Source organism: Candidatus Cloacimonadota bacterium (genome assembly GCA_012516855.1).
Classification (GTDB): domain Bacteria; phylum Cloacimonadota; class Cloacimonadia; order Cloacimonadales; family Cloacimonadaceae; genus Syntrophosphaera.
Genome location: JAAYWB010000066.1, coordinates 1 through 57,671 on the forward strand (window position 1 = coordinate 1; position 57,671 = coordinate 57,671).

Sequence of the window (57,671 nt, forward strand, 5' to 3'; positions counted from 1 at the left end):
CATGATTATGGAACTGGATATACAATATATTGGTGTATATATACTTATATATAATATATACTAATTTAGTAGGTATTAGTAGTTAGTAGGTTTAATAGTATGTAACACAGTATGTTGATGTGTCTCTGAGTCCAGGATGCCAAACAACTGCCGGGCGCCGGTGTGAGACGTGCTAATTTGCTAATTTCGCTAATTTGCCCGGTAACAAATTCCGCAAATTCACAGCCCCCCGGTCTTGACCCCGGGATTTCTCCACTTTCGCCCATCCCGGACTTTTGAGTCAATCGGATCGCTCAATAGGCAAGCTATCAGATGGACAAAATCCCCCTTCCTGATCCCGGCATTTCGTCCTGATCCCGTTATCCCGGCCATAAAGCCCCTACGGGCTTGTTTAACCGGATTACCAACTCGGTTTGAAAGTGAGCCGGAAATAATGACCCTTTCTCTTAAACTTGGAGGGCGTTGAGGCTGAAATGGTGTTCAGAGGGGAAATTCCATCTCGCCGGAGAACAGCCAGGGGGGAAGCTGTTCATAGTTGAGGTCGAAATGTTCCAGCAGGTGGGCGTCGCTGCCGATGCTGAACAGCTTTCCGCCCAGGGAGCGGTAGAGCTCGATTTGCCAGAGGTCGGGCAGGAGCCGGGCGTAGGGTTTGCGCAGGCTGGAAAAGTTGATTTCCAGCGCGATGCGGCGCTCGACCATCACCTGGAATATGTCTGTGAGCAGCCCCCGGCAATGGCTCTCGTCGGGCTGCTCTTCCAGATATCGCTTGTGAACGCCCAGATGGGCCAGAACATCAATGTCGCAGCCCGTCACCAGGGCGAGGTTTTGCCGGTAATAATCCTCATGGTCGGCGGCGGTGAGCTGCCTCTTCAAGGGGATCGCCACGTTGGTGTGGTCGGAAAGGAAATGCACAGCGCCCAGCCTCAGCTCGAACTCCACTTGGGCCAGAAACTCATCTGCAAAGGGTTTGACGCGCTGGAAATCGCCAACCTCGACGCCGCAGATTATCCGGAGCGGGGCAGAGGCGAATTGTTCCTTCAGGGCGTCAACTTGTTTGATGTAGCGCGAAAAAGAGGGCAAGCCGTAGCGGGCAAGTTCCCAGGGAAAGAGGTCGAGATGTTCCGTGATGGCAATCTTATCATATTTAAGCTCAATGGCTCTATCGATAAGATCCAAAGCTTTAAGCCTGCTATCGTAACTATACTCTGTATGAATGTGATAATCTATCTTCATGTTGCCGCCAGAATGGCCGCGCCAAGGGCGCCGGTTATTTCCGGAGAGGGGGGGACGCTCACCGGGGTTTGCAGTTGTTGGGCCAGGCACCGCACCAGGTCTGAATTGAGGGCGACGCCGCCGGTGAAGGAAACAGGTGGTTCGAACGCAAGTGCGCTGATCTGGGTGAGGACGCGGCTGGCGATGGAATTGTGGACCGCGCGTGCGATATCGGCAGGAGCGGCGTTTTCGGAAATCATGCCCACGATTTCGGATTCGGCAAAGACCACGCAGGTGGAGGAGATGTCCAGCGCCCGGGTGGAAAGAGAAGCGAGGCGGGAAAGCTCGTCCAGGGTGCAATCCAGGCGCAGCGCGGTCATTTCCAGAAAGCGTCCGGTGCCGGCGGCGCATTTGTCGTTCATCACAAAATCGCGAACCTTGCCGTCCGCCGCGAGGGTTATGATTTTGGAGTCCTGCCCGCCGATGTCGATGACTGTTCTGGCCTCGGGATGGAAATGGCGCACCCCGGCGGCGTGGCAGGATATTTCAGAAAGCACCCTGCCGCGTTTCCAGAGTTTGCGGCCGTATCCGGTGCAGGCTGCCACGGCGGGAGTTTCCAAAGCGGTTTCAGCCCTTGCCTGAGCCAGCAGGTTTTCCACGGACAAAAGGGGGTTCACGTCGGTTGAAACCCATCTGGCAAAGAGGATGGAGCGTTTTTCCGCATCGTAAATGACAAGCTTGGTGTTGCGGGAACCGATGTCGAGTCCGAGGGTGATCATGTGAGGATGTGGGCCCATTGGTTGTCCGGACGCAGCCAATCCTGGGCGACGCGGTTCACGGTTTCCAGATCAACTGACCTGATGCGCCGCTCGCGGTTGAGATAAAAGCCTGGTTCATAGCCGAGGGCGCTGAGGCTGGACAACAATACGGCCTGGAGGGCGGCGCTTTCGGCTTCGAAACGGTTCATGCCGCAGAGATAGTTCTGGGCGTGCAGAAGTTCATCGGCGCCAACGCCATCGGCGCATACAGCGGCCAGAACCTCACGCATGAGGCGGAGGCAGGGTTTGCGGTCATCGGGATCGCAATAGGAATAGGTGAACCAGTATCCCAGTTCGTTGGTGCTGCTGAATTCCATCCCGGTCTGGTATGCGTAGCCGTATTTTTCACGCACCAGGTTGAAAAGGCGTGAATCCATGTCTCCGCCGATGATTTGGGCGAGTAGGTGGAAAGCGGTGGTGGAGGTTCTGTCGCTTGCCGGAGTAGCGAATCCGCCCAGATGGATGATGGCCTGGCCGGAATCCAGTTTTTGGGTCCGCAACCGCACGTGACTGGGCTGGGGCAGGGGCGCTTTGAAACCGGGAGAGGGAGGGGCAGGGCATTCGCCTTCAAAGAGCGAAGCGGCCAGGTCCAATGCCTTTCGAGGCTCAACGGAGCTAACTATGGACAGGCTGAACCGGTCCGGCCGGTAATAATCCCGATACCAGGCGCGGATGGCTTCGCGGCCGTGGGAGCGCAAATCGCTGATGGTGCCGGAATAGCGGCCGTAAGGGCTGTTGACGCCAAAGAGCAGCCGGAACCAGCGCAGCCAGGCCAGGCTGGAGGGATTCTGGTTGTCACGGCGCAGGAGATCGATGGATGTGCTCTTTAGCAGGCGGATATGGTTTTCCTCAAAGGCAGGCTGCCAGAAGATTTCAGCCAGCATGGAAAGCGCGGTGGGCAGGGCGGAGTGAAAGCATTTGCCCCGGAAAACCGTGGTGTCCGGATGCGGCTCCACGTTTAGGCTGATACCCAGTTCGCGGCAGGTCTTGAGCATCTCGGCGTAGCTGCGGGACTGAGTGGAATGCAGCATCGCCGCCGAGCAGAGGTAATTCAAGCCCCTCTGGCCAGGCTCTTCCGCCAGTTGGCAAAGGTCCGTGGAAAGCGCGAAACCGCTGATGGGGCGCTGGGGCTGCCAGCGGTAGATGAATTTGAGGCCGTTGGCAAGGGTGGCGGTGAAAACATCTTCGGAATACTGTTCCAGGCAGGCTTTCGCCCTCCCAGGGGCAGGAACGGCCGGCGCCACGGAAGTTTTGCTTTTAGCAGGGCTTTTCTTTGAGTTTTTTATTATGGGGACGGACAGGGATAAATCCGCCGCTTGGGGGGATTGATGGATGATTTGCAGACTGGAGGGCTGCCAGTATTTCCGGACGGCTTTCAGCACGTCTTCCAGACCGAGGGACAGGATTTGCCTGTCGTATTTATACAGCTCTTCGTAGCCGGAGATGAATTCCTCGGCTCCCAGCATTCCGGCGAGGTTTTCCACGCCGTCAAAGCCATAGCGCCAGGTGTTGATGATGTCCTGCTTCACCAGGGCGATTTCGCCTGGATCGACGTTCCCTTCAAGCAAAGCCCGGTATTCCTGCTGAAAGACCGACTGGATCCTGTCCACGTTGTTTTTGCCCATGGGGGAGACCACGATGGCTGAAACACCGCTCATCACTCCGCTGAGAGATGAAACCTTCACCGAAGAGGCCAGTTTGTCTTCCTCCACAAGGCGTTTGAACAGCCGCGAGGGACGGCCCACGGCCAGATAGCGCAAGGCGATCAGCAGGGAATCGCTGTCGGGATGGGTGTCACAGAGTTCGGGCAATATGTATGTGAGGAATTTCTGCTTGTGTTCGCGCCAGACCACAGGCTGGTCCGGTGTTTCTGGCTCTGAAAAGCTCCCGTCATAAGTGCGGGGAAGCGAAGCTGTGTTCTGCCAGGGGCCGAAGCATTCCCCCAAAGCCTGTTCCGCCGTGGAGCGGTCGAAATCACCCACGACCACCAGAAAGGAGTTCGCAGGCTGGTAGTATTTACGGTGAAAGGCTTTTAAATCAGCGAGGCGGGCTTTTTTCAAAGAGGCCGCTCTGCCCATCACGGGAAGGCGCAAAGGGTTGCGCTTAAAGGCGGAGGCCTGGATGAAATCGAGAAAATCAATCTCCGGATCGTTCCTGTTCTGCTCCATCTCCTCGATGATGATGTCTTTTTCCATGGCCAGGTCTTCCGCAGTGAAAGTTGGATGCATGGCCAATTCAGACAGGACTTTCAAACCTTCAGCCAAATACTCCGAGGGCAGCAGCAGATAGTAGCAGGTGCAGTCAAAATCCGTGTAGGCGTTGATGGAGCCGCCCAGGCCGTTCACGAAGCTTGTTATCTGGTTGTAGCCGAAATCTCGGGTGGATTTGAAGGCCAGGTGTTCCATGAAATGGGAATAGCCGGCTTCGCGCTCCGTCTCCCAGGCACTGCCGACCCGGATGTAGAGTTGCAGGCAGAGCACGGGGTTGGAAGCATCCGAACTCAGGATGTACTTCAGCCGATTGGGAAGAAAACCCGAAACAGCAGGCTGAAAATGAAAATCAGGCAAAATCGGCGGGACCGGTCTCAATCACGCCCCGGGCGGTAAACCATCGCGTAGGCGTTGTGGTTGTGGATGGATTCAAAACTATCCGCTTCCACGTAAAACTCAAGCACGCGGGGGTCATCTTCCAGCTTTTGGGTGACCTCGCGCACGATGTCTTCCACGAAGCGGGGCCTGGAGTAGGCGGTTTCAGTGACGAACTTTTCGTCGGGGCGCTTCAGCAGGGGATAGACCTGGCAACTGGAAGCCTCCTCGGCGATGCAAATCAACTCTTCCAGCCAAACTAAGCCAGTATAGCGCACCTTAATGGTCACCAGGGAGCGCTGGTTGTGTGCTCCGGCTTCCGAAATCTCCTTAGAGCAGGGACAGAGCGCTGTCACCGGCACCACGGCCCCGATCCAAAGCTTGTAGTCTTTCGCGAAGGAAGCGTTGAAAAAGCATTGGTAATCCATCAGGGAACTGATTCCGGAGACCGGGGCGCGCTTTTGGAGGAAATATGGGAAAACGATGTCGATGTAGGCGGCGTCGGCCTTGAGAAGGGATTTCAGCTCCAGCAGGAGTTTATCGAGCTGGCCGATGATGGCGTCGCGGTGATAGCGGTTCAGCACCTCCAGAAAGCGGGACATATGGGTGCCACGCTTGCTGTGGTGAAGGTCCACATAGATGTTGAATTCGCCAATGGTGGATTGGGTTTTGTTGTCTCGGTCATCCACCATGATGGGGTAGCGGATGCCCTTCACGCCCACCTTGTCGATGCCAATGTGACGTAGGTCTGTTTGAGACTGGAGGTCAGGGATGTTCATCCTTCGTCGTGCCACTCCAATTCTTTCATGCCAAGGCTCTTCAGGGAAACGATCTGGCCGTTGGACTGGTAAAAGATGACAGCGTTGCTTTCGGGATAGCGCTTGAGCCTTTCTATCGCTGTCTCGGGCGGCAGCAGGAAAAGAGCCGTGGAGAGACCGTCCGCCCAAGCCGCGGAAGGATGGATGACAGTCACGGAAAAGACATTCTCCACCGGATAACCTGTCTCGGGGTCCAAGATGTGGTGATAGCGGCGGTTTTCATACTCAAAAAATTGCTGGTAATCCCCGGAAGTGCTCAGGGAACCGTTTTGGATCTTGAAGTTACCAATGGTTTGCTGCTGCTGGTTCGCCCGGGGATGGCGCACACTGACGATCTGGCCAAGTGGCTGGCCGAAAAAGGTCATGCCACTGGTGCAGTCGATCTGACCGCTGATGAATTTATCATTTTCCATGAACTCACGCGCCTTGTCCAGCACATAACCCTTGGCCAGCGCGCCGAAAGTTATCTGCATGCCGCGGGGCATGATGATCCGTTTTTGGTTGAAGCGCACCCGGTTGAAACCCACTTTTTTCAAGGTTTCCTTAATCGCCAGCGAATCCGGCGGCATCAGGGGCAGCGAATCTCCCTGCACCACGGGACGGCTGAATCCCCATAGGTCGTAAAGGGGTTTTATGGTGATGTCGAAAGCGCCGTCGGTAAGCTGGTAAAGGCTGTCAGCCAGACAGAGAAGCTCGTAGGCGTCAGGATCCATCGGCACCGCTTTACCATTGGCGGAATTGACCTTCGAGACCCAACTGGCGGGGTCGTAATCGTTGAATTTGGCTTCCAGGGTGTGCATGTAGGCGAAAACAGAGTCGATTTGCGAGCCCACATTCTTGCTTTTGGATTTAGCCGAGATGGTCACCACGGTGTCCATTAAATCCTGGTCCAGCCTGGTGTCGCGGTAGGAACGGTGGAACCAGGTCCATGCCCCGTAAGCGATCACGGCCAGAAGCAGAATCAGGGAAGTGATTTCCTTTTTGGTCAAAACTGCCCCCTATTTGTATTCCCGGATTATTTCATATTCCAGCAGGAGATCCACGTAATCCCGCACAGCGAACCAGGAAAGTGGCAGTGTGATTATCAATGGCACCAAGACCAGCGCGGTGGCAACAAGGTTCATCAGCACCAGGATAAGGCCCAGAAGATAGAGCTGCCAGCGCACAACGTGGAACTTCCGGTAAGACAGCTTGGCAGCTTGCCAGGAGTTCAGGTTGAGGCGCTGCATCAGCACAGGCACGGGCAGGAACACAGCCAGGAAGTAATTTACCAGAACTATCCAGACCAGGCGCAGGATGGGATCACTACTGAACTGGGGCAGGCCAAAGCAAATCAGGTGGATGATCACGAAAAACAGGGCAGATATAAGAACCAGGACCAGATAACGGGGATACTGCCTCATTCCAGCCAGCATATCCTTGAGAGTTATTGTGTATCCCGGTTCCGCACAAGCCGGTTTGTAGGGGATCAAGAGGATGGGAAGAAAGATGGATAGGCCTGCAGATGTGATAAACAGGTTTAACAGCATACTGCCAGTTGCTTGATTCTGAGAGAGGTTAAGGCGTCCGAAGGCGTTGAGCGCGAACAGCAGGGCGAGGCAGGGAAGCACTCCGGCAAGCACCGGAAAAGCGGCGGCGGGGATGTTCAATCCTTTGAGGGGATTGTATTTGCTCCAGGTCCTTGTCAGGCTGTTCCAAGAGGAAAGATCCTGAGTTACCACCTTGGTCTGTTTGCCGCAGTTGGCGCACCAAAAGTCATGGGCGGCCAGGCGGGCGTCACAGTGTTTACAGCGCATTTTCACTCCCTAGTGTATAAGGTTAAAGAGTTGGTCAGCATTTGGTCCATCCGCAGGAAGGGCACTTCAGGCAACCCTCAGTGTGTTCGATGGAAGAACCGCAATCCGGGCAAAGCGCTATCGAGGTCTTGGCACCGGCCTCAAGAATTTCTGGTTCGCCTCCGACGATATGGACGGCTTTCAGGCTGCTGCCATTCCAAGTGGCAAGGAAGGTCTCCAAGGCATGGCCCACAGCGTCTCCGCAGGATGTTATCATCCTGCCTTTGTTCCACATGGGCGATTGGCAGCGGATGCCTTTCAACTGGCGGATGATGGCTTCCAGCTTAATATCCGAGCGCAGGGCCAGGGAGGAAAGCCGGGCGATTGCCTCCAGTTGAGCGGAGGCGCAGCCTCCCACTTTGCCCATTTGCACGAACACTTCACAGGCTCCGTATTCATCGGTGTTGATGGTCACATACATATGCCCGCAACCAGTTTCCAGTCGCTGCGTGACTCCATGTGTAACCTCGGGCCGGCTACGAGGAGCCACCTTGCGTTCACTGGACTGGGGACTGCTTCCACTGCACAACACCTGGTTTTCACGGCTGCCGTCCCGATAGACCGTCAGGCCCTTGCAGCCAAGCTGATAAGCCAGTTCGTAGGCGATGCGGATGTCCTCCACGGTTGCGGAGTTGGGGAAATTGATGGTTTTGCTTACGGCGTTGTCCGTGTATTGCTGAAAAGCAGCCTGCATGCGGATGTGCCACTCGGGACTGATGTCGTGGGCAGTGAGGAAGATATCGCGAATGGCGGCAGGGACTTCTTCGATGTCAGCGATGCTGCCAGCCTGCGCCACTTTCTCCAGCAGTTCCTGGCTATGCATGCCTGCTTCCTCCAAGGCCTTGCGGAACCATTTGTTCACGTAGAGCAGTTTGTCACCATCCATCACATTTTTTACATAGACCAGAGAGAATTGGGGTTCGATGCCGCTGGAAGTATCCAGGATCATGCTGATGGTGCCGGTGGGAGCGATGGTGGTGAGGGTTGCGTTGCGGATGCCCTTTTCGGCGATATCCTTGCCCAGCGCGTCCCAATCCTTCAGCTTGGTTTTACGGCTCAGGTGTCGGGTGGAATAGATGGAACCAGGGAAGTTGGGAAAACTGCCTTTTTCCTCGGCCAGTTCGACAGAGCGCTGCTTGGCTTCAAAATCGATGAATTCCATCAGTTCGCCAGCCAGGTTCACCGCCTGGTCGCTGGAGTAGGGGATATTCAACTGATAGAGAAGGTCAGCCCAGCCCATGACGCCCAACCCGATCTTGCGGTTGGCCTTAACCATTTCGTCGATCTGGTCCAGAGGAAATTTCGAGCGGTCAATCACGTCATCCAGAAAATCCACACTCAGCCGCGTGACTTCCCTTAGCAGCTCCCAATCGACCTTGCCGTCCTTGATCAGCGCAGCCAGGTTAATGGAGCCCAGGTTGCAGGCCTCATTGGGCAGTAGTGGCTGTTCGCCGCAGGGATTGGTGGATTCGATGCTGCCTATGTGGGGTGTGGGGTTGGCGGCGTTTATCCTGTCCAAAAAAACGATGCCCGGTTCGCCGTTCTTGTGGGCCATGTCCACTATCAGGCTGAAGACGTCACGCGCTTTCAACCGTCCCACTGCCTTCCCGTTTCGGGGGGAGACCAGGTCGTATTCAGCGTCGTCAACCACAGCCCGCATGAAGGTTTCCGTGATGCCAACGCTGAGGTTGAAATTGGTGAGTTCGCTAGTATCTGCTTTGCATTTGATGAAATCCAGGATTTGGGGATGGTCCACATTGAGGATGGCCATGTTGGCCCCGCGCCGGGTTCCGCCTTGCTTCACGGCATCCGTGGCGGCGTTGAAGACTTTCATGAAAGAAATAGGGCCGCTGGAAACGCCGTTGGTGGAACGAACCCGGGCATTTGCTTCGCGCAGCCGGCTGAAGGAAAAGCCGGTTCCACCGCCGCTTTTGTGGATAAGGGCGGCGTTTTTCACCGTTTCGAAGATGCTTTCCATGCTGTCTTCGATGGGAAGCACAAAACAGGCGGAAAGTTGTTGCAGATCATTGCCAGCGTTCATCAAAGTGGGGGAGTTGGGTAGAAAGTAACCTGAATCAAGCAGTTCCTTATAGGCTTTTTCTTTCTCCACGTCTCCACCGGCGATATTCTTTGCCACGCGACTGATCAGGGCGTTCCAGTCTTCAATGGTCTCGCCGGCTTCGTTCTTGCGGAAATATCGCCGCTCCAAAACCACTTTGGCATTATCGCTTATGACCATCACCGCTCCGGCAAGCCAAGTAAGGAGCGCGTTTGCGCCGGAGTGGCAAGGGGACGCCCGATCTCTGCGGCGATGCGGGCCATGCGCGCTACCAATTGGGCATTGGATTCCGCAATCACGCCTTTGTGATAGAAAATGTTGTCTTCAAAACCGACGCGGATGTGTCCGCCATTGACCATTGCGGTAAGCGAGGCAGGGATGTGGAAGCGGCCAATTCCCGCCACCGCCCAGGTTGCAGATGGGATCAGTTCTTTTAGATGGTGCTTCATGTAGAGCACGTTCTTCGGGGTTCCGTTCATCCCGCCGGGTACACCCAGCACGAACTGAACGTGCAGCGGAGTGTGGGTGATGATGCCCTTTTTCACCAGTTTGGCCACGTAGTCGATCATGCCGGATTCGTAAACTTCAATCTCCGGCACCACACCGTAAACCTTGAAAGCCTCTGCCAGGCGAACAATGTCATTGGGATAGTTGATGAAAACGTCATCGCCGAAATTCAGAGTGCCGGCGTTGAGCGTTCCCATGTCCGGTTTCAGTTCCAAGGGCGCCAGACGCTTTTCGAAAGCTTCGCCCACAGCACCTCCTGTGCTGATCTGGATAACCAGTTCGGGGGCAGCTTCCTTAATGGCTTCGATAGCCGCCTTAAACCTCTCCATGCTCTGGGTGGGATTGCCTTCGTCGTCACGGACATGGAGGTGGATCACTCTCGCGCCGGCTTCATAACAAGCCAAGGCGTCTGCCGCCTGTTCTTCAGGCGTGATGGGAAGGTTGGGTTGGTCAGCGCGGGTTGTTTCCGCTCCGGTGATTGCTGCTGTTAAAATGAGGGGTTCCATACAAAATCCTTTATCCTTTATTTTACTCAAACCAGCTTTCGAACAGGCGCACACGATGCAGCTGGCTTGGCTCTGTGCCCAGAATGCGTCCCGCTATCTGGGCGAATTTATGCTCGTTGTCGCTAACGAAAAACTTGTCTGTGCCGCCCAAGCCGTCATTATCCATGGGCAGAAGCGACCTCAGATAGTTGGCGATGGCATCGGCGCTGTCCACCAGGGAAACTTTGGGGCCGAGCACTTCTCCAATCATTTCCTTCAGCAGAGGGTAGTGGGTGCATCCGAGCACCAGGGTGTCGATATCCACTTCTTTGTATGGATCAAGGTATTCGTGCACGATCTGGCGCGTTGTGGGATGTTCCAGCCAGCCTTCCTCCACCAGCGGAACGAAGAGGGGACAGGCTTGGGAAAAAACCTCCGCTTCCGGCAAGATCTCACTTATGGCCCGACTGTAAGCTTCAGAACGCACCGTGCCTTCGGTTCCAATCACTCCAATCCTTTTTGAACGTGTGAGCTTGGCTGCCATTTCGGCGCCGGGGCCGATCACACCGATGATGGGTATGTCGGTCAAGGCTTCAAGGTCCTGCAAGGCTACTGCGGAAGAGGTGTTGCAGGCTACGATCAGGATCTTTATGCCTTTCTGAAGCAGGAAACGGGCGTTTTGAACCGAATACTCAATGATGGTATTGTGGGATTTGGGGCCATAAGGAACCCTTGCCGTGTCGCCAAAATAGATCAGATCTTCTTTCGGAAACGCGGATCGGATCGCCTTGTAAACTGTGAGGCCTCCCACCCCGGAATCGAATATCCCGATCGGTTTTTTCATCTCTTTCTCTTGCGCTTTTTTGATGTTCTAACCATCTTTTTGCGCCCGCCATTATAGTCAATGGCATTTCTTTGCCGGGATCTATCTTTTTGTCCTAAGCATTTGTCGGAGGATGCGGTGGCGATTTTTGGCAATGCCATGGCAATATGTTGATGGGAGTTTGGCACATTCTGTAATTCCAAATATATATCGTCACTAACATCCATTATCTGAACCAATACTTTATCCATTAGCTGGAAGTAGTTATTGCTGGAAGTGCTTACAAAGCGCATTTCCCTGTCACGGTATTGCCATCTGCCGCCAGGAAGATCAGCTGCTCTCAGGATGGCGCTGATGGGGATTTCGTTAAGCCGGATGATAAGGCCGGCGGATTTGGCGGAAACCACTATGCCGCTGAAACGTTCGCCGACTTGTTTCTTCATGTAGGCCATGCTGTAGTTGCGTTCTATGTCCCGTTCAGCCTGGTCAGCCCTCAGTTCCTGCTCTGATGCCACATAGGCATAATGACGCAGGGTTTCAGCAGAGAATTGCGCTGAGCTGGATTTGAGGATATAGGTTTTGCAGAGGTGGTGAATGAGCAGGTCGCAGAGACGGCGAATGGGGCTGGTGAAGTGGGTGTAGGTTTCCATGCCCAGGCCAAAGTGACGGATGTGCTGGGTAGAGTATTTGGCCTTTTTCATGCTACGCAGGATAATGTGGTCGAAAACCCTGTGGTAGTCAGGTCCAGGTAGGGTGGTTAGCAGATATTGCAGCGAGGAGTTCATTGAGCCACGATCATAATAGGTAATGCCGTAATGAGCCAGGAGTTCAGCCAGTTTTTCGATCTTTTCAGTGTCAGGGTCCTCGTGGATGCGGTACAGGGTGGTGGGGGAGAGCTGCGTGAGTTTTTTTGCCGTATATTCGTTGGCTATCAACATGAAGTTCTCGATCAGTTTGTGCGATTCTGTTTCCTCCGCTAGGTTGAACCTGCGAATCAGGCCTTCGTCGTCATATTCATACTCAAGTTCAGGCAGGTCAAAGAAAATGTAGCCCTCATCCAGGCGTTTTTGGGTAAGTAAAGCTGAAAGCTTGCGCGCTTCCATAAGGACATTAGTTAGTTCAGCAGGCAAGTCGGTCTGACCATCATCAAAAAGGCTATCCACCTGTTCGTAGCAGAGGCGGTGGTTGCTGCGGATAACAGTCTCAGCCATTTTCTGGTCCAGAATTCTGCCATTACTGTCGAACTCCGTGATCACCGTGAGGGTTAGTTTCTCCTCGTCCGGGCGCAAGCTGCAAACCTTGTTGGAAAGCAATTCCGGCAGCATCGGTATAACTTTTTTGGGAAAGTAAAAGCTGTTGCCGCGAGCTGCCGATTCGGTGAAGATGGCGCTGCCTGGCTTCACGTAGTGGGCAACGTCAGCGATATGAACATAAAGCCGCCAGCCCCTGGAAGTTGTTTCCAGCGAGATGGCATCATCATAATCTTTCGCGGAGGATGGATCGATGGTGAACGTGAATAGCTCGCGCAGGTCAAGCCTTTTACGGTATTCTTCGGCAGGGATTTCAACTTCGATTTTCTGAGCCTCGGCAATCACTTCCTCAGAAAACTGTAGCGGTAGTTGGTATTGGCGGATCACAGCCATCAACTCCACCTGCGGATTACCGGCTGGACCCAAAACCTCAATCACATTGCCCACCGGAATCTTGCCCAGCACCGGATTTCCCCAGTTGCTTACCTGCAATACCACTTTCTCGCCTTCTTTGGCGTCGCCTGCATCGCTTACCTCAAACCAGTTGTGGATCTTTAGGTTGCTGCTGATAAAGATAAGTCGCTGTCCGCTGAAGCGGAGGTCACCTGCCAGGATGTCGTTTGCCCGTTTCACTATCTTGCGAACGAAAGCGCGGTCTGCCTTTCCCTTGCGTAAAATCGGTTCGATGTTGACCACATCGCCGTGATAGGCATTAAGTGTGTCTTCAGCGCTGATGAAATAATCCCCCTTTTCCGTGCGCACAAAGGCGAAGGATAGGTTCTTTGCCAGCGGGGTTGCGTCGAAAACGCCCTCAATCAATTTGGGATTTAGGGGTTTTGATTCAGGAGCCACCCGTGTCTTTTTACTAATGATTAGGCTGAATTTGCGGCTCTTCTTGGCAACTGTTCCTTCAGACACCATCTCCTGCAGGGTCTCAGAGAGCAGTGATTTCTCTTTTTTATTGAGCTTAAGCTCTCCAACTATTTCGTTGTATGACAATGGCTTATTATAGTTTCGGGAGAACAGCTCGGTCAACCGTTCGTAAATAATCATGTTTTTCAATCTGTACCCCTAATACTGTTTGCCAATCTTGCGGGTAAGGATCTCTATGAGTTGCTCCTTCTCCTTCCGGTTTTTGGAAAAACGCAATGACTGACCTCTGAAGGCATCCAGGCGCCGGGGCAGCTTGAAAGTGCTGAGCATAATGCCACGCTTGTCGCAGTAAAAACAGCCGAAATCCTCGTAACGGCGCGCGATCTTTAGAAACAGATAGTAGATAACTATCTCATATTCAAACAGATAATAGGTAGTTGGAATGAAGTAGGGGAGAAGGTTGCCCAAAACAAGCAACATCCCCAGAAAATAGAACCAAGGCTGTTGCCATTGTTTTACAGCCAGATTCCAGAGAAACCAAGCCAGAAATATGAGAAAGGCCAGCAACAGGACAGAAGCCTTCGGTCGCTCCACAAATGGCCAGGAGCGCCATGTTAATAATGGTTCAGGCGACATTCTGCACAATCTCCCGGCATTTTTCCACCTCTTCTTTGAGGATGAGGATATGGGTGTAGGTTTTGGTTGTAGAGAACTTCGAACCTAAGGTATTTGCTTCACGCTGCATTTCTTGCAGAATGAAATTCAAAGTCTTGCCGTTATCCTCGTCCTTTTCAATTGCGCTTAGCAGGGTGGAGATATGGCTGCGCAAGCGGGAAATCTCTTCCTGAATGTCATATCTGTCTATATAGATAGCCAGTTCCTGAATCAGCCTCTGCTCCAGATTTTCTGTACAGAAAGAATTAAGCAGTTCAGCAGTTCGTGTTTTCATGCTCTCGAACAGTTCTTCCTTATATGGTTTTATCAGTGCCTCGATAGCAGATAGGGCTTCCAGCATATGTTCACAGGAATCGCTAAGCACCTGGGTGATGTTATCTGCTTCGGCTGAAAGGGACTTTACGAGGTTCGCCAACGCTTTGTCCAAGGTATTGTGAAGCATTTCATTAAGTACCCTGTCCTCATCAAGGTTATTGGCGTTTTCAATGATCCCTGGTTCATTCAACAGAAATTCAAGGGATACCTGTCCAGTCATGCCCAAGACGGAGGCTGCCTCTTCAACAATCGCATGATATTTTTCAAGCTTTGCTTTGTTAAGCAGGAGACGAGGTTCGCGATGGTCGGTGAAATTGATCCTGGCTTCGACGGTTCCCCGTTTAAGAGTAGCTGCTATTTGTTTGCGAAGGATGTGTTCGAAAAAACTAATTTCACGCGGTAGGTAGAGCCTCAGGTCCAGATATCTTCCGTTGACGGATTTCAGTTCGATTTCCAGATCGATGTCATTGGAATGAACCTTGGCAACTCCATAGCCTGTCATGCTTTTCATATTACATTCCTTATCAATATCGTGGGGGAGAGTATGCTGAATCTCAACGAATTAACCTCTCTGCATGCAAGTTTACATAACATGTCTTATCAGTATGTTCATATAGGCCGTGGGTCATTAGCATATCAGAGTCCCTGGCGTGGCTTTGATCACTTTGGCCGTTTTGAGTTTGCCGATGTCATTGACGCTCCCGCTCAGAACGGCGATCTTGTAATCGCGGGTTTTGCCGGAAACCATTTTATCAGATTTTTTGCTGATGCTTTCCACATAGACCTCCACAGTTTTGCCAACTTGGGCGGAAAACTTAGCCAGGGTGATTTTGCGTTGTAGCTCGATCATCTTTTGCAGGCGTTTCAGTCGTTCCGTTTCCGGTATTTGGCCTGGCAAACTGCAGGCGGATGTGCCTTCGCGTTCGCTGTATTTGAAACAAAAGGCATAGTCAAAATTTACTTCACTCATAACATCCAGAGTATCAGCGAAATCAGCTTCGCTTTCACCGGGAAAGCCGGCTATCAGGTCTGTGGTAAGGGCAATTCCGGGTATGGAAGTTCTCAGTTTGTCCACCAGCTTCAAGTATTTCTCGATCGTGTACTTGCGGTTCATGGCTTTCAGAACAGAGTTGTTGCCGCTCTGCAGAGGAAGATGGAGATGCTCGCAAACCTTATCGCTGCAGGCCATAGTCTCAATTAGAGAATCTGAAAGGTCTTTGGGATTGGAAGTGATGAAACGGAGCCTATATATGGAATCAATATTGTTCAGATCCTTCAGCAAACGTGGAAAGTCGAAATCACCCCAACTGTAGGAATTGACATTCTGTCCAAGTAAAGTAACGTCTTTCAATCCCTTGTTACCGCATTCACGAACTTCTGAAGTGATTTGCTGGAAATCCACGCTTCGTTCACGTCCCCGTACGTGTGGCACGATGCAGTAGGAACAGAAATTGTCGCAGCCTCGCATGATGGTAACGAAAGCGCAGGTTTTGTCACCATGCAGGGGACGCAGACCGGGATAGATCTGCTGATAGTTGAATTCCGTTTCCACTCCGCTGTCTTGACTCAACAAAGCAGGAAGCTCTTGATATTGGTCCACCCCAACCACAAAGTCCACTCCGATATCGTTTTCCAGCAGCCTCTGCCCCATTCTTTGAGCCATGCAACCGATCACGGCGATTTTCAGTTCTGGGTTTTGTGATTTGCGGTGCAATTCATTGGAAATACGCCCCAACACCCTGTCTTCGGCGTGTTTGCGCACAGAGCAGGTATTGAAGAGGATGAGGTTGGCAGTGTCAATACTGGAGGCAATCTCCCATCCGGCGCCAATCAGTATGGAACTGACCAATTCGCTGTCCGATACGTTCATCTGGCAGCCATAGGTTTCAATGTAAAACTTCATTCCTTTGGCGCTTGTGTTTCTTCCAAAGATTGTATCCGCTAGATATTCCATGATGGCAAACAATAAATTCCGAAGCGCAGAATTTGTCCAGCAGAAGCGTGTAAAAGAGGGCGCTGAGTCTTAGAAAAGGAAGGGATTGCTTTTCCACAGACCAGCGTTGTATTTCGTCTGTTTCGTCCCCAGCGGCAAGATTTATGAACTCCTCCAGTTCCTGTCTGGAAATGGTCAAGCCGTGGATTTTCTCAGGTTGGTATTTGGGTATCTGTTTGATTATCTTGGCAAGGAAAACGGCAGACAGCCCCACGCAAATCACGAGGTCCGGTTTGGTATCCGGAACCTCTTTCAAGTGGCGCCGAATCAGCTTCTTAACGTCAACTCCTTCTTGCTGGGCTTGGTTGAGAGTAAGCAATCCAATCGGCAAGCTTGTCATCGGTGGTTTATTATTGTCACCCTTGGAAACTATCTCGGTTGAAAAACCACCAATATCGATAATGACAGCCTGCCTGTCCTGTGGAATTAAATCCAGGGCTGCCAGGGCTGCCAGTTCAGCTTCTTCCCAGCCGTTGAGCACTTTGTAGGGTGCGTTCCAACGCTTTTGAAACCAGGCAGCAAGGTCATCTCTGAAATCACCCCGGCGGTGGATTCCTGTTGCGAGCACCTGTTTTCTGGAGGCAATATCACGATCAAAACGCATAAAAGCAGAAACCGAGCGCTTGAACTCTGCAATTTGCCTGGCAGGAATTATCACACGTCCGTCCTGCATCTCATGATACTTTTGCCCCAGACCGGTTTTTATCTGCGCTGTATGGATGGGCACCGCCTGCCCGGATTCGCAGAGCGCGTAGTTTAGATTGTTGGACCCCACATCAAAGACCGAAATCAGCTTCTTGCCGCCATGCTTTTGTTCCATGAAGCGTTGGATGATCAGCGATGCGATGGCAGCATTGGCATTGGGAACCTTTTTTGCCGGCTTCTGGTCTCGAATTGTTCCAAAAACGCTTTTCCACTCAGCTTTGGAAAGCAGCAAATGCGGCAATTCAGTTTTGGCTGGATAGCTGGCGATGCCTCGGATCAGGACATCCTCCTCGGGATAGTTGGTGCGGGGGCTGAAGATGAGGTGTTTTCCGTTTTGAATGGCTTCCGCGAAGCTGCCATAACCGGGTTTGGTCAGCAGTATGTCCGCCACGGAAATCAGGGCGGAAAAATCATCATCCTGGCTGACCCGGAAATGGTTAGGTCCCCCAGTCTGGTCCAAGGTGCTGGCAACGGTTCCATCAAAAGCGGCGCAAAGCTTCTTCAGTTCGATCTCCATCTCCCCCGCCCCTCCAAAGGAACATACCAAAAGGGGCTTCTCTGAATCAATGCCAATATCCTTTTTCAAATCAGGGTTTGGCTTACTTTTGCGAGCCAACAGCCCGGTTTTTTCTATTTTGCGAAAACTCCCCATGCTCTGAGGCGAGCTCAGCGGCAGCCGAAAAGCGCGGTCCACCCTCTGATAGAGACCAAAGATGGTGTTCAGTACCGGCCTCATATCCTTGAGACCATGGAACAGGCGCTCGTAAATAAACAGCCAGTCGAAATTGGAAATGGCGAAAACCGGGACATCTGCGTAGGTGCCAGCTTCCACAGACAGCCAGGGAATGTCGGCAATTATCAGGTCGATCTTTTCCCTGCGCAGAAAATCCACCTCTTCTTCCACAATTTCCAGCCTTCTCCCCATCAAGTCCAACAGAGCGGTCCGGGTTGCCTCCAGATCGATGCCGAGGTTTTTTCCGTGCTTAACACCAACATCACAGGCCTGGGGGTGGATTTCGCTGTAATTTGGGTCAAGAGTGCGCCAGAGGAATTCCGGCCTGGCGCTGCGGATGTGCGTGAAGATGCCGAAGCGGATAAATTCCTCCGCCAGAGCGGCCATCCGGGTTGCATGTCCAAAGCCGTGGTCGGAAACGTAAATGGCGAAATTGAGCATTAAGTATGCCTCACTGGACTATCAGGCCGCGCTCAGCGCTCCGGGAGCGGATTTCCACCACCACCCGGTTTGGCAGGCAAACAATCGGAAGCACGTCTCCAGCTCCCTGTTTTACGCAGCGATGGTCAGGGCAATCTGCTGACAGCATCCGCACTTTGCTGTTTTTGATCTCCACCGTGTTATGCTCGTCTATGCGGACAACGCGGTCCTGGTTCAGAGGATAGGAGCCAAAGGCCAAGTTATCCTTATATATGTAAACCCGTCGCTGATCCTCTTTCTTTATGAAAATGAAGGCACTGGCAATGATGGCTGCCAGAACGGCCAGGATCAGCAGAAAATCTGCGAGGCTCATATATTCCCGCAGGCGACGTAACATCAAAACACCCCATAGATCGGCTGGGAGCAGTGGGAACAGCATCTGCCGGCTTTCAGGGCAAGCGGCTGTCTGCGCGCGGAAATAACTTCCGAAGAGCATTTCGGGCAAAGGGTGGCGTGGAACTCCGCGGAAAGGATGTTGCCGGCATAAACATAATCCAGCTTGCCTGAGGCGATCCGGCAAGCCTGAAGAACCGTGCTTTCCGGGGTTGACGGGATTTGAGACCTGAAAGCGGGATGATAAGCTGAAAAATGCAGCGGTATCCTCCTGTCCAGGCCTGCCACATAATCCACCAGTTCTTTGATCTCGGCTTCTGAATCGTTCAACCCGGGAATCAGCAGATTGGTCAGTTCCAGATGCACGCCCTCCCCCATCACCCTCTCAATGCTCTTCAGAACAGGCCCCAGGCGTGCTTCACAGTGTTTTTCGTAAAAATCCGGGCGAATCGATTTGAGGTCTATATTCATCGCTTTGATATGGGGCAACAGTTCATCCAGGGGTTTCGGATTGATGAAACCGTTGGTCACCAGCACGATGTCAACCTCTGGCGCCTGGCGCGCGAAATCGTAAACATATTCATACCAGGTAAGCGGTTCTGTATAGGTGAACGCAACCTGCAGTGGCCCGTCCCCGCATTTCCTCAGCACCAGTTCCTTCAGTTCCATCGGGCTAATAATAATGGTTGGGCATCCTTGCTGGCTGCTTTCGGAGTTCTGGCAGAAAAAGCAGCTTAGGTTGCAGGAATTTGAACCCAAGGATACGATTTTCGAACCGGGGCGGAAATGATAGAGAGGCTTCTTTTCGATGGGATCGAGCGCCATTCCGATGCTGCGGGCATAATTGACCGCTATCAGCTTGCCGTCGATGTTCTTGCGCCCGCGGCAAAGCCCACTCTCCCCCACCTCCAGATGGCAGCAATGCGGGCAAAGCAAACAGCGCACAGCCTGGCCTTCCATTTTTTGGAAATGCATGCACTCGTGTTCGTTTGTCTCTCTCATTCGTTCAGGTCTCCCGGTCAGGAGGGATCCGCTCTCCCTCAAAAAAAAAGATGCCGTTTCCGGCATCCGAGTATTATGGCGGGAGCGACGAGACTCGAACTCGCGGCCTTCTGCGTGACAGGCAGACGTTCTAACCAAACTGAACTACGCCCCCGGCGCTGTTCATTAACTTATCAAGTTTAGGCAGACTTTTTGAGGCCGCTTTTTCTGTCAAGCGAAAAATCCCGCTCACATACCCCTGTTTTTTGAACAGGGTATCATCATTTGGGTTTTCCCGTTCACATCTCTGTGTATGGATTGATTTTCTTCACAAACCACACTCTGGATTCGAGCTAATCAAAGAAAATGGTGAAGGCCTATTTTCCCTGCTCCTTGTTATCGCTCCCTGATTTGGACATTGGGAGCCACCCGCCCAATCCCCGCATCGGGTGCGGGCATCTTCCGGGAGGCGGACAAGCGGCGGATGCACGCGCGTTAAGGAGGAACCGGATTGAAGTGGAAATCATGTCAAAGAAAAACCGTCTTACTCTTTTAGACGTTGGTTTCAGCCCATTGATGCAAACTCAGCTTAACTGAAATACGTGTATTGGGCCTGACGCGCTCCTAACAGCTCCCAAAACTGATTTCGGGGCGGGGAATAATATTTTGTCTTGACCGAAACTGAGCTTCTCTCAGAATTGCACAAAAGCTCGCAGCAGCGTGATTTGGGTCGGACGATCGGACAATTTGCTGCTGCCAAAATAATGATATGGTGTAATATATGCTCATAGCTGCCGTGGTGTTGCTGACTCTGGTATTGATGGCCAGCGTGTTTCACAAAGTGAATGTGCCGGTCATCATTCTATCGTTGTTCATCGGCATTGTCTTTGGCAGCGACGTAACCGGGCTCATCTATCTTGACAACGCGCGCTTCGTGAAAGAGGTGGCAAACGTGGCGTTGATGTTCATCCTGTTCATTGGTGGTTTCAGCACCAAGAAGCAACATTTCCGCCAAGTGTTCAAGCCCGTGCTGTTGATGTCCACGGTGGGGGTGATATTGACCGCCCTGGTGACAGGATTGCTCTTTCACCTGATAACGGGATGGCCTTTTCTGAGGGCTCTGCTGGTGGGCTCAATTATCTCTTCCACAGACGCCGCGGCGGTGTATGCCATCTTCAAGGGCCACTCTGTCGATAACAAAGTTCGCACCCTCACAGAGCTGGAATCGGTATCCAACGACCCCATGGCGGTGGTTTTGACCACGTTTATGGTCAGTCTGGTTGCGGGGTATGAGGCCAGTACGCTGAAGGCGGTGTTGAGTTTTGTATGGATGTTGGTAGGAGGAGCGGGAATCGGGGTGCTGATCGGCTTTGCGGCGGTGTATGTCTTCAAAAAAATCCGCCACATCGAGGCGGAGTATTTCTATATCTATCTGCTCTCCATCGTGTTGCTAAGTTACAGCCTGGCAGAAGTGTTCAAGGCCAGCGGGATGCTTTCAGCCTTCTTTGCCGGATTTGTGATGGGTAACCGGCAGATCCCTTACAAAAAGGGCTTGCTCGCCTTCAACAACATCCTTTCCTTCATCACAAACGTGGGGCTGTTTATCCTGCTGGGGCTGCTGGCTTTTCCGCGCGACTTTTCGAAAATCTGGCATTCAGGTGTGATCGTGTTTCTTATCCTCACCCTGGTGTCGAGGCCATTGATGGTTTGGCTGCTCACCCTGTTCACCAATTTGAAGCCCAAGGAGAAGTTCTTTGTTTCAGCGGTGGGCTTGAGGGGCGCGGTCCCGATCGTGCTGGCCACTTATCCGGCTGCGGCGGGGCTGGACAGCGGACACGTGATCTTTAACATCGTGTTCTTCAATGTGGCGCTCTCCATGCTGCTCCAGGGGACGACGCTGTTGCCTCTGGCGCGCAAATTGGGGCTCACCACCAAAGACCGCAACAAGGTGCCCAAGATGTTGGAACTTGTGACCGTGCAGGACACCAACTATGAGATCATCGAGGTCTTTATCGACGCTGAATTCTATGAGGGTTCCTGTCTGGTGAAGGATCTGAATCTGCCGCCGGGCACCCTGATCACCTTTATCAACCGCCAGGACAAGGTCATAGCCCCCTCCGGCTCGGTTGAGATAAGACCCAATGACACGCTCACCGTGCTGGTGGAAAAAAGAAATATCGACATGATCCCCATAGAGATCAAGCGCGGTTTTATGCACAAAGGCAGGGGCGGGCAGGAGGCACATCCGGAACAGACCGAAATTGATGCCGTGGTTGAGGCTGACGAGGAAGGGGTTGGGCAACAAGGCACCCCAAAAGTATCTGATTAATAAAGAATCGTTTTCGTTTTTCGCGGGTAAATATCCCTGGCAGGGTTGATTTGGATAGTGTTTCTACGATAGCTTTTGTATATTTCCTGTTCTGATGAGGCTCAGGCGGAGATGTTTCTGGCCCGGGTGAGGGTGGTGAGTTTTAGTCCCATGCCCTTGATTTGGGCGATGAATTTTTGCAGGGCAGCTAGTTTATCCCTATTGTGGCAGTGAGTTATTATCACGATGGGCTCACGGCGACCCTTGAAGTTGCCGAGGGAATTGATCTTGGCAGCCAGGGTGGCATCGGAACTGTCGGGCACATCCAAAAACATGTCACGCTTGAGGGCGGGATAGCCCAGGGTGCGAGCCAGGGAAGGGCCTTTGCTGGAGCCGGAGGTATAGCTGTCCAGGAAAAAGAGATTGTGGGCATGCAGCTCATTGAGAACGATTTCCATCACATCGCGGTTGGCGGTCACCGCGCTGCCCATGTGATTGTTGGCTCCGATGGCCATGGGCAGCTGGCTTTTGAAGGCTGTGAGCAACTCCGCTATCTCTGCCTGGGTGGAACTTGTTTTGATGTAGCGCTTTCCGGGATTTCCGCCGCCTTCAGCCTGCATCGGCACATGGATGATAACTTCATGGCCGTTTTGGGAAGCCACCTGGCCAGATTTTTGTGTAACTGGAAGATCGGGCAACACGGCAAAAACCACCTCGGAAGGAAGCTGGGCATAGTCGTCAAGCAGGGCAGTGCTATTGCCAAAATCGTCCACAACGATTACGATGTCTGGAATTCCGGAAGCATCTGACCAGTTGTATTCAAACTTCGCCAGAGGCGATGAACCTGAGTTCGTCTTTTCCGCTTTCTGAGCGTTTTTCAGGCTGTCTCGGGAACTCAGGTTTCCGATTCCAATCTCTTCATCCTGCCTGTCCCTATCACGGGACGTTTTCCGTTCCAGCACGGTGCCTTGTTCGGATTCGAAATCCTGTTCCCTGTCACAGGAAAAAAACAGGCTTAAAGCCAGAAGGCTGAGCAGCAATACCATTGTTCTTACTAATCTGTTGTCCATTCTATCTTGTCTCCGACGTCTATGTCGTGTTTTTGGGCGAGGCCGGCATTGATCTCCAAAACATATCTGTAAATGCCGTCCGGCTTTATCTGTTCGGTGCTGAAAGGCACTGTGTCACGCGCGATGTTCAGAACACGCTGATCCGCGTCAATAAAAATGATATCCAGCGGCATGTAGGTGTTCTTCATCCAGAAATAGGTGTTTGAAAGTCCTTCCGGATCAAAGAGCATGCCGTGGTCCGGGGCCATTTCCTCACGGTACATCAGCCCCTGCATGGTGGCTTCCGGAGTGGCGGCTATCTCCACTTCAAACCTGGCTTTGACGCTGCCGTTCGGGGCTGAAACCGTCAGGGTTGCGTCATGGCGGAATTCTGTGCCGGGCATGGTTTCGGGCACGGATTCTTTCTCCTTGTGCTTGCAGGCGCTCAGAACCAAGCAAAGAAGCAAAGCAAGGGATATAATAAGGATCTTGCGTACCATCATTTCATCAGGATCATTTTACGGACCTGGCTTTTGCCGCCACTTACAAGTTTGCAGAGGTAAATGCCGCTAGCCACAGGCAGGCCATTGTCGTCCAGTCCATTCCAGACTGTTTGATGGCTGCCCTTGGCCGTCTGTCCATTAAGCAATGTTTTCATTAACTGCCCGCGGGTGTTGTAGATACCCAGCCAGGCCTCTTGGTCTTTAGGCAGGGAAAATTCGATCCGGGTGCTCGGATTGAAGGGATTGGGATAATTCTGCTGAAGGACAAAAACAGCCGGAGGCTCTACCAAGTCTTCATTAGCCACGCTGGATGGCAAATTCAGCACATCGGACTGGCCGTTGACGCTGTAAGCAAGGTTTATTCCAGGCAGGGAAGTGTTGTAAGCAAAAGCGAAACTCAGGTTTCCGCTGCCTCCAAGCTGCGCATGGGCGTATTTCAACAGATGGGGGTTGAACGCTGAAATACCGTCGAAAATGTCCCCGCTTGGGGTGACCTCCGAATTCGTAACGCCATCCTGGGGAAGCAGTTGCCAGTCTATGCAATAAAACTCTCCTGCCGGAGTTCCACTCACCACATAATATATGAAACTTGGGTCGTCGATATGCTCTGCATTCAGCGATACGGACGGCAAAACAGCCTCTTCCCCACTCTGGGCTTGAAAGCGGAACTCTGGGTCATACAAATACTGACCTATCAACCAGGCGTCCTTGGAATCCAAAACCAGGCTCAGGTCAACATCCGCAGCGGTTACCCGTTCCGTTGACCAAGGCAGGGAGTCGATATCGGGCAGGGGATCAAAACCAACAGTGTAATCGATCACGGCCTGGGCGTCCTTCACACTGATCAGCCCGTCGCTGTCCACGTCGCCAAAAACAATCTGGTCTGCCCCAATGCCAGCCACGGTTATATCATCGAGGTAGATGCCATCGCCGTTCACGCTCCAGTCAGAATCCAAAGCAAAGCGGATGTAAACATTCTGACCTGAGAATTGCTGCAGGGAATAGCTGAAATCCTGCCAGTCAGCCTGGGTGCCGGTAATCCGGCCCAGCTCCGTCCAGTTGGAGGTAGTGGTCGAAGCCTGCACCAGCACGAAATCGTAGCCGTTTTCAAGATCGTAAACAGCCTTGAAGCTAAGCGTTGGTTCAATTATATTTTGCAAGGAGATAGGATTAGTGATGCGAAGTATTCTTAGAGTATTATTGGCGTAATTACCAGAGGGTGAATCTGTTATCACGCTCTCACCCATGTGGGTCACCGCTGCCCAAGGGCCGTTGGCGGTCCAGTTGGTGATGCTTTCGCAGGAGTCGTAAAAGCTTTGCTGCGGTTCGATTTGCACAAAAACAAGACGGTTGTTAAACATCGTGAGCAGGATGTCCTGTTCGTGCACCAACTGGTTTCCAGACCTAAAAGTTATATGATACTGCCCCTCGGGGATGCCGCTGAAAACGAAGCAGCCCAGGGCATCGGCGGTTGCGTTGCTGGCTGGCACAGTATCAATGCTCACACTCACTCCGGGTATTCCAAAGCCGTCTATGTCCCTAAGCTGACCTATGAGGTCAACTGCCTGGGCTTCGTCAAGCACAAAGTTGTATTCAACAGAACCTGAGACAGGCACAGTGATATCCACAGTTTGAGGCAGGTAGCCCGGAGCGGAGGCCGTAACAGTATAAGTCCCAGGCAATAACAAGCGGTGAAAGTCTCCCACAGCGGGATCGGTGTGCATCACCTTGGCGTTGCCCTGAACCGTGATTGTGGCGCTCAGCGGGCTTCCAGACTGCGAAGTAACAAGGCCGTGAATGCCGCGTTGGGCGAACTCCATAAAGCTCAGCATCGATTCCTGATTTTGCGCCCAGAAAGTTGGCAGTTGCGATGCTGGCGGCCATTTGTTGTTGCTAATCTCCAAGGTTATGTCCATGCAGTCGGTGAAGCCATAGTTCCAATCCTGCATGGAGCCGGTGATGACATACCATTCAGCTCCGTTAGTGATGCCCTGGTTAAATTCCGTGCTGTTGTACATGGGCAGGTTGTGGCGGGCGTAGGTAAGCGCGGCTTCGATCAGCAGAGCGTTGTCGGGGGCAAGTGCGAAGGTGTAATCCCAAGGGTAGTTCGCCACCAGCGCTCCGCCGTGATAATTTGCTGAAAGCACGAAGTTGTGCAGGTTGCCAAAGTCCATCACGGCTATGGTTTCATGCGCCCAGGGGTTGCCGTCGGGATGCTGGTTCCCTCCGAAAGGCATGGGAAAATTGCGGTTAAGGTCGATCCCCGTTGCGTTGAAGCGTTGCCCCAGCACGAATCCGTCTGGATTCAGCATCGGGCAAATCCAGATCTCGGTGTTGTTCACTAGATTTGAGATTCTGGTATTATTGCCGTATTCGGAGGTGAGCAGTTGGATCAGGCGGATGCACATATCGTAGCCCACAACTTCATCGCCGTGGATGGAAGAGATGAATTTGAACTCTGGCTCAGCTTCCTCGAGGGAGGGATTGTCCGTAATCTTCATAAAGTAAAGCGGCCTGCCCTGCACAGAGGTTCCTATCTGGCTCAGGGAGCAGATGTTGGGATACTGCGCGGCGGTATCCAGCATGAACTGATTGTATTGGGTGATGGTGTAATAATCATCTTTGGGTGCGTCTTTGGAGCTGTTCTGATGCAGGCGGGCGGCGTTTTCCCGCGCCAAATCTGGAAGTTTCTCAGCCGAGAAACCCTCATCCAACAACAGTGCCATTTCGCTGTCGTCCCTTAAATAGACAACGATGGTCCCGGTGGCACGGTTCACATTGTCCACGTTGATATTATGCGCGTTGAGGGTCTTTAGGTCCCTGTCAACATTCCAGCTATTGATCCGGGCTGGAAAGGCAATGGCCAGCGCGCTCTGCAACACCAGAAAGAGGATGAGTGAGTGTTTTTTCATCTATAAACTCCTTGATTAACCAAACAATAATGCAAAAATCAAGCCATAACCAGCCTTGTAAAAAGCCAGGCTGACAGCGACACACGACTCGCGTTGCTTAATGCTGCTTCATTCCTGATCTGACATGGTTCACAAGCTGCCGTTGCACTGCGCCTGGCCAAGCCACAATTTCCCTCCCGCCTCTTTTGTCAACTGATTTCCAACTTTTTCCTTGTCAAAATAACCATGCCTTAAAAGTGGCATCAGGAGCAATAACAATGAAAACATATACCAGTCTGATAATCTTACTGCTGCTTACAGCATATCTGAGTGCCGGCGCTTGGCAAATGGCCACCGGATTCGGCTCGCCAGCCAAAGAATCCGCCTGGGACCTTGCTGTTCAGCCCAACAGCTTCAACCCCCAGTATTTTTGGGTATGCGGGGAATTCACAGATTCTCTAAGCATCGGCGGCGTGAATTACCTTTCCAATGGCCTTTCGGACTGCTTTGTGGCAAAGATTGGCGTTGACGGCGAACCGCATTGGGTGAGGACTTTCGGCTCCAACGACGGGGATGTGGCCCTCTCAGTCGCGGCAGACATGGACGGCAACTGCTATTTTACAGGCTTTTGCACAGGTCCGGTGGTTTTCAACGGCCAAACCTATCCCCACTCCGGAATGTGGGATGTTTTCTACGGCAAACTCAATCCAGCGGGTGATTTGCTCTGGTTTAAGACCTTCGGCGGCTCACTCAATGACATCGGCTACGGCATCGAAACCTCAAGGGACGGAAGCATCTATCTCACTGGCTGGTTCGCGGACACCATTGTGTTTTCAGACGACATAAGCATCAGCAGTTATGGCGGCAGCGACATCTTTTTACTGCGCTGCGATACAGACGGAAATCCCCTTTGGGCTCGTCATGCCGGCGGCCCAGGAGTAGAATATGGCTACAAAGTGGATACTTTTTCCACCAACACCTGGTCCGTTGCCTACATCACAGGCAGCGCCAGCCCGGGCAGTGTTTTCGGGGATATTGTCACAGACGCCAACGGCATGTTCGTGGCCTGCTACAACAGCGATGGCTCAACCGTCTGGGTTCTACCCTCCCACGGGGTTGGCGCGATAAACATCGCCGCTGATGAGCACCTCACCCCCACCATCAATGCCGTTATCGGCAGAGTGACCGGCACTGGCAGCATCGGCGGGACCACCCTCAACAGCGTGAACGGTTCCGATGACATTTATATCGCCCATTTCGACGCAGCCGGTAACTGGCTGGATGTTGAGCATTATGGCGGCACAGGCTCCGACAAGGGTCGCGCGGTGGATATCGTTGGCGTGAACAAAGAAATATCCCTCCTCTCCTTTGAGGAAGAGATTTCTTTCGGAAATTGGACATTGGTTTCCAATGGCGCCTGGGACATAGCGCTGAAGGATGAATTTCATCCTCCGGTGAGCGCCGGCAGCATGTATTCGGATGTGGGATCCGATGTCAAATGGCTGGGCGACGATAAATTCGTTGTCGCTGGCTGGTTCAGTGGCGTGATGCGCTTTGGCAATCATGTTCTGGACAGCGGCTCGGAAACCAACCAAGACTGCTTTGTGGCAATTTACGACTACACTGCTACAGACGTAAACGATCCGGCCCTGGTGCCCTCGCCAAGTCTTAACTGCCATCCCAATCCAGGCAGCAGCTTTCAAATCAAGGCCCAAAACGCAACCGAAGCCAGAATTTACAACTCCCGCGGGCAACTGGTCCGCAATCTGAGAAGCGTGTCTGATGGAGCTTTCTGCTGGGATGCCAACAATGAAACTGGCAAGCGCTGTCCTTCCGGCGTCTATCTGATCAAAGCCGGCAACCAAACAGGAAAAGTTCTGTTGGTGGATGAATGAACAAATCTTTCTGGCGTCCTTTTCTGATAACAGCCGGGGCCATTGTGCTCGTGGCTGTTCTGGCTCCGCTGGTTCCCGCCCGCGAAAGCAAGGTGTTTTCCATCAAGAAGCTCGATCCCATTAAAACCCTGATGGCCCCACCCGAGGTTGCTTCTGCCGCTGATTCCCTCTCTGAGAAAGCGAAACAGATGCACATCGCCAGCGAGTTGCAGCAGCTTGAGCCCTTCCTCCAAAAGCTCCAGCAGCAGGGCCAGAACCGATCCGGAAACCTGCGTATCGCCTTTTTTGGCGATTCCATCATCGAGGGAGACCTCCTCACCGGAAAGCTGCGTGAACTGCTCCAGGCCCAATATGGAGGCCACGGGGTCGGCCTGGTGCCCATCACATCCATCGTTCACGGCTTTCGCCAGACCATCAGGCACGAATTTTCCCGCAACTGGGAAACCGTTTCCTTCATGAAACGCGGATCTGACAAATATCCCCTCGGCATGGTGGGCTACACTTTCATTCCCCGCACCTGGGGTTACGAAGAATCCGTTATCGAGACCGAAGCCATCCCGGAAGTGCTTGATTCCCTTGGCAATGTGATCTCTACCGGCCAGGAAGCCAGTTCGCGCAAAGAAACCCGCCGCTTCAACGTTAGCGGCCCGGCCTGGGTGGAATATTCCGGTGTCAAAACCCCTGGCGGAGCTTCAGAATTCCGCCGTATCCGCCTTTTCTATTCCCGGGCCTCGGCCAATTCCACCGTTCGGGTTTCCCTCAACGGAGGCGAGCAGACCACCCACGCCCTCACGCCGGGCGAAGGTGTTCAAATGCTGGATTTAAGTCCAGCCACTCCCGTTACCAGGATCAGGCTAACTTTCAGCCCCACAGATCCCATTCACGTTTTCGGCGTTTCCTTCGATGACCTTAGCGGCGTCTATGTGGACAATTTTGCCGTGCGCGGTTTTTCCGGAATGTATTTCAACGCCATCCCCACCGAATACATGGGCGCTTTCCAGCGTTACCTGGATTACGATCTGGTGGTCCTTCAATACGGCGGAAACGTTTCCAGCCCCAAGGTCCGGGATTATTCACGCTACAAAAAGGGAATGACGGAATCCATCCGCCACATCCAGAGCGCCATGCCAGGCGTTCCCATCCTGGTGATCGGGGTTCAGGACCGCAGCAGCAAGCAGAACGGCTCTTACCAGACCTCGCCGGACATTCCCATCCTGGTGCAAACCCAAAGCCAGCTCGCAGCTGAGACCGGCTCCGCTTTCTGGAACTTATATGAAGCCATGGGCGGCTACAATTCCATGATAGGATACGTGAACGCAAGTCCCAGGCTTGCCGCCAAGGATTACACCCACTTCACCAGGGCCGGTGCCGACAAACTGGCCCGGATGCTCCACAAGGTGCTCACCACCGGCAAAAATGACTGAGCTTGGGCGCAAATTGCTGTTGCTGCTTCTTCTCTGCCTAATTTTTACAACCTTGGTTTGGGCTGACGAATCTGATGACCCAGATTCCCAGTCAACGTCTGCCTCAGATGAGTTTACAGAGGATATGCCGGAATATCCGGAAGCCTGGCCAAGCGAGGAACTGCCGGAGGGAATTGACCCCCTGGACGAGTACATCCACAGCCATTTTGCCCTGCGAGCCGTTGAAGGTTATTTCCACGGCTGGAACTTCCTGAAAAGGGACGCCAACCTCATCCCTGCCACGGATACCCTTCTGGCGCCATTTCTCGAGAAGCTGATGGAACTGCGTTCAGGACGTAGGAAACAGGTCACCCTCTTCCAGTTTGGCGGCTCCCACATCAAGCCAGGCTGGTTCGCCGGGGCCACGGAAAAGGAGTTCAACCGGTGGCTGGCGGAATCAGCGGAAGAGGGCTTCTCCCCCACTCTAAAGTTCCATTACAAGGGCATCAACGGAGCCTCCTTCCGCAACCAGCTCAACAATCAGGAAATCTTTGACCTCTGCCGGAACCTCAAACCCGACCTCATAGTCATTTCCATGGGCACCAACGACGCCCAGGGAACTTACAGCGCCACCCGTTTTCGCACAGCCATAGACAATTTCATGACCAAACTCTACAAATACAGCGGCGACGCCCTCATCCTCTTCACCCTGCCCCCGGATTCCTATAAAAACGGAGTCCCAAACGCCGATGTGGCCAAGGTTGGGGCAGAAATCGCCGCTTATGCCAAAGCCCACGGCCATGTTTGCTGGGATCTCCAGACGGTGATGGGCGGCCAGGGCTCCATGAGCAAATGGCGCTCCGGCGGAATTGCCGGCAAAGACATGGTGCATTTCAGCGCCCCGGGCTACCGTCTGCAGGGGCAGCTTTTTTTTGAAGCCCTCATGCGGGCTTACAAACATTACGCGGAGAACCGTCCTTGATCCTCGAAAGAATATTGCAAAGCCTGGTTTACGACCCCAAGAATCCGTTGATCTTCAACAGTAGCTTCTTCCTCTTTTTCTTTGCCGTCGTGATGCTCTTCTACCCCTTTGTGGTGAAGAAAATCAAGGTTCGCACCTGGTATTTGATGCTGGCCTCGCTCTACTTCTATTACAAGACCAGCGGCGTCTTTGTGCTGCTGCTTGTGATCACCGCCGGCATCAACTACCTCATCGGTTTTGGCCTGGAAAACTCCAAAAGCCAGGGCCGGCGAAGGCTGCTGATCGCACTCAGCGTGATTTGGAACCTCGGTTCCCTGGGCTATTACAAGTATTCCAATTTCCTCATCGATACGATAAACGGCCTTTTCGGAGGCAATCTGCCCGCCCTGGATATTTTCCTGCCCGTGGGGATATCCTTCTTCACCTTCCAAACGATGAGCTACACCCTGGACATATTCTACCGGAAACTGAAGCCTGTAAACAGCTTTGCCGATTTCCTCTTCTTCGTGTCCTTCTTCCCCCAGTTGGTGGCGGGGCCGATTCTCCGCGCTTCCTGGTTCATTCCCCAGATTAACAAACAACTCTCCCTGAACAAGGAACAGGTTGCCAAGGCCCTGCTGCTCATCTTCACCGGACTGGTGAAAAAAGGTGTCATTGCCGATTATATCAGCATTAACTTCGTTGACCGCGTTTTCGACAACCCTGCCCTTTATTCCGGACTGGAGAACCTTCTGGCCCTCTATGGCTATTCCCTGCAGGTCTATTGCGATTTCAGCGGATATTCGGATATCGCCATCGGCCTGGCCACAATGATGGGTTTCGAGCTTCAGCCAAACTTCAATTCACCCTACCGCGCCTCATCCCTGGGCGATTTTTGGCGCCGCTGGCATATATCTCTCAGCACCTGGCTGCGCGATTACCTCTATATCCCCCTTGGAGGCAGCCGCAAAGGGAAAGTGCGAACCTATGTGAACCTCATGATCACCATGGTGCTGGGCGGCCTCTGGCACGGCGCTTCCTGGAATTTCGTGCTTTGGGGCGCGCTCAACGGAGTTGGCCTCTGCATGGACAGATTCGTGCACAACATCTTCTGGCCCCGCTCCAAAGACAAAAGCGCCCCGCCGCGCCAAACCCCGCTTCTGCTCAAGATCCTGGGCATTCTCTTCACTTTTAACTTCATCACCTTCACCCGGATATTCTTCCGCAGCCGCACTTTTGACGACGCCCTCACCATGATGGAGCGCATTTTTACAAACCTCAATCCGCGCTTGTTGTTCATCTGGCTTCAGGAGTACCAGGTGGTGGCAGCCCTCATCGCCATTGGCTATCTGCTCCACTGGCTGCCCAAGAAGTTCAAAACAGGCGTTGAAGGCTTTCTGCAAAAGAGCCCGGTGCCAGCCCAGGCCTTCTATCTGGCCGTGGTGATATGGGTTCTCTTCCAGTTCCGCTCCGCCGACATCCAGCCCTTCATCTATTTCCAGTTCTAAGCCTTCTCCCTGCTAAAGATCGAGGCTTGACCTTCAGGCCGTTAAGGCCCTTTCTTTGGGCCCATAAACGCCTCACGCATGATACCCGCATTTGATGCGAGTATTATACGAGGGGTGTGAAAGTGGGATAGAATTGGGCGCTAAGGGTGAATCTGACAGGACAACAAAGGCCCGTGTCCGCTGGCTCTACAGATTGACTTCCACCCAGACGCCGATGCGGAAAGTGCGCAGCCCGGTATCGCGTTTGTTGTCGGCTGTTTTTTCCCAGGCGCCGGTTAGTCCGCCCCGGATGTTGGCATCGAACTGGTAGGTGGCGCTGGGGGTTATGGCGATGCGGGTGTTGTCCTGGTCAATCTGGGAGAGGGATTCGCGGCCGAAGGTCTCGTCGTATTTCTTTTCCCAGAGGAAGTTCAGGCTGGAGGTCAGTTCGTTTTTGATGTGGATCTTCTTCTTGGTGAAGGGCACTGTAAAGCCTCGACCGCTGCGGAAAGAATAGGACAGGTCGCCGTTTAGAGAATGCGTGAGGGAGGTTTTGATGATTTCGTAGGTATCCATGTCGGTGGTGTTTTCGCCGGTGGAGAGTGAATAGCTGAGGTTGGTGCTGAGGCTCTTTATGAAAGTGCCGGTGAAGCCCACCAAAGGATTGAGGGCGAGGGTGGCGGTTTCCTGTTTGGGTTTGTCCCAATCCAGATCGCCGTTGGCGCGGGTTGTGTATTGGAATCCGCTGTTGAGGCGGGCGTTGGTGAGTATCTTTCCCAGTCCGATCCAGTTCTGGAAATCCAGCAGGGAGACGGTAAAATCGGGGAAAGTGACGGCCACGGCCTGGTTGGATGCGTTGGAGCGGGTTTGGTCGAAGGACAGGGAATAGCGGAACACGCTGTCTATGGCGCGGGAAAAAGTGACGCCGCTGGTCAGGGAAAGGGTGTTGTTGTCAGCCACGGAATCAAGGGAATCCTGGGGAACGCTGTTGGGAACGCCGAGCTGGAAGAGGAACGGGGGTGTTTCCTGCTTGCGGGAATAGCTTTGCACATAGGAATTCTGATAGGTGGCGGCCACGTTTTTTATTTTGGACAGGAAGTTAAGCGCGGCGTAAGGTAAATAGAACTTTTCGCGAGGCTTTTTTCCACCGCCGCCGGGTTTGTCGCCTTCCTTGGGTTTGTCTCCCTCGCCAATTTTATCCAAGTATTCCTGCTCTTTTAGTTTGTCATAGTATTCTTGTTCTTTCAGCTTGTCCAGGTATTCCTGCTCTTTCAGTTTGTCCAAGTAAGCTTGCTCATCGTCTTTCTTGCGCTGTTCTTCCTCCAGCAACTTCATCTTTTCCTCATCGCTGAGGCCTTCACTTTCCATTTCCTTTAGCTTGTCCAGGTAAGCCTGTTCTTCGTCTTTCTTTCGTTGCTCTTCCTCCAGCCGCTTCCTGTCTTCTTCGCTGAGGTCTTCCTTGGGTTCGTCTTTGGGCTTATCACCGATCCCTTCGCCAGGTTTGGATTCGCCGGAAGGAGGTTGGCTGGCCACTTTGGCATCGTGGGCTGATTTTACTTTGCCTGCCCATCTGGACAGGAGGTTGGAATTCATAAGGGTGAAATTGGCCCTTACGGTGCGGTTGGAACTGCCGTCGCTTTCGAAATAAGCTATCTGTCCGCTGGGGGTGTTCTGATAGTATTTGCGCTGCTGTTCATTAAAGCGGGAGGTGCCGCTCACGGTGAAGCTTAAAATATCCCGCAGGTAGGTGGGATTGTAGTTCAGGCCGAGGTCCTGAACGTATTTGGTGAGTTTTCCGATATTGAAGTTCTGCCAGAGCACCTCCTGGATGAGGTCTCGTTCTGAATTTAGGCGCAGGTTCAGGGCAATATCTGATGTGAGGCCCCAACTCACGTTGCTGTCGGTGGTGAAAACCCGGGTGGGCACTGTCTGGGCGCGGGGATGCCAGCCGTAAACTCCGTCACGGCGTTCCCAGTTCCAGCTAAGGGGATCGGTATTGTTAATGGTGAAGCTGTTGTTGAAAGTGGTAGGAAACCAACCCAAGCGGTAATCACGGAAGAGGCGGAAGCTGACCTTGTCGCTGGGCAGGCTGAGATTGTAGTTCAGGGTCCCGCGCCAGGTTAGGGTTGTGTCAGCCGCTGTGGGCGTGAAGCGGTAGGCTTTTTCGATGCGTCCGCTGAGGGATGTGCGGTAGATGGTATATTGGAGTATTTTGGACTTGGGCACCGTGCGCTGGCTGAAGCCGAAATCCGCTGAATAGAGCAGGGATTCGTTGCGCTGGCGGTTTTTATCGTTGGGATCGTCTATGTTTTCACGCAGGAGGTCTGAGTTGGCCTGGAACCGGGGTATTCCCAGAGTGTAATTGCGGGTTAGGCTGATAGGAATGTCCAGGCCCCAGGAGGCGGGAAACAGCTTGTTCAGGAAATAGCGGTTGTTGATGTTCAGGGTTTTTGCGCTGGTAAAGGTATTGGCGCGTCCGCGCTGTATGACTGTGTTGAAATTCTCGCTCTTGTCCTCATAATCTATGTCCAGTGAACTGAGGTCCGCGAATACTGAATTCAGTGACACGCGTTTGGCAATGCCGATATCTTCATAGGGCTCGGCTACCCTGAGGTCGTTGATGTAGAGGATACCTGTATAAGGTTGGGGCGCATGAACATCTAGAGGTGAATAAACTCCAAAATAGATGTCCCGGGCGTTGGTGAGCGTGGGCGCGCCGCGGAAGCTGTAAATTGTGTTTCCTTCAATTCTCTGGCCTGAGGTTTCTTCAGGGAATTCCTCCTTGAGGGAGGTCATGGCCTGGAGGTCGTAAACCAGCTCGATCCAGGCATCGCGCTCCATCTTGGTGAGGTAAGGAAGCACCGGCACACGCTGGCGGATCTGGTAATAGTGCAGGCTGTCAGCACCAACGCGGAAAACCACATCCAGTGAATCAGGATAGAAAGTGGCACCTTCGCGGGCCTCGGGATAGACCCAGAACTTAACTTTATTGTAGGAAAGCAGGTTGTAAGGATCGAAAAGCCTCTGGCGGAGCAGCACCTGATGGCCGGGCTGAAGGTTTTCCACTGCCAGGGTGAGCGCGGATTCGCTGGATTCGCGGCGCAGATCTATATAGAAGCTGCCTTCCGGGGAAACGTAGTGGGAGCTGTTCTTCTGGTTGTTCACTATGCCGGAGAGGTAGCTGGTGTTGTAGTTGTTGACCTGCACATCCGGGATGATCTGGCCTTCAAGGTTGCGCACGTAGAAATCCTCCCACTTGTTTCCAACTATGTTGAAGTCATAAATAAGCACCTTGGCTGGAAGGTTGGTTTCCATTATCAGACGGCCGTAGGAAACCTTTTTAAGGGTGGGCGGAACACCGGCGGATGAGTTGTTCACCACTTCATAGATATTCGGATCTGTCAGTGGTACGCGGTAAAGCCGCCAGCCGTCCTCGTTCACGTTTTGGAGAAAGGTGGAATCGGAAAGGGCGAAGGAATAGCTGAAATAGCGGTCCAGGGTGTTCAGAACGCCGTTTCCGTCTAGGTCCTCAGTATCCAGCACCCGGTTGCCTTCGGTTCCGTTGATCTGGGGATAATCGCCATATTGGTCTATCTCGTTGCTGGCCAAGTCGTTGGGGTCAGCTCCCGGCTCACCGTGGAAGATGCCGTCAAGTCCGGTGTCCTCTTCCAGAGTGAGAACACCGTCGTTGTTTTTGTCCTCTGTGTTGAGCACATTTAAGCCGCCGAACTCGGTGTAGAAATCCTCATTGATGTCGCCCAGGTCAATTCGCAGAATGGGATTGGGCTGGGGGCCGCTGTCGCTTCCCACCAACTTAACCATCAGTTCGATGTATTTCTTCTGCGAGAAATCCAACTGATTGCCCAGGTATTTCATCACGCCGCCCCAACTCCAGAGGTCGGAATTGGGCACACCCAGATTGGCGGGAAAGACCTTCATTGCAAGCACGGTCACGTTTTCGCGTTTTTCTGCGTCTGTGAGCGTAGATGGGTCTTCCACTTGTTCGCGGCGGATGTTTTTGGGGTTATACCAGTTGGTGCGTCCTCGGGCCAGGGAGCTGTTGTAGGGCTTGCTGGCCTGGCTCCAGGAACCGATGGTGACGCCCATGGGATAGAAATCCATAATGGATTCCATGTCATCCAGATAGGCTTCCTTACGCTTTTCGTTGGGGTCGCCGTAGATATTGGGAATGGTGTAGGCAATCTCGCCGGAGAAGGTGATGCGGCTTTCCGCTGTGGTGTTGATCAGCGGCAGGGCGTTCAGCCATCTGGTGATGAAAGCCGGCTTGAAGGTTAAAGTGCCATCGAGGTCTGCCATGTACATTTCTATGTTTTCGCTGCCCACACGGGGACGGCGGTCGGCAACGTTTTCCGAGCGGTAGATGAAGGTGCCGCCAAGCTTTGCCCAGTCGGTTATGTTCCAGTCGGCCCTCACCCCGGCAAGTGATTTGCTGGACACCTCAAAAGCGCTGCGGTATTCATAATCGATCTCGATCTTGGCATCCGGGTCCTTGCCTGCCGTGGTGAGGAAGGTGATCCGGCCAAAATCGTAATCCACGATGTAGTCAACATTCTCCTTTTGCTCAAAGCCATTAACCTTGACTATCACGCTGCCCTTGAGGATGCCGCCTTGGGCCAGGTCAACCGATTCGCGGCCGATCTTTCCTTTCACAGACATATAAAGACCGATGTCCAGATAGCTGACGCTTTCACCCTCTTCGGTATAGACAATCCCGTCTCCCAAGGGTCGGAAAGGTTCCAAAAAAGGTATCACCACAAGGCCTGTGGTAAGGTTGACGGTGTTGTCGTCGCCATTGATGAGGCCGTCGCCGGTGCTGTCCATGCGCAAATAATCTGTATAGGTAACAATGTTAGGCGTGGCCAGCGAATCCGGCACCAGATAGTTGCGCGTGAGGTCCACGTTCATGGTATAGACGTTCAGGGTGAAGCCGTCGTTCTTGATGTTGGTCTTGTTCATGTTATAAACGTTTCGCATCTGGTAATGCCAAACGTTGTTGGGGTCGCCCGGATCGTATTCCTGATTGCGGCGGCGGATGACCTTGGCGTGCAGGATGCCGTCCTCGGCATCGCTGTTCAAAGGCACAGGAATCCCATCGCGGCGAACATATTTCACTGCAATGGTATAGCGCCTGTCAATGGTCTTGTTCAGGCGGATTATCCCTGAATTGTAGTCTGTAACGTAGTCTGTGCCCTCGATCAGTTCATCATAGTAAGGCGTGTAAAAGTCAGATTCGCTGAAATAGATGGGTTCGCCCTCGGCTGCCGCCACGTTGTTGGTGGTATTGGCGTCATCCAGATAAACCCTCACGCTGCCATTTTCGGGCAGGAGATTGGGGTTTTTAATGATCCACGCACCGGTGGGATCGGTCTTCACGGCGTTGTTCACCCAGCCCTGGGGCACGGTGTTGGATACCTCTGCCTGGGTGTAAAGGTCGTAAAGCTCGTAAGGGTCTTCCAGATAATACATAGTGCGGGGGGCGTAATCCCTGCTGCGGAAGACAGTGGAGTCAGCCTGGCTGGTCCCAACGTAGTTCTGGGTGTTTTTCTGGCCTTCCTCGGTGCTGGCGATGAGGGTTAAATCGAGGTCCTTGTATTTGAGCTTGGAAGTTACGCCAAAGAGGCCTTTGGAAGCGGTTGAATAGCTGATGTAGCGGGAGCCGGAGAGGGCGAGGGTGATGTTTCCGCCTTCGATGCTCTGGATAAGCTCGTCCTCGTTGCCAGTGTATTTGATGCTGATGTTGTTGGGATCAAATAGCTGTTCGTCCTGCTTGCTGTTGTATTTGAGGTTGACGCCGATCTTGTCACCAATGGTGCCTGTAAGCCTCAGGTTGGTTTCCTGCTCCATCTTGATGTCCAGCTGCCCAGTATTCTCGGTCTCGTAGATGGCAACGTTCTTGCGTTTGGTGCTTCCCACCTCGATGGTGACTTTCTCTGTGCCATCCAGGTTAAGTTTTCCAGCCGAGGAGCCGAACACCTTCTGCACACTTTTGGGCACGGCGATGCTGGGGAGTTCCAGAACGTATTCCTTGATGAGGCCGGTGCTGGTGATCTGGGTTTGGGTAGATTGGGTACGGTAATTTTCGAACAGCGATTTGCGGAAGGCTTTGCTCTTGAGGTTGGCGAAATAACGGTCAAAGCTCAGGGTGTAGCCTGGCACCAGCTCATAGTTGCCGGCTTTGGTGGTGATCACCACCTTGCCCTGTTCAAAGTCGATAATCTCATCCTGGCTGGGCGCGAAGCTGCTGATGAACCAGGGGTTTTGTTTCAGGTAATTGTTGCCCCTGTATAGCTTGTAGATATCCACCGTATTGTAAACCAGTGGATTGTAACCCTCGATCCAAAGGCGGGGATAGAACTCCGGGCTGGCGAAAAGCCCGGATACAGTTAAAAGGAGGCAGATCAGGACGAGGGGTTTTTTCATGCGGTGTAAATCAGTGACTGTTCTTCCAGGCCAGATGGATGCCGTCCAGGGTAAGTGTTTTGTCCACGATGTCTGCAGAGGGCACCAGCGGCTTTACCAAATCAGCAATTCCGCCGGTAAGGATCACGCGGATGTCCTTGTAATCGAAGTAGTGGAGTTTAACCTGCCTGACATAGTTTTCCAGCATGAAGGCGTGGCCATGAACTATCCCCGAAAGCAGGGCGTCACGGGTGTTTGTTCCCAGCAGCACTGCAGGCGCTGTGATCTCGATCGGGGATAGCAGGGCCGCTTTTTCAAAGAGTTGGGACGCTCCGGTTTTAAGCCCCGGCGCGATGGCGGTGCCCTCAAAACAGCCTTCCGCTGAGACCAACTGCACCTTGGTGGCTGTGCCAAGGTCCAGGATGAGGCAGGAAGATTGGTATTTCTGCCAGGCCCCGTAGGCATTGGCGATAAGGTCGGCGCCAACAAAGGAGGGATCCAGCACCTTGTAGCTTAGCCCGGGAACGCTGAGAGCGTTTAGTTCCCAAACAGAGGCTTTCAGATATTTCTGAAAGAGGTGCTGCCAGATTCGGCTCAGTTCCGGAACCACGCTGGCAAGGGCGATCGAGCCGATGTATTCTTCACTGACGTCCGGCAACAGCGGCTTTAGCAACGCAAAATATTCATCTGCGGTGCGGCTACAAGTGCTGTGGAATCTAGCGAACCAAGTCATTTGGTCGCGTTGGTAGATACCACAGGTGATGTTCGTATTTCCGATGTCCACTACCAGAGTGGCTTTCTCGTCTCTGTTTGAGTGCATATTCTCCACGCGTTGTATAGGTTTGGAAAAACAAAAAACAAGGACTGGTTCGCTTGGGAGACTAGAATTGGCGTGGCTTGATTTGTGTCAATATAATTTCAGCCCCCTGCTTCCTCAATCAAAACCCAATTCCTTCAAAGCTGTGGATTTTTTTCGCCAACCCGGCTTGATTTTCACCCAAAGATGCACTTGCACTTCGGTTTCCAGCCAAGCCGAGAGCTGTGTTTCAGAGTATTTGCGTATCTTGGCCAGGTTTTCACCCTTTTTGCCAATGATGATGGGCTTCTGGCTTTGCCGCTCAAGCCAGATCACAGCGTCAATCACCACCCTGTCCGGCTTCTCAGTGTATTTTTCGATCAGCACAGCCGTGGCGTAGGGAATCTCCTGGGCAAAATGATGGAAGATGGCCTCCCGAATCACTTCCTGCGCGAAAAAGCGTAGCGGCAGATCGGATAGCTGGTCCTCCATATAATAAGGCGCATGATAGGGTATGTGTTGAATCAGCGAATCCAGCAGCTCCGGAATGCCTTCGCCGGTGTAGGCTGAGATGAAATGAGCCGTATCGAATGAATCGGGAAGCTGGTTCAAAAAAAAGTCCCGGTTCACGTTGGGCTCGAGGTCAAGCTTATTGAATGCAGCGATCTGCGGGGTGCGCAAATCCTTCAGATGCTCAAGGACTTCGGTGTCGTATTGGGTTGGAAACCTTTTCACATCGCTCATGAACAGCACCAGGTCCACGTCCTTGAAGGCGTCGCTCCAGATTTTCTGCATCCTTTCCTGAAGCTCATAGCGCGGTTTGAGGTAGCCCGGGGTGTCGATGAAGATTATCTGGCAGTCGTCGCGGTTGAGGATGCCCTTGATGGCGTAGCGCGTGGTTTGTGGTTTGGGGGAGGTGATGGATATCTTTTCTCCCAGGATGCGGTTCATCAGGGTTGATTTACCCGTGTTTGGCTTGCCGATGATGGCCACGAAGCCGCTGCGGAAATCAGGTCTGTCGTTCATAAAAACCTGAGGGCGGAGCTGATGTCCGCCCTCTTTGGCAGTTGCATTGTTTTAGATTGAGTTAAACACTTCTTCAATGATCTTCGCCACTTCGTCAAGCTGTTCTTCGGTGATGACAAGCGGTGGTGCCAGACGGATTATGTGGCGGTGGGTGGGTTTGCAGAGCACGCCTCTTTCCTTCAGTTTTATGCAAACGTCCCAGGCCTCGTAGCCATTCTTGGGTTCCACAACGATGGCGTTCAGCAGGCCTTTGCCCCGCACCAGTTTGATCATGGGGTTCTTGATGGCTTTCAGGGCTTTGCGAAATTTCTCACCCAGTTCAAAGGCGCGCGCGGCCAGGTTTTCTTCTTTCACCACTTCCAGCGCTGCTTTGGCCACAACGCAGGCGAGCGGGAAGCCGCCGAAGGTGGAACCGTGCTGTCCGGGCTTGATGGTGAGCATGATCTCGCGGTCGGCCAAAACGGCTGAAACCGGCAGCACACCGCCAGCCAGGGCCTTGCCCAGGATCAGGATGTCGGGGCGCACATCCTCATAATCGCAAGCCAGCAGCTTGCCGGTGCGGGCGATGCCTGTCTGGATCTCGTCGGCGATGAACAGCACGTTGTGCTCTTTGCAGAGGTCAAAGCAGGATTTCAGGTAGCCTTCGTCCGGAACGAAGACGCCAGCTTCACCCTGTATCGGTTCAACGATGAAGGCGGCTACGTTCTTGCCGTGCTTTTCCAGATACTCTTTGAGGGCATCCACTGAGTTGTAGGGAATTGTGACGATGCCGGGCAGGAAGGGGCCGAATCCTTCGTAGCAGTCGGGATCGGTGGAAGCGGAAACTATTGCGATGGTGCGTCCGTGGAAGTTATTGGCGGCAAAGATGATGATCGCGCCGTCTTTTTCCACGCCCTTCACCTCATAAGCCCATTTGCGGGCCAGCTTGAGGGCAGTTTCCACTCCTTCCGCACCGGTGTTCATTGGCAGCACCATATCGTAGCCAAAATACTCTGTGATAAACTTTTCGTAGTCACCCAGCTTGTTGTTGAAAAAAGCCCGGGAGGTAAGGGTCAGTTCCTTGGCCTGGTCAATGAGGGCCTGGATGATCTTGGGATGGCAGTGTCCCTGGTTCACGGCTGAATATGCCGACAGGAAATCGTAGTATTTGTTTCCCTCCGGGTCCCAGAGAAAGACTCCCTCGCCCTTGGCCAGCACCACTGGCAGCGGATGGTAGTTATGCGCTCCGTACTTCTCTTCAAGCTCCATAGATTCTTTAGAGCTGATAGTTCCGTATTTGAGTTTCTCGGACATTTTTTCCTCCATTAAGGTATTTTTTTTCTTTGCCATAAGCCAAATCCTATAACTCATCTTTGTGTCAAGGCATTCTTTTCCCGGCAAGCCCGGATCTGAGTTCGGAGGCTCGCGAGAAACCAGCCGGCATTTATGTGGCAGCGTGAAATTCCATTGACAGGATTTTCCCTGCCCCCAGTATGGTAATTAAAGGAATTGATTATGCAATACAGAACCATGCCCAAATCCAAAGACAGGCTTTCTGCCCTCGGTTTCGGCCTGATGCGCCTGCCCCAGACCAAAGCCGGCAAGATAGATGAAGATAAGGCCCTCGCCATGTTGCATTTCGCGCTGGATAACGGAGTGAATTATTTTGACACTGCCTGGGGTTACCACGGCGGCGCCAGCGAACCCCTATTGGGTGAATTTGTGACCCAAACCGACCGCTCCAAATTGTTCATCGCCACCAAACTCCCCTGCTGGCTGGTGAAAACCCGCGCTGACATGGATTCTTACCTGAATCAACAGCTTGAACGTCTGAAGACGGATCATATAGACTATTACCTGCTCCACGCCCTCAACGCGCATTCCTGGAAAGAGATGCTGCGCCTCGGCGTGCTGGACTGGCTTGACAACTCCCGCGCCGACGGCAGGATTCGCCACATCGGCTTTTCCTTCCATGATGAGTATTCCGTCTTCAAGCAAATAGTGGAATGCTACGACTGGGATTTCTGCCAGTTCATGCTCAACTTTCTGGACACCCAATACCAGGCCGGGATGAAAGGCTACAAGCTCGCCTCAGCCAAGGGCTTGGGCATCATAGCCATGGAGCCTCTGCGCGGAGGGAAACTTGTGGACCATGTGCCGGATTCCGTGCAGGCTGTCTGGGCAAAGAGCAAAAACGACTGGAGCCCCGTCCAGCGCGCCCTTAATTGGGTTTGGAATCTGGAATCCCTTTCGGTGCTCCTGTCCGGAATGAGCAACATGGACCAGCTTAAGGAGAACATCAGCCTCGCCAATGCCTTCAAAACCGGGCAGATAGACGAGAAAGAGATGAAGCTCTTTAATGAAGCCCGTTTGGAATACCTTCACAGGATCACCATCCCCTGCTCCGAATGCCGCTATTGCCTGCCCTGCCCCCACGGGGTGTCCATCCCCTCGGTGTTTGGATATTACAACGAATCCATGATGTTCGGCGAGAAAGAGAGACACCAAAAGGAATACCGGAACTGGATTCCAACCAAGTCGCGCGCAAGCAAATGCGTGGGCTGCGGTGAATGCCTCAGCAAATGCCCTCAACACATCCCCATCCCGGATTGGATGAAGACAATAGCTGATTATTTCGGGGACTGAGCCCTCCCCCATTCCCAGTGGAAGTTTCGCCTCTGATTCCTCCTTTGCCCCTTCTCATCCACATCCCATTCACTTCCCGCTGAGTTCCCGCCTTTCAAACGGGAAGTCCGCGGGAGGCGAAAAGGAGGCGAGTGGGAAGGGGCAAAGGTCGAACAGACAATGAAACACCAGGGTTGGGTCGTTCGCTTGAGGGAATCTCTGTGATGAAGGGGAAGGCGTCTCTAATCCCGCCCTTTCAGGCTTTCCAGCACCCGTTCGAATATGTAGCCCACGTGGATGCGGTTGGTTAAATCCAGCTTTTCCACGTCGATGTCCAGAATGGGGCCGTCGTGAAAACCGAACTTAACCACATTCTGCCCGTAGGACTTGTACCAGTGATTGAGATTGTTTATCTCAGAGAATTGCCAGCCCCCCTCCACTTCCATTTCCCGTCCGCGTTGCTGGATTCTTTCCCAGGCCAGGGAAGGGCTTCCGTGTAGCAGGATTATCAGGTCTGATGAGGGGAGTTCCCTGTTCACTGTTTGGAATTGGGTTACGAGGTTGTCAAGTTCGTCGTCGGTGAGCAGGCCGTCGGCGTGGAATTGGTTGCAAAAGACCAGCAGGTCCTCTGGCAGGGAGCGGTCCTTTACGTAGCTTCCGGAACCGCTTTTGCCCATCTGGCGCTGCCTCGCCCTCATTTCCAGAAAATGCTTCTGAAGAGCATAGCAATGGGCTTTCTTGTCACCAAGAAACTTTTCCAGCAGCGGATTTTCCTCCGGCTTTTCATAAAGCGTGTTGATTTTCAGGCTGCGTTCCATGATGGCCGCGAGGGTGGTTTTGCCCAGACCGACGTTGCCGGCGATGGTTATCAGCTTGGGATGCTCGGCCAGATATTCTTCCAGTTGGCGCTCGACGTCTATTGCCCTGAGGGTGGCTTCTGTTTGGGGCAGTTTCACCCATTCACTTATTCCGGGGCTCGAAACACGAAGCTTCAGGCTTTTCACTTGTTCCGCGATAAGGTTTGCGGTGCGGCGCTGCCACTCCATCTTGTCCACTGACTTGTCCGCGTTGATCACCAACACGGGGCACTTGACATGGTTGGCTACGAAATCCTCATACAGGTTGTTCAAAAGCTGGAGGTAGTCGGCGGAAATGGCCAGTTCGCTTTCCCGGCCCCGCTCCCTGATCCTTTCCAAAAGGACCGGAACTTCCGCCCTGAAATACACCAGCAGGTCAGGCTCCTTGATCTGTTCTGTCATCAGCCTATAGGTGCGCTGGTAGGCCATGAATTCAGGTTCGGACATGTTTTTGAGGATGCGCTGGGCCTTCCCGAAAATATGATAGTCCTCCGCCAGGGTCCTGTCTTCCAGCACGATTCCCCTGCAGGCATGGATCAACTTCTGGCGGTCCAGCCGGCCGTTGAAGAACTCAATTTGGGCCATGAAGGCGTTGGCGACGGGGTCTTTGTAAAAAGCATCCAGCACGAGGGGATTGAATTTCTCCGGAAAGGCGAAAACTCCCTCCGTGCCGTTGGGCTTTGGATAAAGGGAAGTGAGCACCTTGTTGAGGGGCGCGGAACTGGCCGCTTCAATGAAAGTGGATTTGCCCACTCCGATGTTTCCGACAATGCCAATTCGGATGTTCTCCATTAAAGATCTCCCAAATAAAAATTAGTGCATCCCTTGCCATTCACGCCCGTTTGTTTTGCTGTAATTATATGAGGCCGTTTCATCTTGGAAACACGCATCTGACTGCCCAAATATTCAGCGGAGCGGTAACAGTCAAGACATTATTTCAAGGTCATCATAATTATGGTTGGAGGGCGCAAAAAAGCCCCCGCAAAACGGAGGCTGCCAAACAGGATGGACGGGTTTTTATTCGCGCCCGATGGAGATATGGGTGAAACCTTGTTCGCGCATGTTCTTGGGCTCGAACTGGTTGCGCCCGTCAAAGAAGACGGGGGATTTGAGGGCTTGCTTGACCCGTTCCAAATCCGGATGGCGGAACTGGTGCCATTCGGTGACCAGGATGAGGGCGTCGGCGCCTTCCAGAATGGAATACTGGTCCTCGCCATAGCTGATGCCGTCCCTGTCACCGAAGATTCTTCTGGCTTCGGTCATGGCGGCGGGATCGTATGCCCGGATTTGTGCCCCGGCCTTGAGGAGGCTGTTGATGATCACAACGGATGGAGCTTCCCGCATATCGTCGGTTTTGGGTTTGAAGGCCAGGCCCCAGACAGCAAAGGTCTTTCCAGCAAGGTTTTCGCCGAACATCCGCTTGACCTTTTGTGCCAGAACGAGTTTCTGCCCTTGGTTGATCTCTTCCACGGCTTCTGTAATGAGGGGTTGCAGACCGGCCTGGCGCTGCATCTGGATGAGGGCGCGGATGTCCTTGGGAAAGCAGGAGCCGCCGTAGCCGACGCCGGGATAGATGAATTTATAGCCGATGCGGCTGTCCGAACCGATGCCGTTGCGCACTTCGCCGATGTCGGCGCCAAGGGCTTCGCAGAGGCGGGAGATTTCGTTCATGAAAGATATCTTGGTGGCCAGCATGGCGTTGGCGGCGTATTTTGTCATTTCAGCGGAGCGGACGCTCATGATTATGATACGTTCGCGGGTGCGGTTGAAGGGCAGATAAAGCTCGCGCAGCACTTCCCCGGCTTTGCGGTCGTCAGCGCCGATCACAACTCTATCAGGGCCCATAAAATCTGCAATGGCAGCCCCTTCCTTCAAGAATTCGGGATTGGAGACCACCGCGAAGGGGATTTCCACCCCTCGTTCGGCTTGAACTTCCCTGATGGTTTTGGCCACGAGGTCGGCGGTACCAACCGGGACAGTGGATTTATTAACCACGATCTTGTACTCTTTCATGCTGCGCGCGATGTCCCGGGCCACAGCCAAAACGTATTGCAGGTCTGCTGAGCCATCCTGGTCCGGAGGGGTGCCCACGGCAATGAAGATCACGCTGGAGGCCGCAACTGCCTCAGCGATGTTCGTGGTGAAAGACAGACGTCCAGCGGCACTGTTAGTCTCCACCAGCTCCTGCAACCCAGGCTCATAGATGGGTATTTCATTTTTTTGCAGTCTGGCTATCTTGGCAGTGTCGTTGTCAACGCAGACCACCTGATTTCCCATGTCAGCGAAGCAAGCCCCGCTCACCAGGCCCACATAACCTGAACCTACCATTGCCACTTTCATGATTTCTCCTTTCTGGCCTTGAACCAGGTCACGGTTTCCCTTATCCCGTCCTCAAGGGAGTAGATAGGGCTCCAGCCAAGCTCTTTGAAGGCTTTGGAATTGTCCAGCATGGAGCGGCGCAGATCACCCTTGCGGGCGGGGCCCTTCAGAGGCTGGATTTTTTTACCCAACTGCCAGAGAATGGTTTTATAAAGTTGCGAAGTGGTGGTCTCCTCGCAGGTGCCGATGTTGAAGACTTCATTGCTTCCGCGGTCCAGCACTGCCAGATTTGCGCGAACCACGTCTTTCACATAAACATAGTCGCGGATCATTCCTTCCGGGTCGTCCGGATAGGCATAAATGGTGGGGGCGGAATCCTGTAGCAGCTTTTCTACAAAGATGGAAACCACACCCGCTTCCCCCTGGGCAATCTGACGCGGTCCAAACACATTGGCATAGCGCAAAACGGTGTACTCCAGTCCGTACTGGTGCCGGTAAAAGCGAAGGTAGTTTTCCCCGGCGAATTTGTTGATGGCATAAACGGACAGGGGCTGGGGCGGGTAATCTTCTGTGGTGGGATACTCTTCCGCCTCGCCGTAAATGGCTCCGCCGGAGGAGATAAATATCACTTTCTTAATGTGATGCTTTACGCAGTTTTCCAGCACGTTAACCAGACCCAGGATGTTGATCTGGGCATCCAGCAGGGGCTCCGTGACGGAGTGGGGAACGCTTATCTGGGCGGCGTGATGGTTCACAACATCCGGTTTTTCAGTGGCAAAAACCTCCTCCAGGGCGGGATCGCGGATATCGAGTTGGTAAAACTTCACCGCGGGATTGAGGTTGGCGAAGTTTCCGCTGGAAAGGTCATCCACCACCACAACCTGATGCCCCGCTTCCAGGCAGGCATCGGCCACATGGGAGCCAATGAATCCCGCCCCTCCAGTGATCAGGATCTTCATCTTTCTTTCTCCACAATCGTATATTCGCCCAGGATTTTAACGTTGCGCGGATCAATCTTCACCAGCACGGCTCGCCTGAGGATTTGCACCTGCAAACGCACCTCATCCAGCTTGTCGTGGCTTTCCACAACACCTGTCACCCCTTTCAGCGGCCCCTGCATGATCTCGACCTGGAGTCCTTCCGAAAGCCAGATGGTGTTTTGCAGCTCGATCTCGGGCAGTCGGCTGAGCTTGATGTTCCGCAGTTCCTGCAGAAGTTGCTCCTGCTGGTGGACGCGGATGAAGGACACCGTGTAGCCGGAAATGAGCAGGGTCTGGCGGCTACGGGGGCCCAGCACGCAGAAAAGGTAGCTGGGGAACATGGGTTTGGTGAAACTCACCACCCGGCGCTGGTAAACGCGTTTGCTGTCCATCTGGGGCAGATAGTAGGTAATGCCGTTGCGCCGGGCGTATTCAGCCAGTTTCTTCTCGCAGCGCGGTTTGGTGTGGATCACTTCCCAACGCTGTCCTTCCGGTGCGGGAGCCAGCTCTCCGAAAAGCTCGTCAATCAGAACCGGGCTGTGGGTGGCCATCCGGGTCAGTATCTGTAAAAGTCAGGCTTGTAAGGGCCTTCGATCGGAACGTTGATATATTCGGCCTGATGCCTGCTCAGATGGGTAAGCTGAACCCCAAGTTTGTTCAAGTGCAATCTGGCCACTTCTTCATCGAGGGTCTTGGGCAGTGTGTAAACCCCGATCTTATGTTTGTTTTGCCAGAGTTCCAGTTGCGCCAGCACCTGATTGGTGAAGGAGCAGCTCATCACGAATGAGGGATGGCCGGTGGCGTTGCCAAGATTGACCAGCCGGCCCTCGGAAAGCAGGATTATCGATTTGCCGTTGGGCAGGTGGATCTTGTCAACTTGGGGCTTAACTGTTTCGCGCGTCACCCCTTCCAGGGAAAACAGCTTGTCCACCTGGATCTCGTTGTCGAAATGGCCGATATTGCAAACGATGGCGTGGTCTTTCATCTTGAGCATGTGGTCAACGCGGATCACGTCACAATTCCCGGTGGCGGTCACAAAGATGTCCGCCTCTTCCAGCATGTTATCCACGGTGTTCACTTCAAAGCCCTCCATGGCAGCCTGAAGCGCGCAGATGGGATCGATCTCGCTTATCACAACCCTGGCGCCAAAGCCGCGCATCGACTGAGCGCAGCCTTTGCCGACGTCGCCATAACCGCAAACCATCACCACCTTTCCAGCCACCATCACGTCGGTGCCACGCTTGATGCCGTCAGCCAGGGATTCACGGCAGCCGTAAAGGTTGTCGAACTTGGATTTGGTGACCGAATCGTTCACATTGAAAGCCGGAAAGAGCAATTCGCCGGCAGCCAGCTTCTGGTAAAGCCGATTAACGCCGGTGGTGGTCTCTTCGCTTACGCCTTTCAGGTTCTCAGACACCCTGTGCCATTTCTGGGGATCGTCCTCAAGGCCAGAGATGAGAAGTTCCTGCACGATCCTGAATTCGGCGGTTTCAGCGTTTGCCTTGGGCAGAACACCGGAAGCCGCGAATTCTTGTTCAAGTTTGTATCCTTCATGCACCATCAGGGTCGCGTCTCCCCCATCGTCCACAATGAGGTCAGGCCCGCCATCCGGCCAGGACAGCGCTTTCAGGGTGCATTGCCAGTATTCCTGAAGAGTTTCTCCCTTCCAGGCGAAAACGGGCACTCCGCCGGCAGCAATGGCCGCCGCCGCGTGGTCTTGGGTGGAAAAGATATTGCAGCTGGCCCAGCGGACTTTCGCACCGAGTTCCACAAGGGTCTCTATGAGAACCGCTGTCTGCACGGTCATGTGCAGGCTGCCGGTGATCCTGGCGCCCTGGAGCGGCTTCTTTCCATTGAACTTCCGGCGCAGAGCCATCAATCCGGGCATTTCGATCTCAGCCAGCTTGATCTCTTTGCGGCCAAAATCGGCCAAAGTGATATCGGCCACTGAATATTCCATGTTTTCCATCCTGTGAAAAAGTTAAGTGCCGGACCCAATGACTATGGCTCCGGCACGGTTTAATCAGTTATCTTCTGTGGGACCCGCCGCCGCGTCCGGAATTGCGGCGGTTGCCGCCCCTGTCATCACGCCTTGGGGGACGTTCATGCTTGGGAGCGTTGGGATCGGGCTCGGGATTGCCTTCAACGCCTTTCATGGTGAGCGCCAGCTTGCCTTTGTCCATTCCCAGGCTCTTCACATGGACGATATCTCCCAATTTGACCATGTCTTCCGGATGCCCGATACGTGTGTGGTGCATCTGGGAAACGTGGACCATGCCTTCTTTGGCGCCGCCAAGTATCTTCACAAACACGCCGTAAGGCTCGATCCGGGTGACGGGACCTTCAAATTCTTCTCCAACTTCTGGATCGATGGCGATGCCTTTGATGATCTCCTTGGCTTTCATGATCGAATCCTTGTTCGGGGAAAGGATACGCACGGTGCCGTCGTCGTTGATGTCGATCTCCGCCTGGCAAGCTTCGATGATCGATTTGATCATCTTTCCGCTCGGCCCGATGATTTCGCCAATCTTGTCCACGGGGACCTTGAAAGCTTCAATGCGTGGAGCTGTCGGGGCAAGGTCTTCTCTGGGCTCGGGTATGCATTCGCCCATGATGTCCAGAATGCGGAAACGCGCTGTATGCGCTTTTTCCAAAGCGATGCGCATGATGTCTCGGGTGATGCCTTCCACTTTGATGTCCATTTGCATGGCGGTGATGCCTTTGCGGGTGCCGGCGCACTTGAAGTCCATGTCGCCCAGATGGTCTTCCAGGCCCATGATGTCGGTGAGGATCACGTATTTGTCGCCATCCATGATCAGACCGTTGGCAATTCCCGCCACCGGTGCCTTGATGGGAACGCCCGCGGCCATCATTGCCAGGCAGCCGCTGCATATTGAAGCCTGGGACGAGGAACCGTTTGATTCCAGGGTGTCAGCCACGATCCGTATCGTGTATGGAAAAGTCTCGCGGTCCGGCAAAACGGCTTTCAGGGCGCGTTCAGCCAGGTTTCCGTGCCCCAGTTCGCGGCGTCCAACGGGACCCATTCTGCCAGCTTCGCCCACGCTGAAGGGCGGGAAGTTGTAATGCAGGTAAAAGTGTTTCTTATACTCGACCTCGAGGCCATCGATAACCTGTTCGTCGCTGCCGCCGCCGAGGGTGACGGTGCCCAGGGACTGGGTTTCGCCCCTGGTGAACAGCGCGGAGCCATGCACGATAGGCAGAACGTCGATTTCGCAGGTGATGTCGCGGATGTCATCCAGGCTGCGTCCATCAACGCGGTGGTGTTTTTCCAGAATGGATTCACGCACGTAGCGGCGGATCAGCTCTTCAAAGGCAGCTTTGTACCATTTTTCATTCTCTTCGAAGCCTTCGGGGTCCTCTTCCAGAGCCTTTTCGAGCAACTCCGCTTCTGCGGCGTCGAAGGCGTCCTGGCGTTCCTGTTTGCCAAAGATGACGGCGGCTTCGGCGATGCGGCTTCCGTAGCCGGCTTCCACTTTGTCCATAATCTCGGCCGGTATCTCCAGCAAAGTCACTTCCACTTTTTCTTTGCCGATTTCGGCGGCCATATCCAGTTGCAGGGCGCAGAGCTTTTTAATCTCTTCGTGCCCGGTGTAAACTGCATCCAGGATGGTCTCTTCACTCAGTTCCAGAGCCGAGGATTCCACCATCACCACCGAGGTGGCTGAAGCGGCCACGTCCAGGTCCAGCCTGGAATTTTCGTCCATCTGGCTCTTGTAGGGGTTAACAACAATCTGCCCGTCGATGTGGCCGACTTTCACGCCCGCGATGGGGCCGTGGAAAGGAATGTCGGAAAGGGTGAGGGCCAAAGAAGCGCCGAAAACGCCAAGGACAGAGGCGTCGTTCTCCCCGTCGTAAGCGAGGACGTTCAGAACAACGTGCACCTGGTTGCGGAATCCCTCAGGAAACAACGGCCTGATGCTGCGGTCAATGACCCTGGCAGAAAGGGTTGCGTCGGTTGTGGGACGGGCTTCGCGTTTGAAAAAGCCGCCGGGGATCTTGCCGCTGGCGTACATTTTTTCGATGTAATCAACCGTGAGCGGGAAGAAATCCTGGTTTTCAGCAGGCTCTTTGCTCATGGTGGCGGTAACGAGGACAGCGGTGCCCCCGTAACGGATGAAAACGCTTCCGTTGGCTTGTTTGGCCATTCTGCCGGTTTCCACGTAGAGCGGACGTCCGCAGAAATCGAGTTCGCGTTTGACAATGTTGAAGTTATGCATATATTTCTCCTGGTTGTTCCGAGGGAGAAGAAGCAATAGGCTGAATTCCCGGAGTGGCTTTCAGCTTATTGCTCGTACTCCCCTGGAGGTTGAAGTCTCGTGTCCGGAACCGTTCCGGACGTTTAGATAAGAGAAAGGTGGATCCCGCCAAAACAATTTAGTGAGAATCCACCTCGTCCTATTTTGGCGGAATTTATCTGCGGATTTTAAGCGCTTTGATCAGCTCGCGGTAGCGGTTGATGTCTTTCCGCATGAGGTAGTCAAGCAAGCGCCTTCTCTGCCCGATCAGTTTCAACAGCCCGCGTCTGGTGCTGAAGTCTTTGGAATGCTCTTTCAGGTGGGTCGTTATGTCATTGATCCGCCGGGTGAGAAGAGCAACCTGAACTTCAGGCGAGCCGGTGTCTGATTCATGGAGTTTAAACTCTGCCATGATAGCCGTTTTGGCCTCAGGTTTAAGTGCCATTTCATTCTCCTATGGAATTTTGTGTCAGCTTTTTGGATGCAGGCGATTTGTCCAGTTCTTTTTTCCGCCCCCTTGCAAATATAATGTTTACCCATCACGATATCCTGACGGTCAGACCCTTAGCGCTTGATTCCATCCCTCTCCCCCGCCTCCCGGTAAATCCTCGCATCGGATGCGGATATCGGGCGGGAGGCCCTTCTGTATCCAGATAAAGGGCCTTAACGGCCTGAGGATATCGATTCTCCCGACCACGGGCTGTCGTCGAGCGAAGGATGAGCTTCGACGGCAGCAATGAATGAACCTTTTGATACTTCCTTTCATCCATGCCGACTGCGTTCGCTGTACGCCAAGGCCAGCATCGAAATAGGGACTTTACCCGTCCATAAAAAAAGAACGCCCGGAAAACCCGGGCGTCTTTACAATCATAACTATTATATTTATTGCAACTTGCCGATGAGTTCGTTAACCCGGCCGAGCCGGTTGTTGATGTCGTTTATAGCGGACGATTCGCTGGCTCTGTTTCTGGCGCTGTTCAGGTGATCCCTTGATTTGCCAAGCAACGATTGGGCGTTGCCTTTGGCCGCGTCGCGCTTCTTTCTGAGGTCGGTGGCTTTTTTGCCGACCGCGGCTGAGGCCTGGCGGTCCAAATCCAGATAGGTGTTGTAGGCGTCGGTGCCGCGAGACTGGAAGACCGAAGCCAGGATCACGTAAGGCTGATACAGGCTGGAGTCTTTGGAAAGGGTGAGGTTAGCGTTGGTTTCCGCGTCGTTGTATTTATTCTGGGAGAGGTAGATGGCGGCCAGGTTCAGGTAAACGTAAGGATTGTTGGGGTCAACCTTCTTGAGGGCATTGACGGTTTCGATCGCCTTGGAATCCTTGTTGTCCGTGCGGTAGAGGTTCACCAGGTTCAGATAGGCGTTCACGTTGTTGGGATCGTTTTTGATCAGGCCTTCGTATTTGGCGATGGCGTCCTGGATGCGTCCGCTCTTCTGATAGGCAGTTGCCAGGCGGCTGCTGACGAGATCGTTGTCCGGGGCCAGTTCAAAGGCTTCTTCGAGGAGGGGAATCGATTCGGCATAGCTACCCTCATCGTAAAGCATGAAAGCCAGGCGAACGTTGGCCGCCGAATATTCCGGATCGATGGCAAGGGCTTTCTGGAATGAGGCTTTGGCCTTGGCGGAATTGCCCTGCTGGACATACAGGTTGCCCACGGCCAGCCAGGTTTCGGCATCTTTGGAGGCTTCTGCGTAACCTTCCAACAGGGCGATGCGCTTGGCGGTCTGATTGGTTTTTTCATAGATGTCATTCAGCGCGCGCATGATGGTGATGTTCTTAGGATCGATTTCGTCGCCTTTCACGAAGGTGGCTTCGGCCAGATCGATACGGTCGGTTTTAAGGTAGGTGTTACCAAGGATGATATAGGCTTCCACCTTGTCCGGCTTCAGCGCCACGACCTGCTTGAGCGATTTTTCGGCCTCCACGTAGTTGCCGTTGTTGTAATAGCTGGTGGCGATGTTGAAGATCTTGTCCATCTCGCCGGAGATGAACCCGTCAAGTTCTTTCATCATGCCGTTGTCCAAAGCCTGCCAGCGGGAGGTTTTTTCCTTGCCAACGTTGAAGCTGATCTGTTTGAGTTCTCCGGAAAGGGTGCTGTACATACGCATTGTGATGTTATAAAGGCCGCGGCTTTCGCTCACATTGCCTATCAGGATCACATCGGAAGCGAGGGTTTTGGATATTTCCACCAACTCTTCCTTCTCGAGGTCTTCCACGTCCCTGTATCCGGATTCGCGGAAGTGCGCTGCCGTTTCGTCCATGTCCAGAAGAACGTAATTGGCATATTTGTCGAAAGTGAGGTCAAGATCTCTCACAGTGAGGATCTTGGTGATATAACGGCTGGAACTGTCCAGCGCCTTCAAGGGCAGGATCGCCACTTTGGTGGTGATTTCAGCCTTGGGCACGGCCTCGGTGACGGTTTTGGTGCCGGCACAGGCATAGAGGCCAAGCATAACGGCGAGGACGATTACTATCCATTTGTTCATTAATTCCTCCCGGAAATTATATTTCTCTTCTATTGTCGCAAAGCATTTCCAACGGCCTTATCTGTCAAGAAAAAGCTGCCGGATAAGCCGTCAGATTGTTCTCAAACTGCCGTGGGTGATCGTTTCAATCCTGCCTTCATTGTCTCTCAAAAGCAGGAAACCTTCGTCTGAAAGCCCAGATATCCTCCCCCTCAGCATTGAGCCGCCGGATTCAAGCTCCGCCTCCCGCCCCAAGCCATACAGGTGTTTGCCGCAATAGTCAAGATACACCTCCGGCGTGGCAAGCATGGCGGAATGGTTGCGAATACTTTGAACCACCAAGCTGGCAAGACAGTTGTTGGATACAGGCATCTTCATGTAGGAGGATAGATTGGCCGCATTCAGTTCAAGTAATACATCATCCATTTCGCAGTTGCTGTTCAAGCCCAGGCTGACCAGGTAACGGGAGGGATTTTGCCGATGCTGGCAGAGGATCCCGGCCAGTTTTTTATCCTCCAGATAGAGGTCATTGGGCCACTTCACGCTGAGCTTATCAAGCCCGAATGACCGGGAAAGCACGTTGTGAAGACAATAACCCACATAGAGAGGAAAAGAAGGCACAGCCCGGGGATAATGGAAATCAAAACTGAGCCAGAGGCCGCCCCGGGGAGAATGCCAGGTGTTTTCGTTGCGCCCGACCCCGGCGGTTTGGCGTTTGGCGCGGACAATCCAGCGGTCGGAGGCTGAACCGATGGAGGCCAGCCTGTCATATTCCAGAATGCTGTTGTCCAAAGTATCGTATAAAAGCCTTGTGATCATGAGATATACATCGCGTCGCCGTAGCTGAAGAAGCGGTATTTTTCGTCAACCGCGAGCTGATATGCCCGGCGCACCAGTTCATGGCCCGCAAAGGCGGAAACCATCATCAGCAGGGTCGATTTGGGCAGATGGAAATTCGTGATGAGGGCATCGGCGACCTTGATCTCACGGCCGGGATAGATGAAAATGTCAGTCCAAAGCGAGCCGCTTTTGAGGCTTTTGCCATTCCAGAAACTTTCCAGGGTGCGCACGGAAGTGCTGCCCACGGCGATAACGCGCCGCCCTTCAGCTTTGGCGGAGTTGATTTCCGCGGCCGTTTCCTCCGGCATGGTGCAAAACTCGCTGTGCATCTTGTGGGCGTCAACGCGCTGGCTTTTCACCGGCAAAAAGGTTCCCATCCCCACATGGAGGATCACCTCCACCACCAGCACCCCTTTTTGCTTCAGCGCTTCCAGCAATTCAGAGCTGAAGTGAAGTCCGGCGGTGGGAGCAGCCACGGAGCCAGGTGATTTCGCATAAACGGTTTGATAGTCGCCGCGGTCGGATGAATTGTCCGGACGCTTGATGTAAGGCGGCAGGGGAACGTGTCCAATCCTTTCTATTTCTTGCCAGTAAGTATCCGGCTCCCCGAATTCGATTTCCCGCAATCCGTCTTCGTCAGCCAGAGACAGCCAGCCTTTCAAGGTTGGTGAGAATCGCAGCCACTGCTCGGTTTTGAGCCTTTTGCCGGGATGGACCATGCATTTCCAGCGCGCTTCATCCAGCTTGTGCAAAAGCAGCACCTCTATCCTGGTGCCGGTGGATTTTTCCCCGAAGAGGCGGGCGGGAATCACCTTGCTGGAATTCAAAACCAGCACCTCACCGGGAGCGAGGAGACCCAAAACATCCGAAAACCTGCGGTGGACAATGTTTCCCGTGGACATTTCCACACACATCAGGCGGGAACTTTCCCGCCGCGCAAGGGGATGCTGGGCAATAAGCTCCGGCGGCAATTCATAGTTGTAGCTTTCGACGTCAAGAAGGTCCGGCACGGCCTGAAAGTCCTGGTGGGAGATTGGATTTGGCTTCAATTGCCGGTTTCGGGCGAAGCGGGCAGGGGCGCTGAGGCGCCTCCGTCGATCACCAGGTTCTGGCCGGTGAGGTTGGCCAGTTCTTCACTCAACAGCAGTTCCGCCACGCGCTTCAGTTCCTGCATGGAGACGAGTTTTCCGGTGGGGCTGGCCGCCCGGTACGCAGCGAAATAGCGTTGGCGGAAAGCCAGGTATTCACCCTCGTAGTCGCTTTCAAGGTCAGTTTCCACCGGGGCCGGAGAAATGGAGTTGATCAAAACGTTGTCCGGGGCAGCCTCCAAAGCCACGCTGCGGACCAGATTCACGATCGCGGCTTTCGCTGCCGCGTAGGCAGAACCGCTGTGCAGGCCGGTTTGGACCACGTTCGAAGCGAACATCACGATCCGGCCAAATCTACCACTCAACATACCCGGCAGACAAGCCTTGAGGACATTATAGGCCATGCTCACGTTGGCGTTAAATATTTCACTCCAAATAAGGGGCTCGCCCTTAGCCAGAGTTCTGGCGTCGTAGCTGCGTATCGCGGCTGTGTGCACAAGCCTGGCCGGAACGGCGTCCAAGGCCCGGCAAGCTTCATCCAGGGCGGCTTTGAAAGAGGCAAGGTCGCGCAAGTCGCAGGCTTTGATCATTATCTCCGGCCGGGAACTCAGCTTTTCCAAACGCCGGCCATCGGAATGTATCAACAAGAGCATCGGCAAACGCGTTTCCGCCCAGGCCTGGGCGAGGTAAGACCCCACCTGGCCGTTGGCGCCGGTGATGATCAGCAACTGCTTCATGGCTTTACGATCCGCTCCACAAGACGTAGTGCGACTTCAAACTTGTCGCCGCTCAGTTGCAGGGTTTTTTTGTTTTTGTTGTCACCGGCACTGATGACAGAAAGCGTGGTCTGGTCAGCCCCCGCGGTGTCCAGATGATTCACGCAGATGAGGTCCAGGTTCTTTTTCTGAAGCTTTTCCCTGGCGTTGGCGATCAGATTGTCGGTCTCCGCGGCAAAGCCCACCAGCTTCTGTTTCTTGGTTTTCTGTTTTCCGAGTTGGGCAAGGATATCCGGCGTGGGCGCCAGTTCCAGGTTGAGGCTGCCGCCTTTCTTGATCTTGTGGGAAGATGCTTTGAGCGGCTTGAAATCAGATACGGCGGCACATTTCACGATAATTCGGCAGCCTTTGGCAGCCTTGATAACGGCGTCATACATCAGTTGCACCGTGGGTGCGAAGATGGCCTGATGCAGATAGTAGGGAGGGGTTTCTTCCATCAAACCGTGGACCAGAGTGACCTTGGCGCCCCTGAGGGCGAAAGCCCTGGCGATAGCCAGGCCCATCCTGCCGCTGGATTTGTTGGTGATCAGGCGCATGGGATCTATCGGCTCTGCTGTGGCGCCTGCGGTGACCAGAACGCTGATCCCGTCAAGGTCTTCAGGATATTCCAAATAGCAGCGGATGGCATTTGCGACCTCCGCGTTGGGAGGATACTTTCCCTTGCCCTCATATCCGCAGGCGAGCAGCCCTGTATTCGGCTCCAGAACATGGTTTCCCCGCACTCGCAGGATGTTAAGGTTGGCCTGTGTGGCCTGACTCTGATACATGTTCACATTCATCGCCGGAACGTAAAGAACAGGCTCGGCATGAGCCAGCAGAGTGGTGGAAAGCAGATCGTCGGCAAAGCCCTGGGCCGCTTTGGCAAGGATGTTGGCTGTGGCGGGAGCCACCACGATCAGGTCCGCCCAGTCCGCCAAAGTGATATGCGGAATGGGATCGGCGTCCTCGAAAAGCTGGCTGTGCACGCTGCCGTGGGTGATGGCGGCGAAGTTGATCCCCGCCACAAAGCGCGAGGCATTTTCAGTCAGGATGGTCTTCACGCTGTAACCCGCCTTGCTCAGCTTGCTAGCCAGGTCGATAGCTTTGTAAGCGGCGATGCCGCCGCTCACGCCAAGTAGTATGTTTTTGTCCATGAACCGCTCTTTAGATGTTTGACGCCATAATTTTGTCCTCTCCGCATTGTGTCAATCCAAAACATCGGCCTCTGCCCCACTTCAATGCTCCAGATGCCAGACCACGGCTGCTCCGGGCTTCAGATGCCAGACC

Annotated in this window: 42 protein-coding genes, 1 tRNA gene and 1 other RNA gene (1 of these 44 running past the window's edge); 6 read left to right on the top strand and 38 right to left on the bottom strand. The window is 53.4% G+C overall.

The window, feature by feature from the left end; all coding sequences use genetic code 11:
• Positions 1–480 precede the first annotated feature (480 nt).
• The 17 genes from GX466_06690 to GX466_06770 form a co-directional block, all read right to left on the bottom strand.
• Positions 481–1,233, bottom strand: coding sequence for a histidinol-phosphatase HisJ family protein (locus GX466_06690; GenBank protein NLH93889.1), 753 nt, complete (start codon positions 1,231–1,233; stop codon positions 481–483).
• Positions 1,230–1,991 (bottom strand): 2-hydroxyglutaryl-CoA dehydratase, encoded by a 762-nt coding sequence (locus GX466_06695; protein ID NLH93890.1) that lies wholly within the window; start codon positions 1,989–1,991, stop codon positions 1,230–1,232. The genes GX466_06690 and GX466_06695 overlap by 4 nt, the downstream gene beginning before the upstream one ends.
• Positions 1,988–4,618, bottom strand: a complete 2,631-nt coding sequence (locus GX466_06700) for an insulinase family protein (GenBank protein ID NLH93891.1) — start codon at positions 4,616–4,618, stop codon at positions 1,988–1,990. Before GX466_06700 ends, GX466_06695 begins: the two co-directional genes overlap by 4 nt.
• Positions 4,615–5,394, bottom strand: coding sequence for a GTP cyclohydrolase I FolE2 (locus GX466_06705; GenBank protein ID NLH93892.1), 780 nt, complete (start codon positions 5,392–5,394; stop codon positions 4,615–4,617). The genes GX466_06700 and GX466_06705 overlap by 4 nt, the downstream gene beginning before the upstream one ends.
• Entirely contained in the window at positions 5,391–6,422 is a 1,032-nt protein-coding gene (locus GX466_06710; protein ID NLH93893.1) for an FAD:protein FMN transferase, read from the bottom strand. Before GX466_06710 ends, GX466_06705 begins: the two co-directional genes overlap by 4 nt.
• 9 nt (positions 6,423–6,431) lie before the next feature.
• A complete protein-coding gene (locus GX466_06715; protein NLH93894.1) occupies positions 6,432–7,229 on the bottom strand; it encodes a hypothetical protein in 798 nt (265 codons plus the stop codon).
• A gap of 34 nt (positions 7,230–7,263) precedes the next feature.
• Entirely contained in the window at positions 7,264–9,507 is a 2,244-nt protein-coding gene (locus tag GX466_06720) for a vitamin B12-dependent ribonucleotide reductase (protein NLH93895.1), read from the bottom strand.
• Positions 9,507–10,340, bottom strand: a complete 834-nt coding sequence (locus tag GX466_06725) for a 3-keto-5-aminohexanoate cleavage protein (GenBank protein NLH93896.1) — start codon at positions 10,338–10,340, stop codon at positions 9,507–9,509. The genes GX466_06720 and GX466_06725 overlap by 1 nt, the downstream gene beginning before the upstream one ends.
• A 22-nt stretch (positions 10,341–10,362) precedes the next feature.
• Positions 10,363–11,163, bottom strand: coding sequence for a glutamate racemase (locus GX466_06730; GenBank protein ID NLH93897.1), 801 nt, complete (start codon positions 11,161–11,163; stop codon positions 10,363–10,365).
• Entirely contained in the window at positions 11,160–13,454 is a 2,295-nt protein-coding gene (locus tag GX466_06735; GenBank protein NLH93898.1) for a VacB/RNase II family 3'-5' exoribonuclease, read from the bottom strand. The genes GX466_06730 and GX466_06735 overlap by 4 nt, the downstream gene beginning before the upstream one ends.
• 9 nt (positions 13,455–13,463) lie before the next feature.
• Positions 13,464–13,901: a hypothetical protein gene (locus tag GX466_06740; GenBank protein NLH93899.1), complete on the bottom strand. Its 438-nt coding sequence runs from the start codon at positions 13,899–13,901 to the stop codon at positions 13,464–13,466.
• On the bottom strand, positions 13,891–14,766 hold the full coding sequence (locus GX466_06745; protein NLH93900.1) for a DUF1732 domain-containing protein: 876 nt from the start codon (positions 14,764–14,766) through the stop codon (positions 13,891–13,893). Before GX466_06745 ends, GX466_06740 begins: the two co-directional genes overlap by 11 nt.
• A gap of 117 nt (positions 14,767–14,883) precedes the next feature.
• Positions 14,884–16,158: a tRNA (N6-isopentenyl adenosine(37)-C2)-methylthiotransferase MiaB gene (gene miaB / locus GX466_06750; protein ID NLH93901.1), complete on the bottom strand. Its 1,275-nt coding sequence runs from the start codon at positions 16,156–16,158 to the stop codon at positions 14,884–14,886.
• On the bottom strand, positions 16,142–18,127 hold the full coding sequence (locus GX466_06755; protein ID NLH93902.1) for a hypothetical protein: 1,986 nt from the start codon (positions 18,125–18,127) through the stop codon (positions 16,142–16,144). The genes miaB and GX466_06755 overlap by 17 nt, the downstream gene beginning before the upstream one ends.
• A gap of 10 nt (positions 18,128–18,137) precedes the next feature.
• A complete protein-coding gene (locus tag GX466_06760; protein ID NLH93903.1) occupies positions 18,138–18,503 on the bottom strand; it encodes a NusG domain II-containing protein in 366 nt (121 codons plus the stop codon).
• The gene (gene amrS, locus GX466_06765) at positions 18,503–19,501 is read right to left on the bottom strand and encodes an AmmeMemoRadiSam system radical SAM enzyme (protein NLH93904.1); all 999 of its coding nucleotides are present in this window, start codon (positions 19,499–19,501) and stop codon (positions 18,503–18,505) included. The genes GX466_06760 and amrS overlap by 1 nt, the downstream gene beginning before the upstream one ends.
• Before the next feature lie 76 nt (positions 19,502–19,577).
• Positions 19,578–19,655, bottom strand: a tRNA-Asp gene (locus GX466_06770).
• Positions 19,656–20,261: 606 nt separating this feature from the next.
• On the opposite strand from GX466_06770, the gene GX466_06775 reads away from it, so the two are divergent.
• The gene (locus GX466_06775; GenBank protein ID NLH93905.1) at positions 20,262–21,809 is read left to right on the top strand and encodes a potassium/proton antiporter; all 1,548 of its coding nucleotides are present in this window, start codon (positions 20,262–20,264) and stop codon (positions 21,807–21,809) included.
• 101 nt (positions 21,810–21,910) lie between these two features.
• Here GX466_06775 and GX466_06780 read toward each other — a convergent pair whose 3' ends face one another.
• The 4 genes from GX466_06780 to ffs form a co-directional block, all read right to left on the bottom strand.
• On the bottom strand, positions 21,911–22,858 hold the full coding sequence (locus GX466_06780) for a divergent polysaccharide deacetylase family protein (protein ID NLH93906.1): 948 nt from the start codon (positions 22,856–22,858) through the stop codon (positions 21,911–21,913).
• Positions 22,843–23,253 carry a DUF192 domain-containing protein gene (locus tag GX466_06785; protein NLH93907.1) on the bottom strand — a complete coding sequence of 137 codons (411 nt, stop codon included), beginning with the start codon at positions 23,251–23,253 and terminating at the stop codon, positions 22,843–22,845. Before GX466_06785 ends, GX466_06780 begins: the two co-directional genes overlap by 16 nt.
• Before the next feature lie 83 nt (positions 23,254–23,336).
• Positions 23,337–26,252, bottom strand: a complete 2,916-nt coding sequence (locus GX466_06790; GenBank protein ID NLH93908.1) for a T9SS type A sorting domain-containing protein — start codon at positions 26,250–26,252, stop codon at positions 23,337–23,339.
• 60 nt (positions 26,253–26,312) lie between these two features.
• An RNA gene (gene ffs / locus GX466_06795) (signal recognition particle sRNA small type) lies at positions 26,313–26,411 on the bottom strand.
• Between the two features lie 98 nt (positions 26,412–26,509).
• Between ffs and GX466_06800 the strand changes: the two genes are divergently transcribed.
• The 4 genes from GX466_06800 (at position 26,510) to GX466_06815 (ending at position 31,998) form a co-directional block, all read left to right on the top strand.
• Positions 26,510–28,126: a hypothetical protein gene (locus GX466_06800; GenBank protein ID NLH93909.1), complete on the top strand. Its 1,617-nt coding sequence runs from the start codon at positions 26,510–26,512 to the stop codon at positions 28,124–28,126.
• Complete coding sequence (locus tag GX466_06805) at positions 28,123–29,550, top strand: hypothetical protein (GenBank protein NLH93910.1); 1,428 nt, start codon at positions 28,123–28,125, stop codon at positions 29,548–29,550. The genes GX466_06800 and GX466_06805 overlap by 4 nt, the downstream gene beginning before the upstream one ends.
• 124 nt (positions 29,551–29,674) lie before the next feature.
• A complete protein-coding gene (locus GX466_06810; GenBank protein NLH93911.1) occupies positions 29,675–30,511 on the top strand; it encodes a hypothetical protein in 837 nt (278 codons plus the stop codon).
• Between the two features lie 92 nt (positions 30,512–30,603).
• On the top strand, positions 30,604–31,998 hold the full coding sequence (locus tag GX466_06815) for an MBOAT family protein (protein NLH93912.1): 1,395 nt from the start codon (positions 30,604–30,606) through the stop codon (positions 31,996–31,998).
• Between the two features lie 186 nt (positions 31,999–32,184).
• Here the strand turns inward: GX466_06815 and GX466_06820 are convergent, their stop codons facing one another.
• The 4 genes from GX466_06820 to rocD form a co-directional block, all read right to left on the bottom strand.
• Positions 32,185–38,418, bottom strand: a complete 6,234-nt coding sequence (locus GX466_06820) for a hypothetical protein (protein NLH93913.1) — start codon at positions 38,416–38,418, stop codon at positions 32,185–32,187.
• A gap of 10 nt (positions 38,419–38,428) precedes the next feature.
• On the bottom strand, positions 38,429–39,217 hold the full coding sequence (locus GX466_06825) for a type III pantothenate kinase (protein NLH93914.1): 789 nt from the start codon (positions 39,215–39,217) through the stop codon (positions 38,429–38,431).
• A gap of 114 nt (positions 39,218–39,331) precedes the next feature.
• Entirely contained in the window at positions 39,332–40,219 is an 888-nt protein-coding gene (locus GX466_06830) for a GTPase Era (GenBank protein NLH93915.1), read from the bottom strand.
• Between the two features lie 51 nt (positions 40,220–40,270).
• Entirely contained in the window at positions 40,271–41,524 is a 1,254-nt protein-coding gene (gene rocD, locus GX466_06835) for an ornithine--oxo-acid transaminase (GenBank protein NLH93916.1), read from the bottom strand.
• Positions 41,525–41,713: 189 nt separating this feature from the next.
• Between rocD and GX466_06840 the strand changes: the two genes are divergently transcribed.
• The gene (locus GX466_06840) at positions 41,714–42,844 is read left to right on the top strand and encodes an aldo/keto reductase (protein ID NLH93917.1); all 1,131 of its coding nucleotides are present in this window, start codon (positions 41,714–41,716) and stop codon (positions 42,842–42,844) included.
• A gap of 221 nt (positions 42,845–43,065) precedes the next feature.
• On the opposite strand, the gene GX466_06845 is transcribed toward GX466_06840, so the two are convergent.
• The 13 genes from GX466_06845 to GX466_06905 form a co-directional block, all read right to left on the bottom strand.
• A complete protein-coding gene (locus tag GX466_06845) occupies positions 43,066–44,472 on the bottom strand; it encodes a deoxynucleoside kinase (protein NLH93918.1) in 1,407 nt (468 codons plus the stop codon).
• 225 nt (positions 44,473–44,697) lie between these two features.
• Positions 44,698–46,020 carry a UDP-glucose/GDP-mannose dehydrogenase family protein gene (locus tag GX466_06850; GenBank protein NLH93919.1) on the bottom strand — a complete coding sequence of 441 codons (1,323 nt, stop codon included), beginning with the start codon at positions 46,018–46,020 and terminating at the stop codon, positions 44,698–44,700.
• Positions 46,017–46,958: an NAD-dependent epimerase/dehydratase family protein gene (locus GX466_06855; protein NLH93920.1), complete on the bottom strand. Its 942-nt coding sequence runs from the start codon at positions 46,956–46,958 to the stop codon at positions 46,017–46,019. The genes GX466_06850 and GX466_06855 overlap by 4 nt, the downstream gene beginning before the upstream one ends.
• Positions 46,955–47,530 (bottom strand): hypothetical protein, encoded by a 576-nt coding sequence (locus tag GX466_06860; protein NLH93921.1) that lies wholly within the window; start codon positions 47,528–47,530, stop codon positions 46,955–46,957. Before GX466_06860 ends, GX466_06855 begins: the two co-directional genes overlap by 4 nt.
• A 5-nt stretch (positions 47,531–47,535) precedes the next feature.
• Entirely contained in the window at positions 47,536–48,939 is a 1,404-nt protein-coding gene (locus GX466_06865) for an adenosylhomocysteinase (GenBank protein ID NLH93922.1), read from the bottom strand.
• 67 nt (positions 48,940–49,006) lie between these two features.
• Positions 49,007–51,217: a polyribonucleotide nucleotidyltransferase gene (pnp, locus tag GX466_06870; GenBank protein ID NLH93923.1), complete on the bottom strand. Its 2,211-nt coding sequence runs from the start codon at positions 51,215–51,217 to the stop codon at positions 49,007–49,009.
• Positions 51,218–51,410: 193 nt separating this feature from the next.
• A complete protein-coding gene (gene rpsO, locus GX466_06875) occupies positions 51,411–51,680 on the bottom strand; it encodes a 30S ribosomal protein S15 (GenBank protein NLH93924.1) in 270 nt (89 codons plus the stop codon).
• Between the two features lie 437 nt (positions 51,681–52,117).
• Positions 52,118–53,722: a tetratricopeptide repeat protein gene (locus tag GX466_06880; GenBank protein ID NLH93925.1), complete on the bottom strand. Its 1,605-nt coding sequence runs from the start codon at positions 53,720–53,722 to the stop codon at positions 52,118–52,120.
• Between the two features lie 90 nt (positions 53,723–53,812).
• A complete protein-coding gene (locus GX466_06885; GenBank protein ID NLH93926.1) occupies positions 53,813–54,520 on the bottom strand; it encodes a biotin--[acetyl-CoA-carboxylase] ligase in 708 nt (235 codons plus the stop codon).
• Positions 54,517–55,551, bottom strand: coding sequence for a tRNA preQ1(34) S-adenosylmethionine ribosyltransferase-isomerase QueA (gene queA / locus GX466_06890; protein ID NLH93927.1), 1,035 nt, complete (start codon positions 55,549–55,551; stop codon positions 54,517–54,519). Before queA ends, GX466_06885 begins: the two co-directional genes overlap by 4 nt.
• Before the next feature lie 35 nt (positions 55,552–55,586).
• Positions 55,587–56,366, bottom strand: a complete 780-nt coding sequence (locus GX466_06895; GenBank protein NLH93928.1) for an SDR family oxidoreductase — start codon at positions 56,364–56,366, stop codon at positions 55,587–55,589.
• Entirely contained in the window at positions 56,363–57,538 is a 1,176-nt protein-coding gene (gene coaBC, locus GX466_06900) for a bifunctional phosphopantothenoylcysteine decarboxylase/phosphopantothenate--cysteine ligase CoaBC (protein ID NLH93929.1), read from the bottom strand. Before coaBC ends, GX466_06895 begins: the two co-directional genes overlap by 4 nt.
• An 81-nt stretch (positions 57,539–57,619) precedes the next feature.
• A protein-coding gene (locus tag GX466_06905) for a cyclomaltodextrinase (protein NLH93930.1) crosses the window boundary here: on the bottom strand, positions 57,620–57,671 show its end. It continues 2,135 nt past the right edge of the window; only the last 52 of its 2,187 coding nucleotides appear in the window; its start codon lies off the right edge, out of view — the gene reads right to left on this strand; its stop codon occupies positions 57,620–57,622.

Excerpts from the sequence above, each read along its gene's own strand:
- GX466_06690 (NLH93889.1), bottom strand. The coding sequence starts at position 1,233 with ATGAAGATAGATTATCACATTCATACAGAGTATAGTTACGATAGCAGG.
- GX466_06695 (NLH93890.1), bottom strand. The coding sequence starts at position 1,991 with ATGATCACCCTCGGACTCGACATCGGTTCCCGCAACACCAAGCTTGTC.
- GX466_06705 (NLH93892.1), bottom strand. The coding sequence starts at position 5,394 with ATGAACATCCCTGACCTCCAGTCTCAAACAGACCTACGTCACATTGGC.
- GX466_06715 (NLH93894.1), bottom strand. The coding sequence starts at position 7,229 with ATGCGCTGTAAACACTGTGACGCCCGCCTGGCCGCCCATGACTTTTGG.
- GX466_06720 (NLH93895.1), bottom strand. The coding sequence starts at position 9,507 with ATGGTCATAAGCGATAATGCCAAAGTGGTTTTGGAGCGGCGATATTTC.
- GX466_06725 (NLH93896.1), bottom strand. The coding sequence starts at position 10,340 with ATGGAACCCCTCATTTTAACAGCAGCAATCACCGGAGCGGAAACAACC.
- GX466_06730 (NLH93897.1), bottom strand. The coding sequence starts at position 11,163 with ATGAAAAAACCGATCGGGATATTCGATTCCGGGGTGGGAGGCCTCACA.
- GX466_06740 (NLH93899.1), bottom strand. The coding sequence starts at position 13,901 with ATGTCGCCTGAACCATTATTAACATGGCGCTCCTGGCCATTTGTGGAG.
- GX466_06745 (NLH93900.1), bottom strand. The coding sequence starts at position 14,766 with ATGAAAAGCATGACAGGCTATGGAGTTGCCAAGGTTCATTCCAATGAC.
- miaB (NLH93901.1), bottom strand. The coding sequence starts at position 16,158 with ATGAAGTTTTACATTGAAACCTATGGCTGCCAGATGAACGTATCGGAC.
- GX466_06755 (NLH93902.1), bottom strand. The coding sequence starts at position 18,127 with ATGCTCAATTTCGCCATTTACGTTTCCGACCACGGCTTTGGACATGCA.
- GX466_06760 (NLH93903.1), bottom strand. The coding sequence starts at position 18,503 with ATGTTACGTCGCCTGCGGGAATATATGAGCCTCGCAGATTTTCTGCTG.
- amrS (NLH93904.1), bottom strand. The coding sequence starts at position 19,501 with ATGAGAGAGACAAACGAACACGAGTGCATGCATTTCCAAAAAATGGAA.
- GX466_06775 (NLH93905.1), top strand. The coding sequence starts at position 20,262 with ATGCTCATAGCTGCCGTGGTGTTGCTGACTCTGGTATTGATGGCCAGC.
- GX466_06780 (NLH93906.1), bottom strand. The coding sequence starts at position 22,858 with ATGGACAACAGATTAGTAAGAACAATGGTATTGCTGCTCAGCCTTCTG.
- GX466_06790 (NLH93908.1), bottom strand. The coding sequence starts at position 26,252 with ATGAAAAAACACTCACTCATCCTCTTTCTGGTGTTGCAGAGCGCGCTG.
- GX466_06800 (NLH93909.1), top strand. The coding sequence starts at position 26,510 with ATGAAAACATATACCAGTCTGATAATCTTACTGCTGCTTACAGCATAT.
- GX466_06805 (NLH93910.1), top strand. The coding sequence starts at position 28,123 with ATGAACAAATCTTTCTGGCGTCCTTTTCTGATAACAGCCGGGGCCATT.
- GX466_06810 (NLH93911.1), top strand. The coding sequence starts at position 29,675 with ATGCCGGAATATCCGGAAGCCTGGCCAAGCGAGGAACTGCCGGAGGGA.
- GX466_06815 (NLH93912.1), top strand. The coding sequence starts at position 30,604 with ATGCTCTTCTACCCCTTTGTGGTGAAGAAAATCAAGGTTCGCACCTGG.
- GX466_06820 (NLH93913.1), bottom strand. The coding sequence starts at position 38,418 with ATGAAAAAACCCCTCGTCCTGATCTGCCTCCTTTTAACTGTATCCGGG.
- GX466_06825 (NLH93914.1), bottom strand. The coding sequence starts at position 39,217 with ATGCACTCAAACAGAGACGAGAAAGCCACTCTGGTAGTGGACATCGGA.
- GX466_06830 (NLH93915.1), bottom strand. The coding sequence starts at position 40,219 with ATGAACGACAGACCTGATTTCCGCAGCGGCTTCGTGGCCATCATCGGC.
- rocD (NLH93916.1), bottom strand. The coding sequence starts at position 41,524 with ATGGAGGAAAAAATGTCCGAGAAACTCAAATACGGAACTATCAGCTCT.
- GX466_06840 (NLH93917.1), top strand. The coding sequence starts at position 41,714 with ATGCAATACAGAACCATGCCCAAATCCAAAGACAGGCTTTCTGCCCTC.
- GX466_06845 (NLH93918.1), bottom strand. The coding sequence starts at position 44,472 with ATGGAGAACATCCGAATTGGCATTGTCGGAAACATCGGAGTGGGCAAA.
- GX466_06850 (NLH93919.1), bottom strand. The coding sequence starts at position 46,020 with ATGAAAGTGGCAATGGTAGGTTCAGGTTATGTGGGCCTGGTGAGCGGG.
- GX466_06855 (NLH93920.1), bottom strand. The coding sequence starts at position 46,958 with ATGAAGATCCTGATCACTGGAGGGGCGGGATTCATTGGCTCCCATGTG.
- GX466_06860 (NLH93921.1), bottom strand. The coding sequence starts at position 47,530 with ATGGCCACCCACAGCCCGGTTCTGATTGACGAGCTTTTCGGAGAGCTG.
- GX466_06865 (NLH93922.1), bottom strand. The coding sequence starts at position 48,939 with ATGGAATATTCAGTGGCCGATATCACTTTGGCCGATTTTGGCCGCAAA.
- pnp (NLH93923.1), bottom strand. The coding sequence starts at position 51,217 with ATGCATAACTTCAACATTGTCAAACGCGAACTCGATTTCTGCGGACGT.
- rpsO (NLH93924.1), bottom strand. The coding sequence starts at position 51,680 with ATGGCACTTAAACCTGAGGCCAAAACGGCTATCATGGCAGAGTTTAAA.
- GX466_06880 (NLH93925.1), bottom strand. The coding sequence starts at position 53,722 with ATGAACAAATGGATAGTAATCGTCCTCGCCGTTATGCTTGGCCTCTAT.
- GX466_06885 (NLH93926.1), bottom strand. The coding sequence starts at position 54,520 with ATGATCACAAGGCTTTTATACGATACTTTGGACAACAGCATTCTGGAA.
- GX466_06895 (NLH93928.1), bottom strand. The coding sequence starts at position 56,366 with ATGAAGCAGTTGCTGATCATCACCGGCGCCAACGGCCAGGTGGGGTCT.
- coaBC (NLH93929.1), bottom strand. The coding sequence starts at position 57,538 with ATGGACAAAAACATACTACTTGGCGTGAGCGGCGGCATCGCCGCTTAC.